General features: G+C 69.7%; 54 protein-coding genes and 1 pseudogene (1 of these 55 only partly in view). 25 read left to right on the plus strand and 30 right to left on the minus strand.

Annotation, left to right across the window (positions count from 1 at the left end):
• Positions 1-1,169: hypothetical protein (locus tag ACFXKZ_RS42950; RefSeq protein ID WP_380010424.1), on the minus strand; the 1,169-nt coding region annotated here is incomplete at its 3' end.
• Positions 1,170-3,612: 2,443 nt separating this feature from the next.
• Here ACFXKZ_RS42950 and ACFXKZ_RS42955 point away from each other — a divergent pair.
• Entirely contained in the window at positions 3,613-3,786 is a 174-nt protein-coding gene (locus ACFXKZ_RS42955) for a response regulator transcription factor (protein ID WP_380010427.1), read from the plus strand.
• A gap of 352 nt (positions 3,787-4,138) precedes the next feature.
• Here ACFXKZ_RS42955 and ACFXKZ_RS42960 read toward each other — a convergent pair whose 3' ends face one another.
• The 3 genes from ACFXKZ_RS42960 to ACFXKZ_RS42970 all read right to left on the minus strand — a co-directional run bounded on the left by ACFXKZ_RS42960 (position 4,139) and on the right by ACFXKZ_RS42970 (position 7,502).
• Complete coding sequence (locus ACFXKZ_RS42960; RefSeq protein ID WP_380010430.1) at positions 4,139-5,065, minus strand: hypothetical protein; 927 nt, start codon at positions 5,063-5,065, stop codon at positions 4,139-4,141.
• Entirely contained in the window at positions 5,062-6,480 is a 1,419-nt protein-coding gene (locus ACFXKZ_RS42965; protein ID WP_380010433.1) for a phenylacetate--CoA ligase family protein, read from the minus strand. Before ACFXKZ_RS42965 ends, ACFXKZ_RS42960 begins: the two co-directional genes overlap by 4 nt.
• A 578-nt stretch (positions 6,481-7,058) precedes the next feature.
• A complete protein-coding gene (locus tag ACFXKZ_RS42970; RefSeq protein ID WP_380010436.1) occupies positions 7,059-7,502 on the minus strand; it encodes a YciI family protein in 444 nt (147 codons plus the stop codon).
• Between the two features lie 135 nt (positions 7,503-7,637).
• Between ACFXKZ_RS42970 and ACFXKZ_RS42975 the strand changes: the two are divergent.
• From ACFXKZ_RS42975 to ACFXKZ_RS42985, 3 genes and pseudogenes are all read left to right on the plus strand, one after another.
• Positions 7,638-8,029 (plus strand): annotated as a pseudogene (locus ACFXKZ_RS42975) (MFS transporter); the annotation flags it as partial.
• Positions 8,028-8,495 (plus strand): hypothetical protein, encoded by a 468-nt coding sequence (locus ACFXKZ_RS42980; RefSeq protein WP_380010999.1) that lies wholly within the window; start codon positions 8,028-8,030, stop codon positions 8,493-8,495. The pseudogene ACFXKZ_RS42975 and the gene ACFXKZ_RS42980, both read left to right, overlap by 2 nt.
• Positions 8,496-8,626: 131 nt before the next feature.
• The gene (locus ACFXKZ_RS42985) at positions 8,627-9,370 is read left to right on the plus strand and encodes an SDR family oxidoreductase (protein WP_380010439.1); all 744 of its coding nucleotides are present in this window, start codon (positions 8,627-8,629) and stop codon (positions 9,368-9,370) included.
• A gap of 153 nt (positions 9,371-9,523) precedes the next feature.
• On the opposite strand, the gene ACFXKZ_RS42990 is transcribed toward ACFXKZ_RS42985, so the two are convergent.
• Both ACFXKZ_RS42990 and ACFXKZ_RS42995 read right to left on the minus strand, forming a co-directional pair.
• Positions 9,524-10,054 carry a TlpA family protein disulfide reductase gene (locus tag ACFXKZ_RS42990; RefSeq protein WP_380010441.1) on the minus strand — a complete coding sequence of 177 codons (531 nt, stop codon included), beginning with the start codon at positions 10,052-10,054 and terminating at the stop codon, positions 9,524-9,526.
• 4 nt (positions 10,055-10,058) lie between these two features.
• Positions 10,059-10,604, minus strand: coding sequence for a MauE/DoxX family redox-associated membrane protein (locus ACFXKZ_RS42995; RefSeq protein ID WP_380010443.1), 546 nt, complete (start codon positions 10,602-10,604; stop codon positions 10,059-10,061).
• Positions 10,605-10,901: 297 nt separating this feature from the next.
• Between ACFXKZ_RS42995 and ACFXKZ_RS43000 the strand changes: the two genes are divergently transcribed.
• The 6 genes from ACFXKZ_RS43000 (at position 10,902) to ACFXKZ_RS43025 (ending at position 15,065) form a co-directional block, all read left to right on the plus strand.
• Entirely contained in the window at positions 10,902-11,090 is a 189-nt protein-coding gene (locus ACFXKZ_RS43000) for a hypothetical protein (protein ID WP_380010446.1), read from the plus strand.
• The gene (locus tag ACFXKZ_RS43005; protein ID WP_380010449.1) at positions 11,087-11,257 is read left to right on the plus strand and encodes a hypothetical protein; all 171 of its coding nucleotides are present in this window, start codon (positions 11,087-11,089) and stop codon (positions 11,255-11,257) included. The genes ACFXKZ_RS43000 and ACFXKZ_RS43005 overlap by 4 nt, the downstream gene beginning before the upstream one ends.
• Before the next feature lie 23 nt (positions 11,258-11,280).
• On the plus strand, positions 11,281-11,439 hold the full coding sequence (locus ACFXKZ_RS43010) for a hypothetical protein (RefSeq protein ID WP_380010452.1): 159 nt from the start codon (positions 11,281-11,283) through the stop codon (positions 11,437-11,439).
• Complete coding sequence (locus tag ACFXKZ_RS43015) at positions 11,439-13,313, plus strand: ABC transporter ATP-binding protein (RefSeq protein ID WP_380010455.1); 1,875 nt, start codon at positions 11,439-11,441, stop codon at positions 13,311-13,313. The genes ACFXKZ_RS43010 and ACFXKZ_RS43015 overlap by 1 nt, the downstream gene beginning before the upstream one ends.
• The gene (gene lepB / locus ACFXKZ_RS43020) at positions 13,310-13,852 is read left to right on the plus strand and encodes a signal peptidase I (protein WP_380010458.1); all 543 of its coding nucleotides are present in this window, start codon (positions 13,310-13,312) and stop codon (positions 13,850-13,852) included. Before ACFXKZ_RS43015 ends, lepB begins: the two co-directional genes overlap by 4 nt.
• A 409-nt stretch (positions 13,853-14,261) precedes the next feature.
• Positions 14,262-15,065, plus strand: a complete 804-nt coding sequence (locus ACFXKZ_RS43025; RefSeq protein WP_380010461.1) for an endonuclease I family protein — start codon at positions 14,262-14,264, stop codon at positions 15,063-15,065.
• A gap of 419 nt (positions 15,066-15,484) precedes the next feature.
• Here ACFXKZ_RS43025 and ACFXKZ_RS43030 read toward each other — a convergent pair whose 3' ends face one another.
• Positions 15,485-17,095 (minus strand): hypothetical protein, encoded by a 1,611-nt coding sequence (locus ACFXKZ_RS43030; RefSeq protein WP_380010464.1) that lies wholly within the window; start codon positions 17,093-17,095, stop codon positions 15,485-15,487.
• A gap of 340 nt (positions 17,096-17,435) precedes the next feature.
• Here ACFXKZ_RS43030 and ACFXKZ_RS43035 point away from each other — a divergent pair, with 340 nt between their 5' ends.
• Entirely contained in the window at positions 17,436-17,939 is a 504-nt protein-coding gene (locus ACFXKZ_RS43035) for a hypothetical protein (RefSeq protein WP_380010467.1), read from the plus strand.
• Between the two features lie 460 nt (positions 17,940-18,399).
• On the opposite strand, the gene ACFXKZ_RS43040 is transcribed toward ACFXKZ_RS43035, so the two are convergent.
• A complete protein-coding gene (locus ACFXKZ_RS43040) occupies positions 18,400-18,807 on the minus strand; it encodes a tautomerase family protein (protein ID WP_380010470.1) in 408 nt (135 codons plus the stop codon).
• A gap of 124 nt (positions 18,808-18,931) precedes the next feature.
• Between ACFXKZ_RS43040 and ACFXKZ_RS43045 the strand changes: the two genes are divergently transcribed.
• Positions 18,932-19,246 (plus strand): ArsR/SmtB family transcription factor, encoded by a 315-nt coding sequence (locus ACFXKZ_RS43045; RefSeq protein WP_380010473.1) that lies wholly within the window; start codon positions 18,932-18,934, stop codon positions 19,244-19,246.
• A gap of 171 nt (positions 19,247-19,417) precedes the next feature.
• Here the strand turns inward: ACFXKZ_RS43045 and ACFXKZ_RS43050 are convergent, their stop codons facing one another.
• The 3 genes from ACFXKZ_RS43050 to ACFXKZ_RS43060 all read right to left on the minus strand — a co-directional run bounded on the left by ACFXKZ_RS43050 (position 19,418) and on the right by ACFXKZ_RS43060 (position 23,498).
• The gene (locus ACFXKZ_RS43050) at positions 19,418-20,710 is read right to left on the minus strand and encodes a glycosyl hydrolase family 28-related protein (RefSeq protein ID WP_380010476.1); all 1,293 of its coding nucleotides are present in this window, start codon (positions 20,708-20,710) and stop codon (positions 19,418-19,420) included.
• 476 nt (positions 20,711-21,186) lie between these two features.
• Positions 21,187-22,521, minus strand: a complete 1,335-nt coding sequence (locus ACFXKZ_RS43055; RefSeq protein WP_380010479.1) for an erythromycin esterase family protein — start codon at positions 22,519-22,521, stop codon at positions 21,187-21,189.
• 509 nt (positions 22,522-23,030) lie between these two features.
• The gene (locus tag ACFXKZ_RS43060; RefSeq protein WP_380010482.1) at positions 23,031-23,498 is read right to left on the minus strand and encodes a hypothetical protein; all 468 of its coding nucleotides are present in this window, start codon (positions 23,496-23,498) and stop codon (positions 23,031-23,033) included.
• On the opposite strand from ACFXKZ_RS43060, the gene ACFXKZ_RS43065 reads away from it, so the two are divergent.
• On the plus strand, positions 23,468-23,842 hold the full coding sequence (locus ACFXKZ_RS43065) for a serine hydrolase (protein WP_380010975.1): 375 nt from the start codon (positions 23,468-23,470) through the stop codon (positions 23,840-23,842). The two genes, ACFXKZ_RS43060 and ACFXKZ_RS43065, sit on opposite strands and share 31 nt — an antisense overlap.
• 586 nt (positions 23,843-24,428) lie before the next feature.
• Positions 24,429-25,610, plus strand: a complete 1,182-nt coding sequence (locus ACFXKZ_RS43070; protein ID WP_380010485.1) for a M48 family metallopeptidase — start codon at positions 24,429-24,431, stop codon at positions 25,608-25,610.
• A gap of 123 nt (positions 25,611-25,733) precedes the next feature.
• On the opposite strand, the gene ACFXKZ_RS43075 is transcribed toward ACFXKZ_RS43070, so the two are convergent.
• A complete protein-coding gene (locus ACFXKZ_RS43075) occupies positions 25,734-25,949 on the minus strand; it encodes a hypothetical protein (protein WP_380010488.1) in 216 nt (71 codons plus the stop codon).
• A gap of 1,095 nt (positions 25,950-27,044) precedes the next feature.
• Here ACFXKZ_RS43075 and ACFXKZ_RS43080 point away from each other — a divergent pair.
• The gene (locus tag ACFXKZ_RS43080) at positions 27,045-27,275 is read left to right on the plus strand and encodes a hypothetical protein (protein ID WP_380010491.1); all 231 of its coding nucleotides are present in this window, start codon (positions 27,045-27,047) and stop codon (positions 27,273-27,275) included.
• 171 nt (positions 27,276-27,446) lie between these two features.
• Here ACFXKZ_RS43080 and ACFXKZ_RS43085 read toward each other — a convergent pair whose 3' ends face one another.
• Positions 27,447-27,932, minus strand: coding sequence for a hypothetical protein (locus ACFXKZ_RS43085; RefSeq protein ID WP_380010493.1), 486 nt, complete (start codon positions 27,930-27,932; stop codon positions 27,447-27,449).
• A gap of 1,571 nt (positions 27,933-29,503) precedes the next feature.
• On the opposite strand from ACFXKZ_RS43085, the gene ACFXKZ_RS43090 reads away from it, so the two are divergent.
• Complete coding sequence (locus tag ACFXKZ_RS43090; protein ID WP_380010496.1) at positions 29,504-30,262, plus strand: DUF2637 domain-containing protein; 759 nt, start codon at positions 29,504-29,506, stop codon at positions 30,260-30,262.
• A 201-nt stretch (positions 30,263-30,463) separates the two neighbouring features.
• On the opposite strand, the gene ACFXKZ_RS43095 is transcribed toward ACFXKZ_RS43090, so the two are convergent.
• From ACFXKZ_RS43095 to ACFXKZ_RS43125, 7 genes are all read right to left on the minus strand, one after another.
• Entirely contained in the window at positions 30,464-31,189 is a 726-nt protein-coding gene (locus tag ACFXKZ_RS43095; RefSeq protein WP_380010499.1) for a DUF981 domain-containing protein, read from the minus strand.
• A gap of 333 nt (positions 31,190-31,522) precedes the next feature.
• A complete protein-coding gene (locus ACFXKZ_RS43100; RefSeq protein ID WP_380010502.1) occupies positions 31,523-31,693 on the minus strand; it encodes a hypothetical protein in 171 nt (56 codons plus the stop codon).
• 238 nt (positions 31,694-31,931) lie between these two features.
• The gene (locus ACFXKZ_RS43105) at positions 31,932-32,807 is read right to left on the minus strand and encodes a lasso peptide biosynthesis B2 protein (protein ID WP_380010505.1); all 876 of its coding nucleotides are present in this window, start codon (positions 32,805-32,807) and stop codon (positions 31,932-31,934) included.
• Positions 32,804-34,762, minus strand: a complete 1,959-nt coding sequence (locus tag ACFXKZ_RS43110) for an asparagine synthase-related protein (protein WP_380010508.1) — start codon at positions 34,760-34,762, stop codon at positions 32,804-32,806. Before ACFXKZ_RS43110 ends, ACFXKZ_RS43105 begins: the two co-directional genes overlap by 4 nt.
• The gene (locus ACFXKZ_RS43115; RefSeq protein ID WP_380010511.1) at positions 34,759-35,001 is read right to left on the minus strand and encodes a lasso RiPP family leader peptide-containing protein; all 243 of its coding nucleotides are present in this window, start codon (positions 34,999-35,001) and stop codon (positions 34,759-34,761) included. Before ACFXKZ_RS43115 ends, ACFXKZ_RS43110 begins: the two co-directional genes overlap by 4 nt.
• A 224-nt stretch (positions 35,002-35,225) precedes the next feature.
• Entirely contained in the window at positions 35,226-36,482 is a 1,257-nt protein-coding gene (locus ACFXKZ_RS43120) for an ROK family transcriptional regulator (protein WP_380010514.1), read from the minus strand.
• Between the two features lie 847 nt (positions 36,483-37,329).
• The gene (locus ACFXKZ_RS43125) at positions 37,330-37,521 is read right to left on the minus strand and encodes a hypothetical protein (RefSeq protein WP_380010517.1); all 192 of its coding nucleotides are present in this window, start codon (positions 37,519-37,521) and stop codon (positions 37,330-37,332) included.
• Positions 37,522-37,670: 149 nt separating this feature from the next.
• Here ACFXKZ_RS43125 and ACFXKZ_RS43130 point away from each other — a divergent pair, with 149 nt between their 5' ends.
• Positions 37,671-37,847, plus strand: coding sequence for a hypothetical protein (locus ACFXKZ_RS43130; RefSeq protein ID WP_380010520.1), 177 nt, complete (start codon positions 37,671-37,673; stop codon positions 37,845-37,847).
• Positions 37,848-38,326: 479 nt separating this feature from the next.
• Here the strand turns inward: ACFXKZ_RS43130 and ACFXKZ_RS43135 are convergent, their stop codons facing one another.
• The 5 genes from ACFXKZ_RS43135 to ACFXKZ_RS43155 form a co-directional block, all read right to left on the minus strand.
• Positions 38,327-39,262 (minus strand): PDR/VanB family oxidoreductase, encoded by a 936-nt coding sequence (locus tag ACFXKZ_RS43135; RefSeq protein WP_380010523.1) that lies wholly within the window; start codon positions 39,260-39,262, stop codon positions 38,327-38,329.
• Positions 39,263-39,411: 149 nt separating this feature from the next.
• Positions 39,412-40,278, minus strand: a complete 867-nt coding sequence (locus ACFXKZ_RS43140) for an alpha/beta fold hydrolase (protein ID WP_380010526.1) — start codon at positions 40,276-40,278, stop codon at positions 39,412-39,414.
• A 56-nt stretch (positions 40,279-40,334) separates the two neighbouring features.
• On the minus strand, positions 40,335-41,210 hold the full coding sequence (locus ACFXKZ_RS43145) for a VOC family protein (protein WP_380010529.1): 876 nt from the start codon (positions 41,208-41,210) through the stop codon (positions 40,335-40,337).
• Between the two features lie 21 nt (positions 41,211-41,231).
• Positions 41,232-41,768, minus strand: coding sequence for an aromatic-ring-hydroxylating dioxygenase subunit beta (locus tag ACFXKZ_RS43150; protein ID WP_380010532.1), 537 nt, complete (start codon positions 41,766-41,768; stop codon positions 41,232-41,234).
• On the minus strand, positions 41,761-43,056 hold the full coding sequence (locus ACFXKZ_RS43155) for an aromatic ring-hydroxylating dioxygenase subunit alpha (RefSeq protein WP_380010535.1): 1,296 nt from the start codon (positions 43,054-43,056) through the stop codon (positions 41,761-41,763). The genes ACFXKZ_RS43150 and ACFXKZ_RS43155 overlap by 8 nt, the downstream gene beginning before the upstream one ends.
• Before the next feature lie 359 nt (positions 43,057-43,415).
• On the opposite strand from ACFXKZ_RS43155, the gene ACFXKZ_RS43160 reads away from it, so the two are divergent.
• The gene (locus tag ACFXKZ_RS43160) at positions 43,416-44,279 is read left to right on the plus strand and encodes a helix-turn-helix domain-containing protein (protein ID WP_380010538.1); all 864 of its coding nucleotides are present in this window, start codon (positions 43,416-43,418) and stop codon (positions 44,277-44,279) included.
• A 117-nt stretch (positions 44,280-44,396) separates the two neighbouring features.
• Complete coding sequence (locus ACFXKZ_RS43165) at positions 44,397-45,020, plus strand: hypothetical protein (RefSeq protein ID WP_380010541.1); 624 nt, start codon at positions 44,397-44,399, stop codon at positions 45,018-45,020.
• Between the two features lie 171 nt (positions 45,021-45,191).
• Here the strand turns inward: ACFXKZ_RS43165 and ACFXKZ_RS43170 are convergent, their stop codons facing one another.
• Positions 45,192-46,517: a M14 family metallopeptidase gene (locus ACFXKZ_RS43170; RefSeq protein WP_380010544.1), complete on the minus strand. Its 1,326-nt coding sequence runs from the start codon at positions 46,515-46,517 to the stop codon at positions 45,192-45,194.
• A 1,047-nt stretch (positions 46,518-47,564) separates the two neighbouring features.
• Between ACFXKZ_RS43170 and ACFXKZ_RS43175 the strand changes: the two genes are divergently transcribed.
• Positions 47,565-48,131, plus strand: a complete 567-nt coding sequence (locus tag ACFXKZ_RS43175; protein ID WP_380010547.1) for a dihydrofolate reductase family protein — start codon at positions 47,565-47,567, stop codon at positions 48,129-48,131.
• A 269-nt stretch (positions 48,132-48,400) separates the two neighbouring features.
• On the plus strand, positions 48,401-48,589 hold the full coding sequence (locus ACFXKZ_RS43180) for a hypothetical protein (RefSeq protein ID WP_380010550.1): 189 nt from the start codon (positions 48,401-48,403) through the stop codon (positions 48,587-48,589).
• Positions 48,590-48,683: 94 nt separating this feature from the next.
• Here ACFXKZ_RS43180 and ACFXKZ_RS43185 read toward each other — a convergent pair whose 3' ends face one another.
• Positions 48,684-49,724, minus strand: coding sequence for a YihY/virulence factor BrkB family protein (locus ACFXKZ_RS43185; protein ID WP_380010553.1), 1,041 nt, complete (start codon positions 49,722-49,724; stop codon positions 48,684-48,686).
• Between the two features lie 438 nt (positions 49,725-50,162).
• On the opposite strand from ACFXKZ_RS43185, the gene ACFXKZ_RS43190 reads away from it, so the two are divergent.
• Both ACFXKZ_RS43190 and ACFXKZ_RS43195 read left to right on the plus strand, forming a co-directional pair.
• On the plus strand, positions 50,163-51,506 hold the full coding sequence (locus ACFXKZ_RS43190) for a radical SAM protein (RefSeq protein WP_380010556.1): 1,344 nt from the start codon (positions 50,163-50,165) through the stop codon (positions 51,504-51,506).
• Positions 51,503-52,528 (plus strand): aspartate aminotransferase, encoded by a 1,026-nt coding sequence (locus ACFXKZ_RS43195; RefSeq protein WP_380010559.1) that lies wholly within the window; start codon positions 51,503-51,505, stop codon positions 52,526-52,528. Before ACFXKZ_RS43190 ends, ACFXKZ_RS43195 begins: the two co-directional genes overlap by 4 nt.
• Before the next feature lie 82 nt (positions 52,529-52,610).
• On the opposite strand, the gene ACFXKZ_RS43200 is transcribed toward ACFXKZ_RS43195, so the two are convergent.
• From ACFXKZ_RS43200 to ACFXKZ_RS43210, 3 genes are all read right to left on the minus strand, one after another.
• Positions 52,611-53,426, minus strand: a complete 816-nt coding sequence (locus ACFXKZ_RS43200) for a hypothetical protein (protein ID WP_380010562.1) — start codon at positions 53,424-53,426, stop codon at positions 52,611-52,613.
• Between the two features lie 151 nt (positions 53,427-53,577).
• Positions 53,578-53,976 (minus strand): hypothetical protein, encoded by a 399-nt coding sequence (locus tag ACFXKZ_RS43205; RefSeq protein WP_380010565.1) that lies wholly within the window; start codon positions 53,974-53,976, stop codon positions 53,578-53,580.
• Between the two features lie 283 nt (positions 53,977-54,259).
• Positions 54,260-54,403, minus strand: a complete 144-nt coding sequence (locus ACFXKZ_RS43210) for a hypothetical protein (RefSeq protein WP_380010568.1) — start codon at positions 54,401-54,403, stop codon at positions 54,260-54,262.
• A gap of 167 nt (positions 54,404-54,570) precedes the next feature.
• Between ACFXKZ_RS43210 and ACFXKZ_RS43215 the strand changes: the two genes are divergently transcribed.
• Both ACFXKZ_RS43215 and ACFXKZ_RS43220 read left to right on the plus strand, forming a co-directional pair.
• Positions 54,571-55,560: an ArsR/SmtB family transcription factor gene (locus ACFXKZ_RS43215; protein ID WP_380010571.1), complete on the plus strand. Its 990-nt coding sequence runs from the start codon at positions 54,571-54,573 to the stop codon at positions 55,558-55,560.
• Between the two features lie 258 nt (positions 55,561-55,818).
• On the plus strand, positions 55,819-55,950 hold the 5' end (the start) of the coding sequence (locus ACFXKZ_RS43220) for a hypothetical protein (RefSeq protein ID WP_380010574.1). 669 nt of this gene lie beyond the right edge of the window; 132 of the gene's 801 nt are visible here — the first part of the coding sequence; the start codon lies at positions 55,819-55,821; its stop codon lies off the right edge, out of view.

A 55,950-nucleotide genomic window follows, 5' to 3' on the forward strand; every position in this document is an offset into this window, starting at 1 on the left:
CGGTCGGTGACGCCGTCGACGTGGGACCCGGGCTCGGGGACGGGGTGGGCGTGGAGGCCGCCGGTGTGGGGCTCGGCGTCGGCGTAGCACCGGGGACAGGGACGGTGGGCGACGGCGTCGAGGTGGGAGTCGACGTGGGGCTCGAAATCGGTGTGGGGTTCGCCGTCGGGCTCGGAGTCGCGGTCACACTCGGCACCGGCGTGGAAGCCGCCGTCGGCACGGGAGTGGGCGACGCCGAGGACGCAGCCGTCGGAACCGACGTCGGCCCCGGAGACGCAGCGGTCGATGACGGTGTGGGAGTGGGAATCGAAGTCGGGCTCGGGGTCGGCACGCTCGACGTCGCACTCACACTCGGCACCGACGTACGCGTCGCTGTCGGCTTCGGCAACGGCACACCCGAAGTCGCAGACGCACTGGGCACCGACGTACGCGTTGCCGTCGGGCTCGGGGTCGGCACGTTCGACGTCGCACTCGCACTCGGCACCGACGTACGCGTCGCCGTCGGCTTCGACGACGGCACACCCGAAGTCGCAGACGCACTGGGCACCGACGTACGCGTCGCCGTCGGCTTCGACGACGGCACACCCGAAGTCGCAGACGCACTGGGCACCGACGTACGCGTCGCCGTCGGGCTCGGGGTCGGCACGCTCGACGTCGCACTCGCACTGGGCACCGACGTACGCGTCGCTGTCGGCTTCGGCAACGGCACACCCGAAGTCGCAGACGCACTGGGCACCGACGTACGCGTCGCCGTCGGCTTCGGCAACGGCACACCCGAAGTCGCAGACGCACTCGGCACCGACGTACGCGTCGCCGTCGGGCTCGGGGTCGGCACGCTCGACGTCGCACTCGCACTGGGCACCGACGTACGCGTCGCTGTCGGCTTCGACGACGGCACACCCGACGTCGCAGACGCACTCGGCACCGACGTACGCGTCGCCGTCGGGCTCGGGGTCGGCGCGCTCGAAGTCGCACTCGCACTCGGCACCGACGTACGCGTCGCCGTCGGGCTCGGCGACGGCACGCTCGAAGTCGCACTCGCACTCGGCACCGACGTACGCGTCGCCGTCGGCTTCGGCAACGGCACACCCGAAGTCGCGGTGGGAGTCGGAATCTGGGTAGGCGTGGGGGCCGCCGTGGGACTTGGCTTCGCGCTGGAGCCGGGGCATGGGTACGGGTGGTGGTGTTGGCCGTGGCCGGGCCCGACTGCCTCGGCCGTTCGACCGGACTCGTTCCGCGGCCCCGTCGGGCGCAAGGGTGCGGGAAGGGTCGGCGAGGAGACCGGGCGTGCGGTGGGCTTGGGAGTGTGGCAGTGGTGGTGCCCGTGCGAGGGCCTGGGGTGCCCCGGGCCGGCGCGCGGCCTGACGCCGGCCTCGATCTGGACGTCCACGTCCACGTCCGCGTCCACGCCGACAGTCACGTTCCCGCCCGGCCACCCGGACACCCACACGCCCGTCTCGATGCACACGCAGATGTCCACCACCGGTCCGTGCGCGAAGCCGCCGGCGTACCCGTCGGCGTTCCCGGCGCCGGACGCGGTCGCACGGCCGACCAGCGCACAGATCGCCACCACGCCGATCGCCGCACCGATCAGCCGTGCCCGCTGCCCAAGGGTCGCTCCCCTACCGCCGGGCGGCACAAGGCGGGTCTGCCGACGCTGGAGCATGGCTTCACACCTCTCGGGTCGACCGGCCAGGAGGAAAGGGGTTAAAAGCGCACAGGGCGCAGAAGGTTGGAGAAGGGAGGTTTCCGCACGGCCGGAAACGGAGACGGTCAGCGGATGGCCCGCCCTCGGGGCCGTCATCGCTTCAAGGACCTTCGAGCCGACCGGCTACGGCCCGCGCTCACGGCTCTGCGCGCTCGGTGGCGGCGACGCGCGATTTTCACGGTTCCCGGCGCCGACCGGATACGAGTTGATCGCCTTCTCGTCGATGGCCATGGAGCAGACCGGGAACGACGGCCGACACTCGTCCGGCTCGCCGGCCCGATGCCGACCGATCACGCGCTGGTTGGGCATGCAGGGGCCGGATGGTGAAGGACCGCCGATCGGGAAGGCCGATCGGGCGTCGGCGAGGGACTTCGGCCGCCGGACCGGGTTGGTCGGTCCCGCAAAGCCGTGGTCGGCCCGGAACGCCGCGGACAGGGCGTACGCCGTGGATGTGCCCAGTCCCCGGGGTTTCCCATGGGCCTCACCCGCCGTCCGACCGACGCAGCCCATCGACTCGTGCGGTACCACGGGTACCAGCCCCCGCACGTGCCTCTTGCAGGGATCCGTCGAGCCGTACAGCCTCGGGCCATGCGGCCACCGCGGCTCCAGCCGGAGTGCCGACCCCGCATGTCGGCGGATCGTCGACAAGGGCAGCGGCGCAGCGCCGATTCGGCGGCTGGGCATGGCGGGCGAACTCGACGCCGCCGTTGCTCACTGCGCCCTCGTCAAGCTCCCTGTCCCAGGACACGATGACGTTGTGCCGGTACATGGCACCGAAGCACAGTCCGACGTCGCTCCCCATCGTGTGCCTCGTAGGCACGGCAGTGCACCGGAGACCGCCGAAGTCGCGGCGGGATCCCGGGTATTCGATCACCTCGGTCACCGCATGGGCGACGTGACCGCACTCGCCGGTCCCACTCCTTGGCATGTGCGCGGGCCCGGTCGACACGACGGTCGAGGCGCGGCTCGAACGGCATGTGGAACCGAGACTGTGGCGGGGATCCCATGACCGGGCCGCTTCCCTTTCCGGACAGTCGTGACGCCACATTCCACCCTTCAGGCCCAATGCCGAGACCCTCCGATCACGGGCCTGATCACCCGGACGGAACGGGGCGGTGGGGAGCATCGTCCGCCGTGCCGTGGACACACCGACAGCGCCTTCGAAGTGAACGACGTGGTGGATGCGGTCGGGCATGGGCTGCCCGCCGAGGGTAAACCGGACGGGCCATGGACGACCGTGCGGGCGACGAGGTCGGCCAGGGGCTTCGTCCGCCTGGGCGTTCGTCTCGACGGGGCCGATCCGGCCGTGGGTGGTGATGGCGCGGGGCTCCAGGCGGGGTCCGAGGACGTGTTCGAGGGTGGGGCGAACCGGGTGAGCAGGCCGCGGGTGGGGGTGCAGGTGGCCTCGGCGGCGAGATCTTGGCCGAAGCCGATGACGTGGGCGTCGCGGGGTCGGTCTTGGCCTGGCCGCGGCCACCGCGCCGGGGCTCCCTGTGACCGGATCCACGTGACGGCCGGAGTCCGGTACATTCCGCGACCCGGCTCGAACAACCCGACCGGGCCCGGTCCTCCACCTGCCGTGGGGTACCGACGACAGCCCCCGACGACGCGGCGCTGCGCCTGGCGTGGAGGAACCGGCGCCGTGTTCCCGCGCGCCGCCTGCTCCGAGGCTGTGGGGTCCTGCGTGCGGTCGACGGCGCGAAAGGCGCACTCCCGACCGGCGGGCATGCGGCCCATCGGCGCCAACAGGTGCGCGGTCGAAGGCGGTTCCTGATGTTCGCGACGATCGGGTTCGGCCTGCTGCCGCTCGCGTTCGTCCGCTTCACGCCCGCGCCGTATCGCCGGCCGCGTACCCGTCGACGGCCGGCCGTCGTTCGCCGATGGCGCCGCCGAGGAGGCCCTGAGTGAATCCGCCCATCCGTGTCCTGGTCGTGGACGATCACGCCGTGATCCGCGACGGGATCACCGCAATGCTCGCGTCGCGCGCCGACCTGAGTGCGGCCGGCGAGGCCGCCGACGGCCCGACGGCGGTCCGACGGCGGTCCGAGCGGCCGAACTACGGGCCGATGTCGTCCTGATGGACCTGCGTATGCCCGGCGGGGACGGTACCGAGGGGCCCGCGCACATCACGGCCGGCGCCGCGCCGCCGCACGTACTGGTACCAACCACCTACGACTCGGACACCGACACGCCCGCCAAGCCCCGGGGGTCGCGGGGCGCATGGAGCGGTCGCGCCCCGGTACGGTCGGCCTCGTGCACACGCACACCACACCCGCACGCGACCAAGCCGCCCGGGTCGAGGAGGCGTTTGCCGGTTGGCCGGCCCGCTGCCCTTCCCCCGGCCCGACCGCACGACAAACCCGACGGCGCGGCGGCACGAAGGCCGAACGGCCGTTCGCGCAGGGCGCGTTCCCGGCTGTCCCCGGCAACTCATGATCGGGTGCCGGGGGCCGCGGTCTGTGGCTCCTCGCGGTCCGGCGCCGGCCGGAGCACGGGCGGGCGGACCTCGACCATGCGCCGCTCCGGGCCGCTTCGGCGCAGCACGAGGTATCCCACGAACGCGGCCGGGCCGAAGAAGATCTGCGCGGGCACGATCTCGGGGAGGTGTCCGGTGACGGCCTCGATCGTGATCGGCGTCAGTGTCGGTGCCAGTGCACCGAAGGTGGCGACCAGGCACAGGGACAGGGTCAGCCCCCGACGTCCGTACGCCTTGTAGGCCACGGTGGTGAAGAGGGCGTAGACCAGGAGATCGCCCATGCCCACGACGGCTCCGAACTCGCCGATGCGGACCCCGGCGGAGGGGGCGAAGGCGTAGCCCTGTACCGCGCCGAACAGTTTCTGGGTGAGTGGTACGACGGTGGCGAAGAACAGGTCGTACGCGGCGAGTGCCAGGGCGAACCGGGAGACGTGTCGCAGCTTCAACCCGCCCTGGGTGTTGAGGTTGGCCGCGCCGACCGCCATGAGGAGGATGACGATGCTGTTGATCAGCCAGTACGGCAGGGCGTGGGTGGGGTCGTCCTCGGCGCCGCGGGCGGCGAGCCAGTCGGCGGCCATCAGGCAGGCGATGAGCGCCCAGCGCAGCGATCCCCGCCGTACGACCGTGCCGTAGGCGACGCTCAGCCCGCCCGCCAGGGTCAGGCCCAGCACGAACGGCAACAGCCAGTCGGGAAGGGCGAGATAGAAGAACGGCAGGGCGATCACGAACCCCATCATGATGATCATGTCGTTGCCGTTGAAGACGCCGACCGCGGGGCGAGGCAGCGTGACCCTGCGGAAGAAGCCGACCGACGCGACGGAAACGCCCAGAGCGATCGCGAGGGTCACGGCGACGAAGAACACGTCCTGTGCGGCGCTCATCCGACGCTCCCGAGGGAGGAGAAGCTGTTCTCGAGCAGATCGCAGCGCAGGCGACGCAGCCGGGTGCCGTCCACCGGGGTGATCTCGACGGTGGCGTCCAGGCCCGCATCGGCGAAGTACCGTGCGGCGCCGGACGTCTCCGGCAGCGAGGACGCGGCCACCGTCACGTGCAGTCGACCGTCCACCACGTCCGCGCGGTAGCGCATCGGCCAGCGCGCGCCGGGCAGCGCGTCGAGGACCTCGACGATGTCCCGCGAGGTCACCGGGCCGTCGCCGGTACGCAGCACGTGGTCCGCCTTGCCCAGGACGTGCGAGGTCGCCGGCACGTTCCGCATCTCGCAGTGCAGTGGCGTGTCGGGCAGTTGCCGCACCAGGTCGCGGGTGTCGTACCGGAAGACCGGCATGCACTCCCGGTAGGGGTGGAACGGGGTGGCCACGATCGTGCCGAGTTCCCCGGGCGCGGCCCGCCTCCCGGTGTCGAGATCACACACCTCCACCAGTCCGACTCCCCCGTCGATGTGCAGATGCCGTTCCCGGCACAACGCGCCCGCCAGGGGCGAGATCTCGGTCATGCCGTACAGGTCCTCGACGGCGGCGCCGAAGGTGGCCTCCGCCGCGGTGGCGAGCGCGGGCGAGAGTACTTCGCTGCCCACGGTGATGCCGCGCAGCCGGAAGTCCCCGGGCCCGAGCCCGCGTTCACGGGCCGACGTGACCAGTTGGCCCAGGTAGCTGGGGTAGGTGACCATCAGGGTCGGCGCCGACTCGTCGGTTCCCACGGTGGCGTCCAGCGTCTCGCCGGGAGGGATCAGGCCCACCATTCGAATGGTCGCCCCGGCCATGCGCGCGACCTGCATCTCCGCGTACGCCGTGCCGGTCGCTCGGGAGCTGACGTTGAACTGGATCATGTCGGTGGTACGGATGTTGCCGCGCAGCACCTGGGACAGGGCCACGAGCGCGGGCCACAGGCGCTCCTCGTAGCGGGAGTACCACACCTCCGTCGGCCGGCCCGTGGTCCCGGTGGTGCGGGACGCGAGGAACGGCTCGCCGCACAGGAAGTCCCGGGACTGCTTGACCAGGTCGGCCTTGGTGGTGACGGGCACCGTCTCGATGGTGTCCAGGCTCAGCGTGGCCGGGTCGACGCCCGCCGCGGCGAAGTGGTCCGCGTAGAAACGCGACTTCGCCGCGAGGCGTTTGGCGGTACGCCGCAGGGCCCGGTTCGTGAGATCGGCGCGCATCTCCGCCTCGCCGGCGTCGGCACCGCGCAGCAACTGTTCGACGTCCTCGCCGGGCGAGCCGAACTCCGCGAGGGTCGCGAGGGCGTCCTCGACGAGCCGCTCGGCGGAACGCACGCTGATCGGCCGGCCCCGCACCATCGCCAGCGCCATCCGGAACTGTCGTATCCCCGCGTCGAACATGGTCCCTTTCCAGCGCTCACGCCACCCCCGAATACCGCCCGGCCACGACGGGGCGGGCGGCGACGGCCACCCGCCCCACCCACGGGTCAGCTGATGCAGAAGCCGAACAGCACCGCCGTCATCGAGCCCATGACGTACTTCGTGTGCTTGAACGTGGAAATCATCGCGGACATATCAAGACCCCGTTTCTCGAATTCCCAACCACGGCCCCTCCGGTCGGTGGAGCCACGACAATGTTCAGCCGTGTTTCATCCTCTGTCAAGATCGATCGAATGATTGGCGCTATTCACGTGGCGCGATGGCGCACACGCCGGAGACACCCGATTCCCGGGTCGCGGGTAATGGGTGTTTCCCGGCGAAAAACACCAGGTCGTGCTGCGGATTCGGCTGCGCCGCGCCGCAGGCGTGCGGCACGAGCCCTGCGCAACGACGATTGCGATCCGGCCGGATCCGAAACCGGAGAATTATTGTTCGGAGGGATTGCCGCACCGAGGAATTATTGTTCGGAGGAATTGTTGTCCGGGGAAATTCCGTCGGACTGCGCTCGGGGGATCGATCGGCGCCCGGGCAGCGGTAAATCACCCCTTTGCCCGGGAGCGGGAAAGGTCGCCCGACCGACGGCGACCTCGTTGTCCGGGGGAATTCTGCCGCGCGGGAAATTCTTGCGGTCGGGTCGTCGACGGGCCGTCGGAGAAAAACACCTCCTGCACCTCTATGCCGAAGCCCTCGATCCCGACGTCGGGAAGCTGCGCCGCCAGTTCGATCGCGCGTTCCTTGTCGGCGCACTCGACGAGGCGGAAGCCGCCCATCGGCTGCTCGACGTCGAGGAACGGTCCGTCGGTCACCTGCCGGAGGCCGTCGCGTACGCGGAACACCGCGGCCCGGGCCGGGACCATCAGGGCCGGTGTGAGAACCAGTTCGCCGGACTCCTTCAGGGCCTCGATGAACCTGCCGTGGCCGCCCCCGAGCACCGCCTTCTCCTCGTCGCTCATCGCGTCCGGTAGGGCGGGGTCGACGTGCATACCGATCAGGGTGTGAAACGAGGGTTCGCGGGATCGAGAAGGCGTTCGCCGGCGTGTCGAGAAACGTTCGACGGCTCCGACTCCCCGGCGACACATCGAAAGCGAACAGGGAGTTTGTACAGGGAGTTTGTGCATATGCGAGCCAACCGGGCCTGGTGGGGACTGCTGGTCCTCATGCCGCCGACGTTGCTGGTGGCGATGGATATGACCGCACTGCTCCTCGCGCTCCCACAGCTGAGCGCGGACCTCGGTGCGAGCAACGTCGAGCAGTTGTGGATCAGGACAGCTACGGGCTCATGGTGGCCGGCATGGTCATCACGATGGGTACGCTCGGTGACCGGATCGGTCGTCGCCGGTTGCTGATGTTCGGTGGTGCGGCGTTCGGGGTGTTGTCGCTCGTGGCCGCCTTCTCGGTGGACCCGCTGATGCTGATCGTCACGCGGGCCCTCCTCGGGGTCGCCGGCGCCACTCTGGCGCCGTCCACCCTCGCCCTGATCATCAACATGTTCCACGACCAACGACAACGTGTGCGTCGACGCCTCGGGTCCCCTCCCGGTGGTGATGATCGGCATCACCGTTTTGGCTCTCGGTACCGGGCCGCTGTTCGCGCTGGGCATCGGGCTGGTCGTCGGGTCGGTACCGCCGGAGCGGGCCGGTTCGGCGGCGTCGATGTCGGAGACGGGCAACTACTTCGGCGGCTCGCTCGGCTTCGCGTTGATCGGCGTACTGGCCGCGGTGATCTACCGGCATCGCACGGACGGCACATCCGACTCGTTGGCCGAAGCGGTCGCCACGAGCCACCGGTTGCCCGCCGATCAGGGTGCACACCTGCTGGACACCGCCCACCACGCGTTCACCGCCGCCGTCCGTATCACCGGTGTCGTGGCCACGATCCTGTTCGCCGGACTGGCCGTGCTGGTCGTGACCATGCGGCCGGCGGCGGCCCGACCCGCACCGGCGGCACCCCTGGAGTATGAGGCGGCTCGCTCGTAGCGTTGCGGCCGAGCCCGGGGCGTCGAACCGTTTCCCGAATTTTTCGGCGGGGATGTCGAGATCGACATCGTTGTTGCGACCCTCCCGCGAGGCACTCCCACCAGGGGAGCAGCCGATGGCAAGGAGTTGCAGTGGGAACGCTGGAGACGAAGACGGCATTGGTGACCGGCGGGTCGCGGGGGATCGGGCGAGCGATCGTGGTGAGGCTGGCTCGTGAGGGCGCGGTGGTGATGTTCAGCTTCAAGCACGACCAAGCGGCGGCCGAGGACGTGGTGGCCGAAGTGGCGGCCTTCGGCGGACGGGCGATCGCGGTACGCGCGGACCAGGGGCGCTTGGCGGATTTGAAGCACCTCTTCGACGAGGTCGACCGAAACCTGGCCGGTTTGGACGTGGTGGTCGTCAACGCGGCGATCAGTCCGATGGCCGACATCCGGGACGTCACCGAGAGCGACTTCGACGAGGTGATGGCCGTCAACACCAAGGGACCGTTCTTCGTTCTCCAAGCCGCTGCCGAAAGGCTGGGCGAGGGTGGGCGGATCGTCAACATCTCTTCATCCGGTGCGGTGCCGGGTATGGCCCTGTACTTCGCCGGCAAGGCGGCACTGGAAACGATCACCGTGGTCGCCGCTCGCGAGCTCGGCCCCCGAGGCATCACGGTCAACAGCGTCTCCCCCGGTGCCACCGACACGGACGGGATGCGAGCCGCGGCCGGGGAGAATCCGGAGCAGGCCATCGAGCACGTTGTCGCCATGACGCCCTTGCGACGGCTGGGACACCCGGACGACATCGCCAATGTCGTCGCCTTCCTGGCCGGACCCGAGTCGCAGTGGATCACGGGCCAGAATCTGCGTGTCTCCGGCGGCCTGACGATCTGACCGGCGCTCGTCGACGACCCGGCCGAACCACGCAACCGGTGCGCCGGGTTCGGCCGGGGGCCGGTGGTCCCGGTCGAACACTTCCGGGCGGACGCGGGCAGGCCCGGCGACAACGGCGCCCGGTGGGGGCGGGCTCCGGAAGGTCGTGTCCGGTCAGGTCGTCGAGGGGGAGGACGCGGTGAGTCGTTCGGGGTCGAGGCCCGTCGCGGTCACCGTTCCGTGGGCGTCGATCAGCCCGAACGCCGGATACCCCGTGATCGCGAACGCGGTGCCCAGCGGCCCGTCGGGTGACGCCTCGACCACGACGCGAGCAACGTCGCGAAGGGCCGCCGCCTGGGCGCGGGTCGCCGCGTCGTCGCCGTGGAGCACGGCGAGCACCTCGCGACCGCTCTCGCGTCGGGCCGCCTCGACGAACCGTGGCAGACGCTCGGTACACGCGGGACAGTTCGGCGAGAAGAACCCGAACAACGTTTCGCCCAGGCCGTCTCGCGTGATGGTCTCACCGGTCGTCGTCACAGCGGAGAAGTTCGGCGCGGTCGAGCCGACGGGCAAGGCGAGAGCGGCGGGCCCGGGGCGCGAATGATCACGCTGTGCGCGGAGTTTGCGGACGATCCCGAACGTCAGCAGCAGATTCAACAGGCACAACACGGTGAGTACTACGACGGCGGCGATCAGGAACGGCATGGCGTTACCTCCCGAGAGGGCCGGGCGCGGAGCCGAGATCGAACAGCTCGGCCAACTCGTCGGTGGAAATCACCACGAGTGCTCCGATCACCGCGCACGACACCGCCGCCAGGGCGCCGGCGAGGTGTGTCGACGTCGCCGCTCCGGCCGCGCCGAGGGCCAGTCCGGTTGCGGCGACCGTGATCAGCACGGCGTTGCGCACCACGTGCCGGCGGCCGATCGGTGTCACGGACGCGCCGAAGCACGCGCACGAGAAGTTCGTTCCCCGGCGCAGCGCGCCGAGGATGGCGATCGTGAAGGCCGCCAACAGGGGCAGGGCGACGGCGAATCCCGCGATCCCGCGCGGTGGAGTCGCGAGCGACAGCGCCGCGGCGATCTCCCCCACGACCACGGCGATCGCGATCGAGCGCGCCCACCGGGCCGGCGCGCCAAGCTCCCTCGCGGCGGCGACGAATGCGCGAAATGCCTTGCCACCGCGCAGTTTTCCGCCTGCGGACGCCACCAGGACGAGCCCCAGGAGCACGCGGCAGGCAAGTAACGCGTATCCCATCGATCGCCTTCGCTTCCCTCCACCGGACCGACCGATCGAGGCAATGTAACGCGTTGCCCGGTGTTCCCGACAGAGTCGGCGAGTGCCGTGTCCGCGTGCCGGTCGAACTGCTCGGCAATATATCAACTGGCTTGCGTGGCAGGCGTGTTCGTGGCATGGACCGTTCCGGTCCAGGGCAGCCGGCGGGGCGGCTGCGGCGCGGGCCCCGTACCGGCCGGGCCCGCCGGGGCGTTCGCGAGCACACGTTCGACGACCCTATTGCGATCCGCCGACCGCACGCCCTAACGTCTCGTTCCGGTGAAGTCGCTTGCCGGCTTTCCCGGTTCCACCCGTGCCGGAACATCCGCGATGAACCGTGTGATCGAAACCCCGGGTGATGAAACCGGCGTGATCGCTTTTCGGAACGACCGTTCGGGCACGTCCCCGATCACGATCGGCGTGGTCACGTCGATCGACTGGACGACGGACTTCGGAGGTTCACGATGAAGGGCACCATCGCAAGGCTCGGCGACCGGCTCCTGGAACTCGCCCTCGGCCGGGAGCTCGCCGGCGCCTGCTACGACGACATGGGCCAGACGTGCGCGTGTGTCGACGGCTACGAGTATCGCTACGACTGCTGGGACCGCTGCCTCCCGACCCGCTTCCCCTGCTGAGGGCCGGCACGGTGGGGGCGTTCGTGGCCAGGCCCGGCGACCGGCTCCGGGAACTCGTCCCGGGAGGTGAGCGGACCGGCGCGTGCGTCGTGGACATGAGCGAGGAGTACGCGTATCGGGGCGGCGACGAGTACCGCCGCAACCGCCGGGGAGCCTGCGTGGCAACCGGATTCCCGCGCTGATGTCGACCTCGGCCGGGGCCGGCGAGGGTGACGCATCCCCGGCGGCCCGGCTGCGGCCCCGGGCGGTGAAAGTCGCCCTGACCCTCCAGTTTCGGGCGGCGCCGGTCGGGGCTACGCTCCTGTTCGCCGCGACGGTGGCGGTCGGCATGCTGCCGGCCACCGCCGCGTGGCTCACCAAGCTCCTGTTCGACGAACTCACGCACGGCGATCGCATCGACAAGAGCCGTGTCGTCGCGCTCGCGATCACGCTTGCCGGGATCGGCGCGCTCACTGCCACGCTCGTTCAACTCATGGGCTATCTCAACGAGTTGGTGCGACGCAGACTGGTCGCGGCGGTCGAGCGCGACCTGTTCGCCAAGGTCGACGAGTTCCGGGGCCTGCGCCGGTTCGAGGATCCCGCCTTCCACGATCGCCTGCGGCTCGCGCAGCAGGCGTCGGAGGACGCTCCCCACAACATCACGATGTTCACGCAGGAGGTGCTGCGCTCGGTCGCGTCCGTGGGCGCGTTCGTCGGCGTGCTCTTCGCGGTGTGGCCGCCGATGGTCGGGTTGCTCCTGCTCTGCGGCGCCGCCGCGCTCCTGGCCCGACTGTCGATGGCACGGCGTCAGGTCACGGTCTGGGAGATGACGTCCGGGCGCCAACGCCGTCGGCTGTTCTACCGATCGTTGCTGATCGACCCGCGCGCGGCCAAGGAGATCCGGCTGTTCGGGCTCGGCGGCTTCCTGCACGCGCGGCTGGTGCGCGCGCTCGCCGACGCCACCGATGCCGAGCTCGCGGTCGCGCGCCGCACCGCGCTCGTGCAATCGGGATTCGCCGCGCTGAACGCGCTCGTCGCGGGGCTCGGCCTGGTCGTCGTCGTGGTCGGCGCCGCCGACGGCCGATTCGGTGTCGGGGACGTGACGCTCTTCGTCGCCGCGTCGGCCGGCGTGCAGGGCGCGTTCACCGGGGTCGTCATGCAGGCCGGCCTGGCCGCGTCGGGAGTGCGTCTCCTCGGCCACTACCTCGCGCTCATGGACACGCCCGACGACCTGCCCGGCGGCACCGATCCGGTACCCGCCCTGCACGACCGCATCGAGTTCCGCGATGTGTGGTTCCGCTACGACGCCGCCGGGCCGTGGGTGCTGCGCGGTGTCGATCTCGTCGTCCCGGCCGGCCGCGCGATCGGCCTCGTGGGGCGCAACGGCGCCGGCAAGAGCACGCTGGTCAAACTGCTGTGCCGGTTCTACGATCCCGAACGCGGCACGATCCGGTGGGACGGTGTCGACATCCGCACGATGAGCGTGGTCGAACTGCGCCGCCGCGTCGGCGCGACCTTCCAGGACTACATGGCGTACGACCTGACCGCCGCCGAGAACATCGGCGTCGGCGACATCGCGCACCGCGAGAACCGCGAACGGGTGCGCGAGAGCGCGAACCTGGCGGGGATCGACGCCGACCTCGCGCGCCTTCCCGACGGATACGACACCCAGCTCAGCCGCGTCCATCGCGACCGGGACGACGCCGGGGGCGGCGTCACGCTCTCGGGCGGACAGTGGCAGCGGGTCGCGCTGGCCCGGTCGCTGATGCGCCGAAACGCCGACCTGCTGATCCTCGACGAGCCGAGCGCGGGTCTGGACCCGGAGGCCGAACATCGGGTGCACCGCATGCTGCACCGGCATCGTCGGGGCCGGACGAGCCTGCTCGTGTCGCACCGCCTCGGCGCCCTGCGCGACGCCGACACGATCGCGGTGCTCGACGACGGCCGCATCGTCGAACTGGGTTGCCACGAAGAGCTGATGGCCTTGCCCGATGGGCACTACGCCCGGCTGTTCGCGCTTCAGGCCGCCGGGTACGCGAACCCCACGGGGCCGACGGTCGTCGAGGAGACGCGGTGACCGGGAGGGGACGCGAGACGACGATCGTGCGGGCGGTGCCGGGCGGCACGGTGGGGTCGGCCGTTCTCGCGGCGGTGATCCTGGTGCTCGCCGGAGTGCGCGTTTTGCGCTCGCGCCTCGCACTCGTCCGGGTGACCGGTACGAGCATGGCGCCGACCTTCGCCGACGGCGAACGACTCCTGGTCGACCGCGCCGGGGCGGTGCGTCGGGGGGACGTCATCGTGTTCCGCAACCCGACGGCAGCCCTCGGCGCCGGTCGGGATCCGCGCCGGCTGATCAAGCGGGTCGCGGCGCTGCCCGGCGATCCCGTGCCGGCCGAGGTGCGCGATGCCGTACGCGCCGCGAACGACGCCGTCGTGCCCGCGGGTTCGCTGGTGGTACGCGGGGATGCGCCGCGTTCCCACGACTCACGCCACTTCGGGTACGTACCGGCGTCCACCGTCCTGGGCGTGGTCCGGACCGGCGCTCGAACCCCCTGGCGCGTGGCCCGCGCAGGCTTGGTCGGCGCGCGGTGCCCGCGGTGGCGGCGATCGGGTTGATGCAGGCGGGATCCGCCATCACGGACGAAGACCGAAGCCACCGGACGCAGATCGGTCGCGGCGTCCTCGCCGGTGGGGGACGACTGCGGCCGCGTACCGCGAGTGTGACGAGTTCGGCTCGCTCGTGCCTGCCGGGCCCAGCTGCGGGATCTCGTCACGAGATGTTCACCCGATGGCCGGTCCCGCCGACGGGCAGGGCCGGTCACCCTGGATCGGTCGGCGTCCTCTCGTTCGCGTGCCCCGTCCGGCGACCGGGTCGGGGCATTCGGCGCGAGCGGACGATCGTGATCGGCACGGCGGGAACAGCCCGCTCGATCGGGGGTGTTCACGCCACGGCACCCCGTCGACCGACGACCGCACGACGCGCGCCCCAACGACCCACGTCGCCCCCACCACCCGTGGAGCCCTCATGCGTCTCGGACCGCCTGTCGCAATCGCGCTGAGCGCGATGCTGATATCCCTCGTGACTCCCCTGACCGCGCAGGCCGCCCCCGACGAACCACCCGTCGGCGAAGACGTGGCCGCGGCGGCCGACTACTACGCGTCGGCGCTGGGCCTGACCGGGCCGGCGTTGAAGGCCGCCCTGCACGCCATCATCAGTCGAGGCACCTCCGCGGTGAACTACGACGGAGTCTGGAACGCGTTGCGCGTGACCGACGAGGATCCCGCCGATTCGTCGCACGTGATCGAGCTCTACACCGGTCGGTCGATCGCCAAGAATCGGTCGGGAGGCGGCAGCGGCGATTGGAACCGCGAGCACGTGTGGGCCAAGAGCCACGGCGGCTTCGGAACCGCGACCGGCCCCGGTACCGACCTGCATCATCTGCGTCCGGAGGACGTCTCGGTCAACGGCATTCGGGGCGACAAGGACTTCGACAATGGTGGTTCCCCGGTCACCGGAGCACCCGGCAACCGCACCGACGGCGACTCGTTCGAACCGCGCGACGCGGTCAAGGGCGATGTCGCTCGCATGATCCTCTACATGGCCGTGCGCTGGGACGGCGGCGACGGCTTCCCCGATCTGGAGCCCAACGATCGTGTGGCCAACGGATCCGCCCCGTCCATCGGACGAATCACCGTGCTCAAGGCCTGGAGCAACCAGGACCCGCCCGATGCCTTCGAGCGGCGTCGCAACGACCTCATCCACCGGGACTACCAGCACAACCGCAACCCCTTCATCGATCACCCCGAGTGGGTAGAGGCCATCTGGTAGCCCGACCCCACGGACGGCACGCTCGCGGTCGGAAGCAACGCACGGTGGCGCACCACCCGGGGCGGCAGGCGCGGGAATGCGGCGCAATACCGTGCCGGTAAAAGCCCGCGCGCCGAATTTTTCGCCCCAGAGGACGTCGACGCATTCCCCGCCATCCCCCGGGCGGTCGCGATCCTGGGCGGTCGCGAATAGGGCGCGGTCGCCCGACGCTGTCGGGCGGCCGATCACGATCCCGTGCCGCGTACGAAAGCGCCCGGTGGCGGGGGCGCGCCGGCCGGTAAGTGGCCGAATCGTCCCACACCACCGGGCGAGTAAAGCGGTACCGGCTCGAAGCGTCGACACCCGCACATCCCGACGCGTCGACTCGGTGTCGACCGTCTCGAGCTCGGTTGACTCGAGCTCGATCGATTCCCACTCGGCTAACTCAGGCTCAGTGTGAGCGCCCCCGAATAGGTCCCCGGGCGAACGAACGCCGGGGTCGTCAACGTCAGGGCGGCGTCCGCCGAAACGCTGCCGCCCGTGGCTCGGCCCTCGACCGGGGTCTGCGTGCACAACTGGGCCTGGTCCGCCCCGAGCGGCCCCGGAGTGCCGGGGGTGACCGTTCCGGGCGCGCCGTCGGCCGCCACGCACGCGGGGGTCCAGGTCACGCTCCCGGCCGGGAGCTTGTCGGTGCCGTTCTCGGCCGTCAACTCCGACATCGTGCCGGTGAGCGACCACCCGAGGTCGGTTCCTCGGGCATCGACCACGGTGACCCGGTTCAGCGCGGCGTTCAGGCGCAGCGGTTTGCCGTCGATCGTCGCGCTGCCGAAGTCGATCCGGCCCCCGGTCTGGGACATCGTCAGGCCGCCGGGCTTGATCTGCCCACTGACCGATTGGGTCAGCTGTGCCGGTCCCTCGCCCACCGTGTACGGCGTCCGCTTGCCGATCGCGGGGTTGCCGAACTCGTACGCCGCGACCGCGGCGGTGGTCGCCGCGGTCACCGTGAACGTGGCGGTGAACGAGCCGTTCGCGTCCGCGGTGGTGTTCACGGCGTCCTCCGTCGGCGCCCCGGGCTCGTCCTGGGGTTGGACGGTGATCTGGGCGTTCGGCGAGAACGCGGTACCGGTGACGGTCACCCGGGTGCCGATCGGACCGGTGTTCGGGCTCAGCACGAGCCCCCGCCCGCCGACCGGTACGGACACGACGGTCAACGGCGCCTCCAGGGCCACCGATCCCGATGTGACCTTCAGGATCGCCGCCGTACTGGGAACCGCGCCGGCGACGTGCACCCACCCCGACAGCACACCGTCGACGACCTTGACGTCGCTCGCGGCGATGGTCGAGTAGCCGTTGTCGCAGAATCCGCCGAACTCGGGGAAGCACATGGTCAACCCCACCGGACCGGCCGGCCAGTGCGCACCGGACAGTGTGACCCGGGAGTTCGAGTCGACGGTGCTCGGCGTCGCGGTCAGCGTGGGCGCCTGACTGCCCTGCTCGACCGTGTACGACGCCACCACGCCGTTGCCGGAGATCGGCAGGCAGGTCGCCGTCGCGAGCAGGTTTCCGTTGACGATGGTCTGCACCACGATCGACTTCAGGGTGAGGTCCACCGTGGATCCGGCCGCCGCGCCGACGATCGTCGCGGGCACGGTGAACGGGGGTGGCACGATGGGCGTGTTCACCTCGATCGGTGTTTCGAACGACGGTGGCGCCACCGAAAGGTCCTCGGTCGTGCCGCCGGATGTGGCGAACGTATAGACGGACTTGATCGTCGCGAGCGGAATCGGGATCGGGCTGGTCGCCGGACTCCCACCCGCCACGACGTGCATCGAGGTGGCACCGTCACCGTGCGTCGGATCCAGGGTCACCTCGAACCGCTGCTGTCCCTCGGGGGCGCCGACCGGGGTCGTACACCGCATGACCGGGGTCACGGTGCCCGCGCCCGCCGACGGCGCGAGGGCGACCAGACCGCCGCCGAGGGCCAGGGCGGTGGCCGCCACCGAGGCGGCCCAGCGATGGTGGGTCAATCTTCGGGATAACCGTTTTGACACGTTGCTCCTTCGTGTGGACGGCCGGTGCGGACGACCTGTTCGGAGCCCGTCGGATACGAAAGGCGTAGCGAACCATTCGCACATTTGGATCATCCATAGTCAAGAGCAGGCTGCGACCCGATTCATTCGACACGTGTCACCATGATCGAGAAATACCCAAGAAACCGAATATTCTTTGCCGATATGAGTGGTCGTGAATTGCGATCATGAATTATCGATCTTGAATTTTGCCGTCGGAGAATTGCGTTCCGATCCTGCTTGACGGAATCCGAAACTTCGGATTCACTCCAAATGCGCCGACAGGAACTTTCCGCAGTATCTGTCGAAAGGGGCACCTTCCATGTCACGATCCAAGGCCCTCGCGGCCGGCGCCGCCGTCTTCGCCGGCGCCATGGCCGCGACCGTCGGCCTCAGCGGCACAGCCACGGCCGGCGGCCCGTCCACCGCGAAGTACGACTGTCTGACCTCGATCGGGGTCAGCTACACCGGCAAGAGCGCGACGTTCACCACCAACGCATCGCACCAAATCTCGGCCACCATCGCGCTCGCGCCGCTGATCACCATCAACAACGGCGACCTGACGATCACCGCCAACCTCGGGGGTCCGAGCGGCACGGTCACGTTCAGCGGCACCGCCGGCACGTCCGGCCCCTTCGGTCCGGTCAACCTGGGTCCGCTGAACAAGACGGCGGGCACGATCTCCGCCGGTCAGGCCATGACCGTGATCCAGTCGGCCAGTGCGCCCAGCGCCACGAACTGGTCGGTCAAGCTGCACCACAATCCCAACAACGTCGACATCTGGTGTGTCGGCAAGAGCGCGTTCAGCCCGGCTTTGACCTACTGATCCGCCGGCCCCGCCCTCGGCGCGGCGGGGGGATCGACGGCAGGGGTTCGACGCCGCTTCGATCGTCACGTTTGGGCCGGCCAGGCCCGAAGTGCCGTCGAACCCCGATGCGCACAATCTCGCGACCTCGCGACCTCGCGACGTCCCGGCTCCCGACCGTCGGCCGCGCTCGCGATCACCTGCCGCCGACTCTCACCCGCACGCCCTCGTCGACAGCACGGTCACGGCTGCGAGAGCGGCGGCCACCGGGAGTCGGACACCGCGCCTCGACGAATGAGTGCGGGTACTCATCCCGTGCGATCAACCCGCCCAACTCGGCATGCGCCGGAGGTGGGTTGGGGCGGTGGTGTCCTTCCTTCTCGTCCACGCGGTGCCGGAGCCAGGCCAGGCGCTGCGCGCTGCCGCGTTCACAAGGATGCCTCCGACGTCGCGAGCATCCGCTGTCGGCGGCTCATGTGGCCTATTGGTCTCCCGTTCCGGCGACAGACTGCAAGTCGACCAGTTGTGCCTGGCCGTTGCCCGCCGACCAGCTGTCGAGAGCGTTCTCGGTCAGTGTGACGAACACGTCGCCGGCACGTACGCCGACCTCGGTCAGGTTCGCTGCGATGCGTCGATACAGATCCAGCTTGAGTTCCCGACGTCGTCCGGTCACCAGGGTGATCTGTACGTAGACGATGTCCTCGCGAGCCACGTCGAGGTAGTCCGGGTGAAAGATCAACTCGTCCGGGGCGTGCGGGGTGACGATCTGGAAACGGTCCTCGGCCGGGATGCCGATGGCGTCGACAAGAGCCCGGTGGACGCCGTCGGCAATCGCGCGGCGCATGGCGGGCGGTCGGGTGGAGGCGAGGTCGATACGCACCAGGGGCATGAGTCGCTCATTTCCGTCAGTGGTCGTACGGTAGGGTGAAGTGTACGACGCTGATCGAACACTTTGGCAAGGAAGTCGATTGTCCCTACGCTCCAGTCGCCTCACACACACCGATCCGGCCTCGGTGTCCCTCCAAGACGCGCTCGACGCGTTGAGCGATCCGGTACGGCGCGCGATCCTGCGGGAGCTCGCGGCCGCGCCGGATTGGGAACGCGCCTGTGGCACGTTCGACCTCCCCGTCACCAAGGCGACGCGCAGCCATCACTTCGCGGTCCTGCGCGCAGCCGGCCTGGTGGAGCAGCGGGACGAGGGATCCCGGCGCCTCAATCGGCTGCGTCGTCCCGAATTCGACCTCCGATTTCCGGGTCTCCTGGATCTGGTCCTCCGCGAGCCACGTGTATCCGACGTGCCATGGCCGGTTACCGACGAGCCGGAGTGAACCTCCTTGCGGAGGGGGCCTGTTCGGGGACGCACGGTGTGGTGGGTGGAGTCCGGTGACGTGCACGCGCACGTGCACGCGCCCGCGCAACGGGCCCGAAGAACGCGGTGGTTCGACGGTTTGCGGCGCGGGCGCGTGATCGGTGGCCGGGTGTCGGGGCCGCCGGAGGGCTCATGCCCGCAGTTCGGTCCACGTCCAGGTGCCGTTGACGCGTACGTACAGGCGCTTGTCGGCGATGTCGACGGCCATCGTGCCGTCGAGCGGTGGGTATTGGAACGATGCGTCGGTGACCGGGCCCGCGACCAGGCGCAGCGGTGGGTTGGGCTGATTGCGGGTGGGGATGGCGCCACTGGCCTGTCCGCCGGTGTTGCCGTAGGAGTTCTCGACGCGGAAGTCTCCGGTGGAGCTCTGTTCGTAGTAGATGTGTGTGCCGGCGGGTTTGGTGCCGTACAGGCCGTTGACGTTGCGCAGGACGCCGGTCTGACCCTTCGCCGAGTACAGGATCACGCCGGAGTTGACGGTCGTCGTCGTGCCGCACGCGATGAGGGTGTCCTCCAGCGCGCTCACGGAGGGGGCCCAGTCGATGATGTTCTGCGAAGTGCCGTACCCGGTGGCGAAGTTGCCCGCGTACGCGTAGATGTTCCGGGCGAACACGTGTCGGCAGGACGCATCGACCCTGAAGTGTGGTCCGCCCTTCATCGCGGACGTCTCGAACTTGCAGTCGGTAATGTGGATTCCGTTGGGGTTGTTGGTCCCCGCGGTGCCCTGGGTGACCCACAGTGCGCCGGTACCGAAGTTCTCCAGGCGGCAGCCGGTCAGATGGACCTGGTTGACGTTGTCGGTGCTGTAGCCCCATTCCCGGGTGTTCGCGGTGGAGGAGTTTCGCAGCCAGACGTTGGGGTGTCGATTGCTGTCCGCGGGGCCCGTGCACGATTCCACGACCATGTCGTGGAATCGCGAGTCCCACAGTTCGACGGCGTCGACGGCGATGTCCGCGTTGCTCGTCAGGTATACGTCGCCAATGTGGGTGTTGTTGTTGTAGTAGAGCTCGAGCAGCAGGCCCGTCCTGCCGTTTCCGTTGAGGCCGAGGTTCTCGATCGCGCAGTAGCGGCGGTGCGTGGTGCCTTTCGCGTCGAGTGAGGGGCCGGTGCCGGAGATCCGCAGGAGGATGCCGTCGGCCTTCTTGACCAGCACGGCGGCCTTGCTGCCGGCGCCGACCAGGCGTACGCCGTCGCCGTTCACGGACAGCGCGGCGGCCGGTTTGCCGGCGACGGGCACCGGGGCCACGAGGTATCGGCCGGCGGGAAAGTAGACCGTGCCGCCCGCCTGCGACGCGGCGTCGATCGCGGACTGGACGGCCGCGGTGTCGTCCGCGACGCCGTCGCCGATCGCGCCGTGCGCCTTGACGTCGTACCAGTCCGTGGCGTTGCCCGCCGCGGTCGCCGGGGCCGATGTCGTCGCCACGAGCCCGACCCCGACCGCGGTCGCCGTCACCGCGCCGGTCAGGAACGCCCGACGGCCTCCGGCTCCCCGCCGCCTTGTTCCGTCCTCCCCATCCCGCTGTCGTGCTCTTTCGTCGGACGAGTGTTCGCCGTTCATAGCCCTACCCCCGTGGAAGCGCCGGACGGATCACCCGGCTTCGGTGGATGATGCCACGGCGCGTCCCCTGCCATTGCGTTCGCGTGAAGCGGCCACGCGAATCCCGCGCATACCGGACACGTCGACGTGCGGTCGACGTCGTCACGGGCCGGGAACCGATCGGTCGACCACCGGCCTGTCGGGCCCGGCGAAGGGCGTCGACCGCAAAGCGGTCGACGCCCTTCCTTGCGTTCCGCCGGGGCCGTCCGGCGAGCGGTCGGCCGATCCGCGCGGCCGGGCGGCCCGACTTCGTGCCGACGTGCTGCTGATCCGATATCGCACCTCCCGCCGTGATCCGACGGTCAGCGCATGTGGGTCTCGGTGACGCGGTGCAGGTGGACGACGACGTCATAGGTCTGCGAGAGACGGATGTTGTTCATGATGTAGGGATCGGGCCAGGAGGCGCCGATGCTGCGGGTGGGACGACGCGTGCCGAGCCAGTCGCGGGCGGCGCGTGGGGCGGTGCGCGTGTCCAGGTAGTAGTCGCGCGTCGAGACCTTCTCCAGCGTCTCCTCGTTGCCGCCGGCAGCCGTCGGCCCGACCTCGCGGGGGCGGAACGGCGACGTGGGGTCCTGTGCGTCGACGGCGTTGAACCGGCCCCGCCCGAAGGTGAATCCGACGGCGACGTAGCGCGAGCCCAACGCGTCGCGGAGGAACTGGCCCTGGACCTTGGGGTACAGGTCGGTGTTGTCGGGTTCGGTGCCCACATGCGTGTTGTGGGCGGAGAGCAGCACACGTTCCCCGGTGTACCGCTGCCACCACACGGTGTTGGCGGCCATGCTCTCGTCCCGGTGCAGCTGTGCCTTGGCGCCCTCGGAGCCCATGAAGTCGAAGCCCTGGGACGTGCCGACCTGGGCGATGGACCTCGCGTGTTGCAATACCAGTTGATACTCCTTGGGATTGCCGCCCGGTCGCTGCCGTTCCAGCAGGTCGTAGGCGCTGCGGACGTCGTCGCGCATGCGCCGGCGGGTGTCGAGGGGGAGCGTGCGGCGTTGCATCATGGTGTCGCTGACGCCGGCGGTGGGGCGAGACTCCCGGTACAGGCGCCGGAACTCGGGCAGCAGGGCGGGGTAATGGCGGGCGACGTAGTCGGTGACGGCGTCGAACTGCACCGTTCCGGCGTAGTTGACGTCGTTGCCGACGACACGCAGGGGGCGGCGGTCGGGGTGGTGTTGGTTCCACTCGCGCATCCAGCGGAACTGGGCGGCCATCTCATGGGTGTTCCACAGCGCTCCGCCGTTTTGGAGTTCGTCGGTCATGATGGTGTCCAGGTTGCCGGCGCCGCCGCGAACCCAGGCGTCCAGGCGCAGGCCCGCGCTCCAGTGCATCTCGAACGCGAAGGTGGTGAAGCCGCGGCGTTCCACGAGGTGGCGCAGGAGTCGGTGCTTGATGTTCTGGAACTCGGCGGACCCGTGCGTTGCTTCGCCCACCCCGAGTACCTTGGCGTCGCCGACCATGCGGTCGAAGGCGCGCAGATCGGCGTCCGGGGCGGCGGGGTCCGTGGAGCCCAGTGTGTGCGCAGCCGCGGCGAGGGCCCGTACGGGGTTGGTGTCGGTTGCCGATCCCGCCTGTGCGGTCCCGATCGTGCCCGCGGTCGCACCCAGGCACAGCACGAGCGGTACCAAGGGGCGCAGCATCTGCCGCACTGTGCGCGAATGCGGGTAACTCCCTTGCTTCGAGGGGTGGTTCACGATTGTGCGCGGTACACGCGGAGTTTCGTTTCGCATGCGCCCAGGCTAGGAACCCGGCTCCTCGGCGCGCATCGTCCGCCGGCCCGAGGACCGGAGTCCCCCTGCGGCTCATCCGGTTGGTACTCGGGTCCGGTTTCGGATGGCCCGGCCGAACTCGGGTACCGGGTAGTCGAGTTCGTGTGCGATGTGTGGTGTGCCGTTCCAAGCGGCCTCTCGGCAGGAGTGTCTTCCTCGTCCGTTCCGCCGCCCGGAAGCAGGTCCCGATCCTCGATGACTCCGTCGCGCGCGACGGCACCCTGGTTGCCGTTCTCGGGTTCGCGTAGAGACCGTGGCAGGCGGTTCGGTGGACGACCGGGTGAGCCGGCGCCCCCGATGCGGCGCAGCGGCGGGTTCGGGGGTGTACTCGAAGCGTGGTGGGCCGTTGTGCTTGCGTGCTCCGGCTCGTCGCCGACCCGTCAAAAGGGCGGGTCGTCCGCGCAACCTTTGTCCCGCACCCGTGGATCGTCGGCGATCGCGGGGAGGTTCGGGTCAAGCATCCTGGGCAGGAGCGCTGCCGCTCCGGCGCCACCGTGATGGGCGCAAGACTGCAGCCATGGCAATTCGGCCGCCAGGCGGTCGAGTTCGTCTGCGGCTATCGCCTCGAGGGTGGTGCGCAGGTCGTCGGGAACGGAGTCGGCGACCAGGCCGAGCCAGGCGAGCGCGGCGGCCGGGCGGACCACAAGCGGGTGAGCCGGGTTCGCCCAGTGGGCGCGGGTGAGGGTGGCGGCGTCCTGGTGCCGGTGTTGGTGGGCCAGTTGCGCGACCGCCAGGATCAGGCCCGCACGCACTTGCGGATCGGTCTCGTCGCGCAGGTGCTCGTGCAGGGTGGCGGAAATCCTCCCGGCCCGGCCCGCTGCGACGGACAGGACGTACGCCGCGCCCATCCGTATCGCGGAGACCTGGTTCGCGGACGGTCGACTGGACAGGAGTCGGCGCGAGCCGAGGAACGCGGACCACCGCGCGCGACATGGTCGACCTGCTGGAGCTGATCTGGACCGACCACGCCGAACCCGCCGCCGCCTGTGCGCGGGTACGCGCCGTCATGGCACGGCAGTTGACCCGGCGCAGGATCGCGAGCACCTTCCGATCGCCGGTGCGGGTCGCAGCCAAAAGCGGCAGCCTGCTGGGCGTGATCCGCAACGAGGTGGGCGTGATCTCCTACCCGGACGGCGGCCGCCATGGCGCCGCAGCCGGGGCCGTCGCCGCTCTGCGGGACGAACGCCCGTGACGGCCACGCGCATGTGGCGGACGTTGCTCACCTCGGCAGTCGTACATCCTCGCAGTTCGTGTCCTGCGCCGACGCCGACCCGGGGCTTCGCGCGATGTCCCACCACGTGTCCGGCCCCGGAATCTCACGACCGCCCCCGGCTCCGCGCATCGAACGCCGAGCGCACGCCACCGACCTGCGCCGTCCCACGAAGGGAAATTCGTAGGTCTCGATCTGCCTGGGCCTGGGCCTGCTCACGCTCCCTGGGACCTCGGCGTACACCATCGTCATCGACAAGCCGGACCAGGCCCCGGCGGGGGCGTACGGGTTCCGGCACGCGACGGGTTGGGAGCCGAGCGGGTGTGGGGGCGGCGGCCGGTTTCGGTGGGGCCCGGGGGCGGGTTCGCGGTGTGGTGGCCGGGGACTACGCTGCCTGGTCGGCATGGGTGGCAGGCGGTGGGGCGGCCCCGGGGAGGGGTCGTCGGGGGGAGGCATGGTGGGTGTTCGGATGGAGGGTTCCGATCGGATTCGGGCATGTCCCGACTGTGGGGCGGATGTCCCGACGGCGGAACGATTCGTCGCCTGGTGTGCGGAGTGCGGGTGGAACGTGGATCCCGGCGGTGCCGAGGAGCCCGCGCCGGGACGGATCGAGGCGGCTCGACGACGGCTCGCGCACCGCGACGGGGAGCGGCTGCTCGCCGAGGTCGAACGCGGCGGGGACCCTCGGCCGGCTCGCGACACGAAGCGGATGCTCACCTACGCGGTGGCCGTGCTGGTGCATGCCACGACGCTGGTGCTCCTCGTGCTCGGCGTGTTGCTTCCGATCGTGGCATGGGGCACCGTGTTCGGGCCGGTCCTGGGTGGGTTGTTCCTGGCGATGGCCTGGGTGCTGCGCCCGCGGCTCGGCGCGCTGCCGAAGAACGCTCCCGTGCTCGAACGGGCCTCCGCACCGGCGCTGTTCGCGCTGATCGACGAGATCGCGGCGGTCGCCGGCACGACCGGGGTGGACGCGGTGGTGATCGACGGGCAGTCCAACGCGAGCGTGACCACGTACGGTCTGCGGCAGCGGAGGGTGCTCCATCTCGGGCTGGGCCTGTGGGAGGTGCTGGCGCCGCGACAACGCGTCGCGCTCCTCGGCCACGAACTCGGGCACTACGCCCACGGCGACACGCGGCGCGGCGTCGTGGTCGGGAGCGCGTTGCGCTCGTTGTGGGTCTGGTACTACCTGCTCGCTCCGTCGCGGCGGCCGGGGCCGGGCAGCGTGGTGGTCAACTCGCTGATGTTCCTGCCCCGATGGGGCGTCTATGGGGTGCTGGCCCTGCTCGACCACCTGTCCGTGGGCGCGGCGCAGCGTGCCGAATACCTCGCGGACCGCACCGCCGCCCGGGCCGGATCCAGTGCGGCGGCCGTGGAACTCATGGATCGGCTCCTGATCGGTGACTCCGTCGACGCCGAGTTGCGGCGGCAGGCCGTGGTGGCGAACACCCGCGTCGGGCGGCCGGTGCCGCGCGCCGAACTCGAGGCGGGCCTGTGGGCGAACCTCGCGGCGCATGTCCGAGGCATCCCGGAGCGGGAGTACGAACGGCTGCGGCAGGTCTCCGCGTTGCGCGGGCACAGCGTCGACGCCACCCACCCGCCGACCCATCTGCGTCGGCAACGGGTGTGCAACGACGAGCAGTACCTGGGCCTGGTCCACCTCGACCACGACCGCGACGCCACGATCGGCGACGAACTCGCGGAGGCACGAAGGGAGTTGGCCAGGGAAGCACTCCGCGACACGACCCGCTGAGCGGAAGTCGCGAAATCGGGAGCCGGCACGGCGCCTCGCGCCGGCGGCGCCGCCTGCACGGCGACGACCTGGTCGAGGTTCGTGGCCACCGCCGCGGGCGCCGGCCCCGTGAGAGGGTCGCCGTCACATCAGGATGCCTAGGACGACGATCAGCACAGTGGTGACCATCACCAGGAGCATCCCGCCGCACCCGTCGTTGGCCTGGCGCTTCCTCCGCCGCGATCCGCTGGGACGTTTGCCGCCCATGTGGGCGGCGCAGTAGCGCTTGCCCGGCACGGTCGGCTTCCCGCAGGTCGTCCCGCCCCGTCCGCGCACCGTCGATCGCTGGCACCTGCCCACGTGAGCCTCCTGGGTCCGACGGATGGTCACCCCATGCTGTCGAACTCTCGCCGCGCGTATCGGCAGTTCGCCGAAACCGGTTCCGGCCGAGGTCGGCCAGGCGGGTGTGATCGGCGCGTTCGGGCCCGGCGGTGCTGCGACACGGAAATCGCGCCGAGCCACTCCCGCAAGACCTGCTGCACGCAGCAATCCCGCGACGGCAGCGGCGTTTCGACTTCCCCGAGGACACCGGCATCTGCCCGATCTGCAAGGACGAGGTCACCGCCGGCAGGTCGGTCCGGCAGATCTGTTTGCGGCGCCGATTGCCAAGCGGATACCGGCATCGGACGCGACCGGGCTCGCGAAGAGAATCGCACCCGACGACTCCGGTCCGGGTGGGACCGGTCGAACGAGCCCCGGCGGCGGGGGTCTCCAGGGACCACCCCTGCCGCGTGTACGGATAGTCCGCGAACGCCCGGGCGAGGGTGTCGACCGCGACGACCGCAGGACCCGGCTCAGCCCGCGGCCTCCCGCCGGACCGCGGCCGCTCGGACGCTCGCCGACGTCCGCCGGCCGATTCGGAACAGCACATCGAGTGCTCAGAGCGTCCGCCCCATGCGTCGGCCGGCTCGACCACGTGACCGCGATCGCCGTGGCGGACGGCGACCTGCCACACATGTCCATGTCCGGGTCGCCGTCGGCCGTACAGCGGCGGTGCCGTCGCCGCGCGGTCGGGCAACGCGCACGGCGCTCGCCGGGTCGAAGCGGCGGTGCCACAGCCGAGCCGGGCCCGGTGCCCGCCTTGGGACTCTGGCTCCGGGGCGGTCGACTGCCGCGTGGTCGGCGTGTTCGAGCCGGCGACCGGGGTCGGCACGGATGTGGGAACCGCCCGTCACCGCTCTCCCGTGCGGCCCGGCCGGGTCGTCGACCTGGCCTTTCGGAGCGCGAGGCGTCGAACTCGTCGCCATCGCAAGGTGGTCGGGGTCGGATACACTGCCGGCTGTTCATCCGGGGGGAGGGGCGGGCATGTCCGGACCGGGCATCGAGCCGTTGCACGACGACGATCCGACGTGGATCGGGCCCTAGCGGCTGCTCGGCCGGATCGCCTCGGGCGGGATGGGCCGGATTCATCTCGGTCCCGGCACCGACGGCGGTCTCGTCGCGATCAAGACGCTGCTCGCCGACGGCGAGGTGGGCGCGGTGAATCGGCGTCGGTTCGCCCGCGAGGTCAAGATCGCCCGGCAGGTGCGCGCCGAGCACACGGCGCGTGTCATCGAACGCGGCGTCCCCGCGGCCGACATCCACTACGAGGTCTTCGGCCCCGACCTATGGCTCGGCGGCCAATAGCGTCGGCCCACGACCGCCGCCGCCGGCTCACCGGGACACATGTACACCCTGAATGGCGGGCACTCGCCGCCCTGTTCCCGACGGAGTACGTGGGCGGCCCACCACCCCTGACACCGTCGACCGTCCGCCGGTCACCGGCCTCGACCGAGTCACCATCGCGTGGTCGTGGTCCTACGGCGTCTTGTCCGGGCAATGGGTGTCCACCCACGTGGCCGTCAGGTCGCTGCAGGTCACGGTGAGCGTGCCCGGACGGAATGCGATCTCGTGGGTGCACCCGTGTGCGTGCGGCAGGATCTCGTCCAGGATCACGGTTTCGAGGTTCGTCCACTCGCGGCCGGTGGGAGCGTCCACTTCGAAGGCGGAGACACCCGTATAGCGAATGATCAGGTCCTCGTCGTGCTTCCAGCAGTTGTGCCGGAAGCGGAGTTCGACCTCGGTGCCTTCCCCGCCGCTCGGGTCGCAGCGTCGCACGAGTTCGAGGCTCAGGTCTTTTACGCATCGTCTGCCGTGGAAGTCGTAGTGCTCAGCGTCCGTCGCGAACGCACGGGCTCCGGCCGGTAGGGCCTCGACGAACGAGGGGAGTCGTTCCAGGTAGTCGGTCGGGCTGATGACCCCGCCGAGTCCCTGCGACGTCGCGTCGAGATCGACATATCGCATCCGGCGTTCCTTTCCCCCACCTGCCTTGGTGGACCGCAGCCATCGTCACCCGGCGGGGCACCGTCATCCGCATCATCGTCCTGTCACCGTCACCGTGTCGAAGCCGGCTGGAACGCCTGCTCACGGTCACGCCCGTTCCCGCACTCTTCGCGAGCCTCGGGTCGGGTTCACCGCGACCGGCCCATCGACGAGGCACGGTGACCAAGTCGTCGGATCCGTCGCGTGCGACACCGGCGAAAAGATCGCCGCTGTCCGCGCCATCGTCGCCCCCGCCCACCGTCGAGAATCCATTCGTGCGTGCGCGTTGGGCGAGTTCGTGCATTCTTGCCGAACGGGCGGTTGCCATCCATCCGCCTGTACCACCTTGTGGGTGACCGAATTGGTGAGTCCCTACGAGACGAACATGTCGACAGCGGGGCCGCTCCCGCCGGGTGCAATACGCCAGAAGCGTGAAACATAACGAGCCTTATGCTGTCGAGAGGACATTCCCAGTAGCATGCTCCGCGGCGGCGGTCACCACCGTGTACCGGCGTCGCCGACCGACCCTGCTCTCGGGCAGGCACCAAGCTACCGAGTCGAAATCCCGCAGTTGTATACGCGGGACACCGACGAACCGTCACGAACGATCACCGACGTCCGAAGGATTCGCGATCGAGGAAATCCGAAAGGGGGACAGGACCACCCGGAATTCACCGGGCACGGGCCGGGGACATGGGACCGCGAGCGGAAGCCGACTCGCGACGTCGCCATGCGCCGCCTCCCATGCGCGTGCCGTCGAGGCGATATCCACCGGGCGGATGTAGGGCGACTCATCTTTGCGTGGAGAGCACACCGTCGAGGACGGAACGTGTGCGGTCTCGCACGAGCGCAACCGTCGTCCGTGACGCCGCGAAGGCTCGCCGACCTCACACTCCGGGCTGCGGCCGGCCATGTCACCGGGAACTCCCGGGGTCGCGCGCAGGCGTGCCTGTGGCGTGCGTATCACCGCGACGGCCGCGATTCGCGAGCCGACGGAATGTCGGATCCGGCGGAAGCGGATTCGACGCAGCATCACACCCTCCTCGCGATTCACCGCATCGGGGCCGACTCTCCGCCCCGACAACACCGTTCGAACGGAACGCCGTTCCCTGATGGGAGACACCTCTCGTGGCCGCATGCATGCAAAGGGCAACATCCGAAAACGTAGCGGTACCGGAGATATTTCACTCTGACGGCGCACATCCGCTCCGAGGGTGAGCGTCGTTTCATCGAATGTGACCCTTCATGAATCCGCCGCGCTCACACCCCCCTTCACAATCGCCAGGCGCTGCTATCAATTGGGGGACTGGGTACTGGTCCCTCGCGCGGCCACATTCCTCAGCTGGTCGCCACACGCGCACCTCAAGCGTGGCGGAGAATGCATTCGACTTCGGCACTGCTCCGCCGACATGGAGCAATTCGCCCTGTCCATGGCTTTGACCGCAGCCACGTTCGCGCGCCGCCTCGACGACATCGTGGTCCACCTTCGGCCGTGACGCCCCGAAGTCGTCGCGGGCACGGGCCCTCACCGCACACAGCAACGAACGAGGCACATGTACGACGGCATCGGACACGACCTGCCCTCTTCGCCCATCATCCCGACCTCGCACGACGGCGCCACCCCGCCCCTTCGCCCCGACGCGTGGTCGGCCTTCGACACGGGCGTGCCACCCGACCCACCCTTCTCGTCCGAGACGACGCAGGAGTGGCGATTCGAGAAGGAACTCGCCCGGCTTCTGCAACAGCCCGCTCCAGGGACCCCCAAAACCATCACCGACGGGCTTCCCGACAGACCTTCCACACGCCGGGACAGCGCTCCCGCCGCCCACCGACGCCGCACCCCGACAACCCCCAAGGCCGCCCGGCAAACGGTCACCGGCGCACCGGTACTCGATCGGCTGAGCTACACCATGGTCGCGGCCATCGTCGTCCTGGTCGCCACGATCAGCCTCCTCGGCGCGGCCGTCACCTTGGAACCACTGCGCCACGCCGCCGCCACCGAGCACGGCCTGGCGGCCCGCTGGTGGCCGGTCCTCGTCCACGGCCCCTGGATCGTGGCCTGCCTGTCCATCCTTCGCTCCAGCCTCCACCACCACAGAGCGGCGCACTCCTGGATCGTGTCCGTCACCTTCGCCGGACTGTCGATGGCACTCGCCATCGCCGACGCACCCAAGAACGTCCACGGCATCGTCGTCGCCGCCCTCCCCGCCATCGCCATAACCGCGTGCCTGCATCAACTCGTGCGCCAAATCACCCTCACCCGACCACCTCGGCGGACCAACCGAAGCCCACGGCGCCACATCCCCCTGTGACCCACCGCGTGGCGACCACCACTCGGCGCTTCACCGGATTCGAACCGCGCGTTCGAACCGCGCGACCGACCGCCACCCGGCAATCGACGGGCCGGCGCCGGGAGTTCGGCGTGTTGCCCGGCCGGCCCCGACCGGGCAACACGCGCGACGGGATCCTCGAAGCCCTGGACGACCTCCGGGCGCTCCCGGGCCGCCGGGGTGTCACATCGTGTTGACGATCAGGCCGATGTGGGTGAAGTAGTTCAGCCCGCCGAAGAACAGGAAGGCCAGTCCGGACAGGGTCCAGGCCACTCCGACCACGCGTACCGGCCAGCCCCTCGGGCGGAGCAGAGCGAGCGGGAACAGGATCGCGCCGATGCCGACCAGGACGTACAGGCTGGAGATGAAGCTCGCCTCCAGCATCGGGTGATCCGCGAACTCGCCCGAGATCGGCTCCTCGGGGGGCGCGGCGAACAGCGTGTACTTCCAGCCCGCCGCCGCGATCCCGAAGCAGGCGAGGCCCATGCCGAACACGAAGACCGAGATGGGCGACGCCAGTCCCGCCGTGCGGATCAGCCGGTCCGGATCCTCGGCCAGGACGGCTCCTCGTTTCCAGAGGTACAGCGACGCGCAGGCGAGCAGTACGCCGAAGCCGAGCGACGGCTCGCCGAACACGATGTTGTCGAACGGGAATCCCTGACCGGCCAGCGGCCAGGTGAGGGTCATGTGCAGGCCGGTCGTGATCAGGACGAACGCCAGGGCCCCGAAGGCAAGCGCCCACGCCTCCGGGACGATCCGGCGCCCGGGTGAGAGGAGTTGCCAACCCAGCGCGACCACGAGCAGCAGCCCGGCTCCGGCCGCCACGGACATGATCGTGTTGTAGGTCGGCATCCGGTTCCAGTCGATCTTCAAACCGGAGGCCACGAGATTGTATGCATCTTGTCTCATATTTGGACAATAGTCACCAAATAGCGTCACTCACTCGATCCCTCGACAGCCGACGCCGGTATTCACCCGATTGCGATCCGACGGGCCGACCGACCGGGTGGAGCGTGTCGGTCGGCCGGCGGGCTCGGTGGGCGGGGTGTCGCCGATCATGTCCGGGAGGGTGCCATCGGGCTCGAATCCGTCGTGGAGGACGGTGAGTTCGACCGTCTCAGCCCTCGCCCTGCCGTTCGATCAACTGTCGACGCGACGGGGATGGGCCTCGACGGGCGCCGTGTGGCGATCCGTCCGCATGTTGCCTGGGATGAGGGACGCCCGGACGGGTGGGGGCGTGGTTCAGGGCAGTAGGCCCAGGCCGCGCAGCAGGATGGGCAGGGTGGCGACCAGCAGGCCGCAGAGGATCTTCGCGGCGCGGATGATCTGGCGCCTGCCGATGGTGAAATCGGCTTCGACGGCGATCGTGATCCAGGGCTTGCGTCGGCCTCGCCCACGCTTGTTCTCGCTCATGTGTCCTCGCTCCTCCGAGTACGCGAACCGGTGCTGTACCGACCTGTGTGGCGAGCGTAGGGACGGCGTTCGGGTACGAGGTAGGCATGATCGGGCACGAGAAATCGTGCCGAGCGACTTCGGATTTCACATGGTCGGACGCGGTGGGTGGAATTCGGCGGGACTGCGGATTCGATGGTCGACGGCGTCTTTGGCCCGCGGAACGGCCAATCCGAACCGTGCGGCGATCAAAGGACGTTCAGACGGTCAGGACCGCGTGGTAGAGCGGCGGCTCGCCGTCCTCCTCCGGCGCGGAGAGCGAGGCGGCGACCGCGGCGCCGTCGCACGCGACCCATGCGTGGAATCGGAACGGATCGGGTGCTGCGCCCAGGCACCAGTCCAGGCGGCGCCGGTGTGCGGCGGACAGCAGGACGGCGGCCAGCGAGATCTCCAGGCATGCGGCGCGCCCCGGAAACCGGCGCGCGGTGTGGCGCAGGGCCGCGAGGTATTCGTCGGCCCGACGCGGGTCCTCCGGGGCCGAGGCCCATCGGCCCCGGGTCGCGCGCACCGCGCGGTGTACGACGGCGAAGGGCAGCCGCACGGCGAGCGCGGCGCCCAGCAGGGCCACCGGTGGGGCGAGGGCCGGGCGTCGTGGGCCTGCCGGGTGTCGACGGGACATCACGCGCCGTCGGGCCATCGGCCGTGCGCGGGTCCCGGCGTCCGAAACGGCGCCCGGAACAGCGTCCGAAACGGCGCCCGGATCGGCGCCGGCCCCCTCGCTCCGCAAGGGGTTCGCCACCCGCGAGGGGGCTTCGCCGAACCCGAACCGGGCGGCCCACCCCCGGGTGGTCGACCGCGACCCGAACCGCCCCTCGCCTTCCGCCTCCACCAGGCCGAGCGCGGTCAACTGGCGTAGCAGCGCGGTGCCGTCCGCGGTGATCCGCTCGCGCGGCAGGTCCGGGTGCCGGTCCGCGACGGCCGCGACGCTTTGCGCGAGGCTTCGTCCGGACGCCCAGCACTGCCAGAAGTCCCGGGCGCCGGAGTTGAACACGTACCACTGGCCGTCGGCGCAGTCGAGCACGACCACGCCGCCGTCGGGCATCGTCTCGTGGCGCACGTGCGCGGGAATCCTCACGATCGTTCCTCCCGCCGGGCACGCAACCACACTTCCGTGGCCACGAGTTGCCGGAACGCGCCGAGCGGTACCGCGACGCCCGCGGTGAACCGTGCCAGGCTCCGCAGCACCGCCGCCGGTTCGACGATGCCTGCGTCCGCCAGGGCCGAATCCGCCCACAAGGCCCGTAACCACGGCTCGGCCCGCCGCGCGCCCAGGTATTCCTCGCGGGTGTAGTCGCCCTTCGACCGGCGGTCGAGCACGGCGGGCGGAACCGTGCCGCGCAACGCCGCCGCGAGCAACGGCTTGCCGCCCGCGGGGTCGACGCGCTCCCCCGGCGTGACCGCGAGACACGCCCGCACCACCCGGTCGTCCAGGAACGGCGCGTGCACGTCGACGCCGTGCCGGTGGCCGAGTTCCCGCAGGTGCCGTTGCGCGTCCGCGGAATGCCGCAATTCGGCGGCGCCGGCGACGTGCACGGCCGCCGCGACGCCGTCGAGGTGGTGGGTACCATCGCACGCCGCCCGCTCCGCGCGGTCCGCGAGCGCGCGACGCGTCGCCGGTGTCAGCCAGGACACCGCCTCGCCGACCGGCGGCCACCACGTCACGCCGTCGATCCACGAGGTGGGGCCTTCGGCGATCGTCCCCGACCGCAGCGCCGCGGCGAGGTGTACGAGGGCTTCGGCGCCCGGTGTCCTGGCCGTACGCAGCGCCTGCGCGGCCAACGCCGCGGCGGAGGCGTCGTGGCGCCGGGCCTGCGCCAGGCAGTGCCGGGCGAAGGTACGCGCATGCCCGCGGCTCGCGACATGGGCCAGATACGCGGGGGGCGCACCCAGAACGGCGTCTCCGCCCTCCCCGGTCAGATGGCAGGCCGGCGGGCCGACGGCGGCCAGGCGCAGCAGTGACCGACCACGGGCGAGCATCCCCGGCACCGGTTCGTCGTCGTCGGCCCGCCCGATGGGTGCCGTGTGCGTCCCTTGTTTCCGGGCGGCGTCCAGGTCGAACGGCAGTGTGTCGTGGCGGCCTTCGACCACGATGTGACGCAGCCGGGCGTCGAGACGGGCGAACCGCCGGGCGTGGGCCAGGTCGCCCGCCGGGGCGTCCGGGTGGTGGTATGTCACCGCCGCCACCGGCCCCTGCCCGAAGCGTGCCGCCAGGAACGCCAGCGTCGTCGAGTCGAGTCCGCCGCTGAAGTCGCTTGCCACGGCGCCGGCGGCACTGCGGGCGGCCACGGCCGCGGTCAGCGCATCGTGCAGCGTGTGCGCGCCGCGCGCGAGGGGGTCGATGCCGAAGAGGGTCTCGGTGCGGCGCACCACGGGCGGCATGCCGGGCCGTAGTCGAAGAACCGCGCCGCCCGCCACGCGCGCGATGTCGTGGAACGGTGATCGGTCCGCCCACAGTGGAGGCACGTGCGCGCAGGCGATCCGCGCGGCGGCGGTGACGGCGTCGGGCTCGCGGCGGTGCAGCCGAGCGAGCAGGCGCGCGTGCGACGCGGCGACCGCCCATCCGTCCGCGCGCGAGACGAACACCGGGTACTGTCCGGCCAGATCGGATCGGATGCGCACGCTGTCACGGGTGGCCACGATGCACACGTACGCGCCCGGCAGGTCGAGCCCGCGACCCATACGGCCCTCGCTACCTTCGATCCCTTCGGCCCGGATCCCCTCGTGTTCGATCATGTCGCGAAGCTCGCGCGCCAGCCGGTCGTCGGACGCCAGGCAGTGACCCAGTACCACCATGCGCACGTCGCGGTACACCGCCGAGCGCACCTGCCCCGGCCGCCATGCCCCGTACACGCGCAGCCCCGGCAACGCCGACCACACGGGGTCACCGGGCAGGCCCAACGACGCGGGGTCGGCGGAGGGTTCGGCCGGCGAGCGTGCAGGTTGCTCCCGGATCGCGACGACGAACCCGGGGGCCACGGCGACCTCGGCGAGCCGCGCGCGGCCGGGTGCCGTCGCGGAGGACGGGTTCACCAGTAGAACTGCGAATTCGCGTCCGCCTTGCCGCTCGCGGCACTGCCCTTGGTGGCCCGGCGCACCGAGCCGACGGCGACGACCATCGGGGGCCGGTACGCACCGGCTCGGGGGTCGCCGAAGGCCGGTGTTTCGGCGGACGTCACGGGGTCGGCGGACACCACGTCCTCGGGGGATCCGGGTGCTTCCGGCGCTTCCGGCGCCTCGGGTGCGGAGGAAGCCTCCGGTGATTCCGGCATGCGAGCGTCGCCAACCCTGCGCATACTCCCCTGCCTTCGACTCGTCACCGCGGCGGCCACGAAACGTTTTCTCCACCATACAAGCGGTGGTCGACTTTCGACCCCGCCTCGACAAGACCCGGAAATCAGGGGTGTCGGACCCCGACGGGAACCTTCCGGAATGAATGAATCGAACACCACGGACGGGCGACAACGCCCATCCTGAAACGTAATCCGCCGCACTATCAACGGTTTTCGGCGAAACCCGCGCCCTGAATGCCCAGGATGAGCGCACCGCGGGCGATGGCGTCGGGGAGCCGGCTCGGCTCCAGGCGGAAGCGCGGGTGTTTCGCCTCCGGATCGCCGGGGCCCACCAGTTCGGGACGGGAGGCGTCGAGGCGGACCGCGGCGAGCGCGGTGCGGTCGATCGCGGTCCGGCAATCCGCCAGGATCAGGTCGTGCGCGGAGCCCAGCGCCCCACCGAGCAGGACGAGACTCGGGTTGAGTACGTTGCAGACGTTGCCGAGGACGAGGCCGAGGTGGAACGCCGCCTCGCGCAGGACCCGCAGGCACACCTGGTTGCCGGCGCGGGCCTTGTCGGCGATCTGGTAGAGGTCGGTCGGCTGCGCGGCGACGGGCAGTTGCCCGAGGCCCGAACGCACGTTGCGGATCAGCGTGTTCGCCCCGATCAGGGTTTCCAGACAGCCGCGTCCGCCGCACTGGCAGTAATCGCCGTCCGGATCGACGACGATGTGCCCGATCTCCGCCGCCGAGCCACTGCCGCCGCGGATCACCTGGCCGCCGACGACCAACCCGCCGCCCACGCCGGTCGATCCCTTGATCCACAGCAGAATCTCCGCGTCGGGGTGGCAGTGCACGCTCTCCGCGAGCGCGCCCAGCGTGCCGTCGTTGTCCATGACCACGCGCAACTCGCCGCGCAGTGTGCCGGGACGTGCCTTGTCGCGCAGCAGCCGCTCCAACTCGGCGCGCGGCTCCGGCTGATCGCGCCACAGCGGGAACACCGGAGGGGTCAGCAGCCCGGAGCGCGGATCGACCGCGCCCGGGACGGCCAGCCCGACCGTCGCCATGTCGTCGAGTGATTCGCCCAGTTCCTCCGCGAGTCCGGTCACCGCCGCGAACACCGCGTTCGACCAGGCCTGGACACCGTGCCTGGCGCCCACGTCGTCCTGTCTGCCGACCGGCGCCAGGTGCGGGCTGTCGACGCGCCGGGCCACCACCGACGTGCGTTGGAAGCCGAGTTCGATGCCCACCGCGACGCCGGTCAGCGGTTGCAGGCTCACCTGCTGCTCGCGTCCGGACGCTTGGCGCCGCACCACCCGCTCACCCTCGAGGGCGTTGAGGATGTTGCCCGCCGTCGCCGCCGCGATGCCGGCGTACTTCGCCACGTCGGTCTGGTTCCCGCCGCGGATCATCAGGGCCTGCAGGACGCGGCGGCGATTGCCGGCATCGCCCGCCCTGAGCAGGGTACGGAGATCGGCCACGAATTCCCCCGGTGGGTCGGCGAACGAGCGAGCGCGTCGGCGATCGTTCACAGTAAAGGAGCTTGCACCCGAAACTCAGGCTAATACTTCATTTCGTATCCGGCGGGCCTTCGGACCGAATCGTCGAACCCCTCGGAATGAACGCCGCCACTCGGCAGGCAATGTGTCACGAGTCATACCCGACGGCCGGCGCGATGCCGGGTTCGTGGCATGCGCGGGGGCAGGAAGCGTCGCGGGTCGCCCGGCCGCAGTTGCCGCACGCGGGGCACAACGCGGCACCCGAGCGGCCCCGCGCCCGGCAGGGCATGGCCAGGAACGCGCCGCCCAGGTGGCGATCGAGGTCGGATTCCGAGCCGCCGGTGACGATGTGCCCGTCGGGAGACAACACCGGAAAGGTCTCGGCGCAGGCGGGACAACGACGCAGTTCCCATCGTGTGCCGCAGGAGGAGCACAAGGCGGCGAACATACCGGGCTCGCGACGGCGGGGACCGCGTCTCGACGCGTGTCGAGTGCACCGGGGTAGACCACCAGGGCCATCCCGCTCTCCTCCTGTGCGGACACATGCTCGCGGCGCAGGTCGACGAGCGCCCCGCCGACCGAAGCCGCGTCGGGAGCCGAGCATAGGTCGGTCATCGTCGGTATGACGCGGGTGCGGGAGCGGGCTGGTCGCGGTCGGGAGTCGCCCGGAAGATCGTGCACGCCGACAACAACAGCAGGCCGGTGAAACGCTCGAAGGCCGCCCGGGTCTCGCGCTACCGGCGTTCGTTCTCCCCGGCATCGATCCTGGGCGTCTCGGCCTTGGTGCACGCTCGCCACAGTTCCGCGACCCTGCGATAGGAGGCGTCGCTCACGAGAAGGTTGGTGGGGTGCAGTTCGCGGTCCCGAGGTTGTCCACGTCGATCAGCCGGATCTCCTCCTGCCGGGGATCCGCGGAGACCGGGACATTCGACGGGGACAGATCCTGGTAGACGATGGCGCGAGCGTGGAGTCGGCCGAGGGCATCCGCGAGTCGGGCCAACAGGCGCAGTCGTCGGTCCAAACCGCCGGTGCGCAGGTACCAGGCCGCCAGGTCGTCCCCGTCGGGGACGCACAGAGCGTCGAGCGCGACGATCTCGTCGATGAGCAGTCGATCGAGTGCCGGGCGTCCATGTCCGTCCAGGCCGCCTGGGTCGCCGGCACGAGTTCCTGGTGCAGGTACGCGCCGGCTCCGCTGAAGGCGATCACGCCGACGTGGATGGCACCGCGCCCGACGTCGGCTTTCCCGAAGTCGTCGAGCATGCGCCGAACACAATCGTTGAGTACGTTGATCTTGTCCGCGGGTTCGTTCATGCTGCCGCTGACATCCGCCAGGACGAGCACGGGTAACGGACGGGCCTTCGCTGCCGTGAAACGCGACGTCGTCGCCATGTGTCCCCCAACACGCCTGACCGAGGCAACCGTTCAAGCCGACGGGCCCCGCCGACGGCCGCCGTGGTGAGTACTCGGCGACCGAGCGTGGCCCTCGGCTGGAACGCTACTACGGATCCCTCCGGCCCGAGGGCTGCTCTGCCGACTTCGCTCCGGCCGGACGGGCGCAGCCGTCGGGCAGGTTGCCGCCGCCCCGGGCCCGCCCCTGCGGCTGGTGGGACCGCGCGCCGGGCCCGAGCGAACCACCGGGCGCAGTGGCCGCGTTCGTTCTCCGGATATTCCCCTCGTGAAGCACACGTTCTGCGGCAGGTCCGGCCGGCCGGAGCCCGCGCATGGCAGGCGGGTCCTCGTCACGCCCGTGACGAGGACCCGCCGCGATCCGTCTCCGTCCGCCAGGGACATGGGCCTGATCAACATCGCCGGCGCCGCACGCGAACTCAGATGTCGAGGACGATGCGCTCGGTGCAGGCGCGCGAGACGCAAATCATGATGTACTCGCCGCCTTCCTTCTCCTCTTCCGTGAGAACGTGATCGCGGTGATCGGGCTTGCCGTCCACCACGAGCGTCTCGCAAGCCCCGCATATCCCTTCGGAGCAGGAGCTCTGCGTGCTCACGCCGGCGTCTTCGAGTGTCTTGAGGATGGTCCCGTCGGCGGGCACGATCACCGTGATACCGCTGCGCTTGGCCACGACCTCGAACGGTACGTCGCCGGCCGCGGGCACGGCGGCGGGCGGGGCCGAGAAGCGCTCCAGGTGCAGCGCGCCCCGCGGCCAGGAGGAGGCCCGCTCCTCGACGGCGTCGAGGAGCCGGCTCGGGCCACAGGTGTAGACCGCGGTGTCCTGGCAGGGGTCACCGAGTGCCGTGTCGAGGTCGATCGGGCCGGCCTCGTCCGCGGGATGCACATGCACCCGCAAGGAGTCGAGCTCGTCGAGGAACGCCATCGAGGCCCGACTGCGGCCGCCGTAGGTGAGCTTCCAGTCCAGTCCCCGGGACTCCGCGGCCCGAATCATCGGTATCAGCGGGGTGATACCGATGCCGCCGGCCACGAAGCGGATGCGGGTGCCGGAAGGCGGGTCGAACGGGAAGTGGTTGCGAGGACCCGCCACCTCGATCAGTGCGCCGACGCGCAACCGGTCGTGGATGAACCGGGAACCGCCCCGGCCGTCGACCTCCCGCAGGACGCCGATGCGATAGGACTTCCGATCCTCCGGGTCACCGCACAGCGAATACTGCCGGACCGAGCCGTCGCCGACCGTCAGGTCGATGTGGGCCCCGGGTTCCCATCCGGGCAGGTCCTGCCCGATCGGATCCACCAGGATGAGGGAGACGACCCCCGCAGCCTCCCATCGGATCTGTCTCACCAACAACTGCATGATTTTTTCCTTCGCTTCCCTGCTCGGAAGGCCACACCGATGGGATCGAGCCGCCGTCGACACGAACGCGGTGCGTGATACAGCCCCGCGCGCGAACCCGCCGGAAAGGCAACCGCCGAGGGGAGCCGGTCGGTGGTCGGATGCGGTGGTCAGGCGCGGAGGAACTCGGTGACGACCGCGTCGTGCTCCTCGGGCTTCTCCCACTGCGGCCAGTGGCCGGCGTCCGCGATGCAGGAGTACTGCGCATCGGGGATGAGCGATGCGAGCTTGCGGCCGAACTCCGGTCCGGTGCCCGGGTTGTGGTCGCTCCAGAGCACCAGGGTCGGCTGTCGGATCCGGCCGAGCATCTGCGGGGTGACGCGGTGTGGAGAGTCGGACCGGAAGCTGTTTCGCATGACGTCGGTAAGGCTCTGGCGCGTCTCGGGGCGCTGGTAGAAGAACTGCCGCAGCGTGACGAGTTCCTCGGTGACGCGGTCCGGCTCGGCCATCAGCCACTCGAGCCGTTTGCGGACCGTCTCGCGGGTCGGGTCGCCGATCGCGGCGAGCGAGCGCTCCCTGAGGGCGTCGCCGGCCGCGAGTCGCTCCGGCGTGACGGGCCCGTCCTCGACCTCGGCGCCGGCGGTCGTGTTGAGGATGATCCTTCCGACGCGGTCGGGGTGGTGCAGTGCCATCCACATGCTCACCCAGCCGCCCAGGGACTCGCCTTCGAGGTGGGCGGTGTCGGCGCCGATCGAGTCCATCAGATCGACGACCTGGTCGGTGTAGGTCGGCACCATCTCGGTGGTGAAGGGTCGGCCCGAGGAGAAGCCGTGCCACAGCAGGTCGATGGCGATGACGTGGAAATGCTTGCTCAGCCGCATGATGTTGCGGCTGTACGCCTCGGCGTGGCCGCCGTTCCCGTGCATGAGGATGAGCGGCTCCCCCTCGCCAGCTTCGATGACACGGGTCTTGAACTCCCTGCCCCGGTACCCGATCGAGGCACCGACCAGGTCGTTCCACATGCTGTTCACGGACATCGGTCCGCCTCCCTTGTTACTGCGAGAATTCGACGATCGACCCGCCGCCGAGTCGGTCAGTGACTCTGGTGTCCCCACACCTTGTCGCCCGTGTGGTTGGTGGAGACGTGCGTCGCGGGGTCGATCAGCAGACCGCCGGCGCCGTATTCGAGCCTGAAGCCGGACGGCGTCTGGAGGTAGCAAGAAATCATCCGGTCGTTGACGTGCCGACCGAGTCCGACCAAGGGCTTGGCACCCGAGGCGTAGACGCGATCCATCGCGCGGCCGACCATGTCGACGTGCGTCGGCTCCAGCATCAGATGACTGACCGAGGGCGCCGCGGGGTCACCCTGGATCAGGGCGAGACTGTGATGGCGCTCGTTGACGTGCAGGAAGTTGATCAGCCGCGGCGGCATGATCACGTAGTCACTGAGCCCGAATCCGAGGATGTTGCGGTAGAACTCGTTGCAGGCATCGAACTCGACGGTGCGGAGCACGATGTGGCCCACCCCGAGCGCGCCGGCGACGAACTCCACTCCCGCGGGTGAGTGGAACGGATCCGGATCGGCGCTCGGGCCCCAGTAGAACTCCAGTCGGTTGCCGTCCGGATCGTGGCTGCTGTAAAGCTCCGTGACCCCACGATGCCGAGCCGACTGCGGCGTCTCCTCGATCACGTCGAAGCCGTGCGCCGCGAGATGGTCGACCAGCGCCGCGAGGGCGTCGGGTGACGCGGTCTCCCAGCCGAGGTACGCGAGCCCCTCTCCGGCGCCGGCCTCGACGGCGATCCGCCACGAGCGCTCGTCCATGCGCAGGCGCAGTTCCGTCTCCGCCGAGTCGGCCGCGGATACGTCCTGGAGTCCGAGAACGCCGGTGCCGAATGTTCGCCAGTCCTCGACTCGGGCGCTGGTGAATCCGACGTAACCGAGCGCGCGAATATGGCGGTCCTGTTTCATGACGGGTCCCCTATCCAACGATCAGACGATGTCGGTCATGTCATAGGGCTGCACGTCGGCGTCGAGCACCACCGCATGGCGGAGAATCTCGAAGCCCTCGCCCTTCGCGGCCAGGAGGTCGTCGTACGTGCCGGCGGCGTGGACCCGGGAGTGTCCGTCGAGGCCGGTGCGAACCAACACCACACTCGCCTTCACGTGGAGAGTGCCGTCGCTCTCGACGAAGACGCGCGGGTTGCCGATCAGATGCACTCGGGGCTTGCGCTGCATGCGCCAGTATCCGGAGAGGTAGGCCGCACGGACCTGGAGCGCGACGATCCCTCGCTCCTTCGTCAGGTACAGGCCCGTGTCGGCGTTGTCCCGATCCGTCACGGAGTACTCGGCGTTCTGGTGGAAGAGCCCCAGCCAGTCGCGGTAGCGGTCCTCGTCCAGGCACGCCGCCCAGTCGGCGTAGAAGGCGCGCACCCGCTCCATCAGGGCCGGGTCGTAGGTGCGGGTGCCACTGGTCGGCGCCGTCCGCGCCTGCACGACCTCATGCTCGAATACCTGCTGCTCACTCATGAACGAACCCCTTCTCCAACACGATGGGCTCTTCGTTGATGTAGGAATTCCAGAGCTTGTGGAAGCACCGCAGCGAGTATTCGTCGAACTTGTCGCCGACCTTACCCGGCTTGAGACCGCGGCCCATGTGGGAGGTCGCCAGGCTGGTGCCCCGCAGTCCGCTCTGCGCGCGTACCGCCGCCTCGAGGTCGTCGGCGGTGATCTTGCCCCAGGAGCCCTGGGAATCGGCGCCGGTCTCCAAGCGGCGCTTGCGCTCCGCCGCCGACTCACCGACCTTGCCCAGGATGATGAGCTCCACGATCGTGCTGTCCAGACCGAGGGGAGTCGCGACCTCAAGGAAGATGCTGCTGCCGTCCGCGTCGTACTGGAGGTCGAAGTTCGGGAAGACCGCGAAGATCGTGTTGCCGTGCCGGACGTCCCGCTCCCACGCCGCGAGTCGGGCTTCCTGTTCCTGGGCGGTATGGCCGCGACTGGCGGAGTCCTCGACCGTGAGCGTGAGGTTCTCACCCAGCTCGGCGGAGAGACCGGCGGCGTACTTCTCGATGTTGAAGCCGCCATACGCCGGGAACGTCAGCATCGAGTGGCCGCTGGCCAGCTCGTAATTCCTGCCGGGCTGCATGCCGCCGCGGCCGTCGGCGATCATGCGGTGCAGGAACTGCGGGTGATAGTTGTCCCGGAAGTTGTCGGTCCAAAGCTTCCAATTTCCCGGGTAGTCCCATCGGGCGCGGCCGATGACCTCGGTATCGGCCATGAATTCCCGGAGGTAACGCGCCGCCTCGCCCAGGTAGTCCTCGAAGTTCTCGACGGCCGGGTCGATGGCGGCGAATACGAGTCCGGCGAACTCCGCGACCTTGACGGGTGTCAGGCCGTACTCGGATTTGTCCAGGCCCTCGCCATAGGCCCGTGGGAACGGCACCCCGATGAGGTCGCCTTTGTCGCTGAATGCCCAGGCGTGATACATGCACTTCACCGAACCCGGGCACGTGCCCTTGGCGCCGAGGAGTACCTCGACGCCGCGGTGGGTGCACGCGTTGTGGAAACCGCGAATGACCCCATCGGTGCCGCGCCACACCGCGACCGGTTCTCCGGCGATCCTGGCCGTCCGGTAGCTGCCCGCCTCGGGAAGCTCGGAGGTATGGCAGATGAGCTGCCAGGTACGCCGGAAGATCTTCACCCGCTCCTCTTCGTAGAGGCCGGGATCGGTGTAGTTCCTCCGGGGCACCAGCATGGGCGAGGTACGCGTGTGCTCGTCGAGCGATGGCGTCGGACGTTCCGCCTGCGCGGTCATGGGTTTGTCTCCCTTCGAGACGCTCGCATCGGGTCGTCGTTCACGAGGTCCGCCCGGAGCGGGTCGACGTGTCCGAACCGCCGCGCACGATGTGCGCCGAACAATTCACGCTGTGCCCGAGAATTTCTGCGGTTGATGTCATGTGTGCTCACTTCGAGATCTCGCTCGGCGAAGACGGTGCTGTTTTCTTGCGCCGAGAATCCGGGATGGATTCGATCGCCGCACCGGAATCACCGGTAACCGGGTGGCTTCAGTGTGGAGGGAATTGGCCGCCGCGCGGCAGAGCCGGTCGTTACGCGGTCCGAGTGACGCGTACTGGCAGTACGCGTCAGGGCATCCCGGGCGTACAGTTTCGGACCATGGCACCTGAAGACAGTGACCTGGGAGGTTTCCTCCGCTCCCGCCGTGCTCGCGTGAATCCGACAAGCTTCGGCGGTGCGCCCGGCATCGGGCGGCGAGTACCCGGCCTCCGACGGGAAGAGGTGGCCGCGCTCGCCGGCATCAGCGTCGAGTACTACGCCCGCCTCGAACGCGGCCGGAAAGTGCGTGTCTCCGAGGCCGTACTGAGCGCCATCGCGCGCGCCCTCGACCTCAACGATCTCGAGGCCACGCACCTCCGCGACCTCGCGCACTCCCTGGCGAAGAGTCCGACGGCCGCCAGGGCTCAGGATCACCACGGCGATGCCGTACGCCCGGCGCTACAGGTGATCACCGACGCGCTCAGTCCGCTGCCGGCGTGGATCAGCAACTACCGCATGGACTTCCTTGCCGGGAACCGCGAAGCGCGCGCGATCTACGCGCCGCTGTTCACCAACCCCGAAGACAGGGGCAACCGGGCGCGCTTCATCTTCCTCAACCCGGCCGGTCGAGCCTTCGAGTGCCGATGGGAGCGTGTCGCCGACGAAACCGTGGGAGCGCTCCGGTGGTACGCCACACGTCATCCCGACGATCGCGAACTCTCCGAGCTCATCCTCGATCTCAACGTGCGCAGCTCGGAGTTCAGGTCTCGCTGGGACGATCACAACATCAGCCACCATCGCTCGGGCGACGTGCATGTGAACCCTCCGGCCATCGGCGACCTCAAGCTCCCCTACGAGCGCCTCGACGTCACACACGACCCGGGTCTGAGCCTGTTCATCCACGTGGTGGAAGCCGATTCGCTCCTCGCACAAAGGCTCGCCGCCGTGGTGGCCGACGGCTTCGGGGCACCCCCGCGCGTGTAGGTCGTCGACCTGAACCGAGTCGTCGTCGGTCGGCGTCGCCTTGGAGCGATGCGACCGCGGCTCGGCCACACCCGTCCGGCCTTGTGGACGGCCGACGGGACCTGTCAGGTTGGGGGCATGATCCTGTCGTTCGTGCGCGAGGGGCGAGCCGGTTCGGTGGAGGCGATCGTCGAGCGGGTCGACGATCCCGCCGCGATCGGACAGACCGCCGAGGCCAGGGACTTCCCGTGTCTGACCGCCCGCGTCGCCTACCCCGGTCGCGGCTACGACGGCATGCTCGGCTGGGTTCAACTCGTGCGCTCCACCGACGGCGCGGCGGGCGGCGCGGTGTTCGGGATGGACCCGTTCGTGCTCTTCCCCGATTCCCGTTCGCCCTACTGTTACTTCGGACTGGCCCCGACCCTGTTCGACTCCCCCGCCAGGCTCGATCGCGCGCCGATGTCCTGGCTCGCCCACACCTTCCTGGCCTGGACCCCGATCACCGAGACGATCGAACGCCACGTCGTCCCGCTCGCTGGCTTCGCCTGGGGATTCGACATCGACACCACCGGGGACATCGCGATCCACGGCCCCTCGCCCCTGCCCGACGCCGCCTGGACCGGCCACCTCGCATTCCTCCGCGCGCAACATCCCGCGTGGACCTTCGCCCCACAACCCACCACACAAACTCCGAATGTCCAACGACCCGGCGCTCGTACAGGCGCCTTCCCGGGGCCGCGAATAGTGCCGCGAATTCCGTGACCGACGGCGCAGGCGTTCGACGACCACCGGACGAATCCGTCGGCGTCCGGGCGCCCGGTTGTGCGGTGTCGGCGAAAGTCGCCCGGAGTCCGGGTCCGTTGGGGCGTTCGGCGGCGCTCCGGACTTCGGGCGACGTAGCGCGTCATCGAGTCGACGACGTACCCGAGCGCGCTAGCTGCACGGCTTGCCGATGGCGCGCGGCGGGCAGTCGGCGTAGTCGAGCAGGTGCAGCACCGCGCTCTTGTTCCGCGTGGTCTCGCGCGGGATCACCTCGTCGGGCGGATAGAAACCGCCCCCGCCGGAACGGGGGTACATCTCGAACGTGTAGGCGTATATTCGCTGGTCACCCCAGAGCCAGTCGTCGATCGTGCCGTCCGTGATGTAGAGGTCGGACGACTGCTCGGGTGTGTAGCCGTTGGTCGCGGCCATCGCCTGACCGATCGTGGCGAACGTGTTGTACTCGTCGAGCGACATGCCCGGTACGACGTTCGTGTAGGTCCAGCCGAACGGCCACAGCACCAGTTCGCTGTAGGTGTGGAAGTCGATCGCGGCCGTGATCTGCTGCTTGCCGCCGATCCTGCGTCCGCGCACCCAGTCGGCCATCGCCTTGACCTCGGGCGACGACTCGGCTCGCGGACCTCGATAGGTCTCACTCGACGGGACGGGCGAGGAACCGTTGCAGCAGCCGAACTTGTAGTTCCAGTTCCGGTTCAGGTCCGTGCCGACGTTGCTCGAACCGGCGTTGGGCTGACGGTTCTTGCGCCAACTGCGGTACGCGCCGGTGGCGATGTCGAACTCGCCGCCGTCGGGGTTGACGTCGGGCATGATCCAGATCTCGCGACTGTCCACGAGCGACTTGATCCGGGCGTCGTTCGCGTAGCCTTCGCTGAGCATCTTGACCAGGTAGAGCGCCATCTCGACGGTCAGGTGCTCACGGGCGTGCTGGTGGGCGGTGAAGAGCACTTCCGGCTCGTTCTCGTCCACGGTGGGGTTGTCGGAGATCTTCAGGACATACAGGTCGCGCCCCTGATAGCTGCGGCCGATCACCTGTTTGGTGATGATGTCCGGATGGTTCGCGACGGCCTTGTCCAGCTCGGTGACCATCTCGGCGTAGTTGTGGTAATTCGAATCGGACGGCGGGAAGTCGAACGCGTGCGCGTCCTGCTCCGGCGCGCGCGTCGACGACGAGTCGACGCGGAATCCGAGTGCCCTGATCCGGCGGACCTCGGACGGCGTCGCGGTGATCACGAGTCGACTGTCGTCGACGCCGTCGATCGAGGCGCCGGTGCCGGCGATGGCGGTGCGCTGCTCTGCCGTGCGCACTCCGACGACCTGGTATTCGGTCCCGGACTCGACCTTGTCCGTGCTCGAACTACCTTGCCCTACAGCCGTGTTCGAGGTGGCGCTCAACAGCACGACCGCGCCGGCGAGCGCGCCGGCCAGTGCCGACAGACGCCTTCTCCTGCCGTTCGATGTCCGTGTTCGTGTTCTCTTCACGCATGCCTCCTGAGGGCGGCGTCGGCATTCCCCGACACCGGAGGGGGTTTCCTCGCGTGCGGACGGCCGCCGCTTCGACGGGGGCCGGGCGGCAGCCGAGAGTGCGTCTCCGAACACCGGTGGGGCGTCACGGCCCGAGGGCACAGCCGAATCGACGTGGGGACGAGGACCCGGTGACATCGGCTGCCGGCGACACGGCCGGAAGCCGAACACGAACGCGCGACCGAAGGTCGGAGGGGACGAACGCGCGCTGTACGGGAAACCGCTTCCCGCGCCCGGCCCCGATCCCTCACGAACGCGTTTCGAAAGTCGAGGACCCGATCGACGCGGGAAGCCGTCGTTGCTGTGGCGGAGTTCCGGACTCGTCGCCCGACGCGGGCGGCGGAAGCCGGACAGGGTGTGCTGCGAGATCGACCGTCAGGCGGTCACGTCGCATTGTGTCCGATACGCGACACCCGGACAGCCATAAATCGAGCCGAACCCGCGACCGAGATCACCGGCGCCTGCGCAGGCGGCCCCGCTTACTCAGCGGTGGCAAAGCGGATGCGGACCGGCCATCCGAATCCATCCCGCGTGCCGTGCCCTGCGGGGATGTCGAGGCCGACGCCGCCCGACGTCACGCACCGCCACCGCCACACCGCACGCGCGCCCCCACGGCGCACCCGCCACACGGCGAAACCACGTGTCCGTTTCCCACCGGCCGAACGCGTGTCCGGCACGCACTGTGGACTCCGCATCACCGAATGAGGCCGCCAAGCCGTGCGCTGCGCGCTCGACCGGGAGACAGAGCCACCGCTTTTAGCGGCCGAGGGAGGACCCGGACCCGCAACGGCACCGTCGGCCCCCGCGCCTTTGCGGGCCGGTGGCAGCAATGGCGATCCGCACCTGGCCGGGCAGAGGCGAGGTCGGGCGGTTTGCCCGAATCGGCCGGGTGCACCACGCTGGTCTCGGGCACGAGGGCTACCTGCGAGTCCGGATCGCGTACCGATGAGTTTCCCGCGCCGCGCCCGTCCACGCCCCGGACACCCACGAACGGAAGGCTGCGCCGTGCGAAAACTGATCTACGGCATGAACCTGACCCTGGACGGCTACATCGCCGCGGCCGGGAACGACATCGGCTGGAGCGGACCGCCGAGCGACGAGTTGTTCCAGTGGTGGCTCGACCACGAGCAGGCGAGTGACCTGTCGCTGTACGGGCGCAAGCTGTGGGAGACGATGAGCTCCTACTGGCCGACCGGCGACCAGCAGCCGGGCGCCACCCCGGCGGAGATCGAGTTCGCGCGGAACTGGCGGGACACGCCGAAGGTGGTGTTCTCCTCGACGATCCAAAAGGTCGACTGGAACACCCGCCTGGTCACCGGCGACGCGATCGCCGAGATCACCCGGCTCAGGGCCGAGGACGGCGGCCCGATGACCATCGGCGGCGCAACGCTCGCCGGGGCGGCCATGCGGGCCGGGCTGATCGACGAGTACGTGATCGCCGCCCATCCGATCCTGGTGGGCGGCGGCACGCCGTTCTTCACCGCGCTGGACAGCTGGGTGAACCTGAAGCTGGTGGAGACGCGAACGCTACCCGACGGCGTGATTTTGACCAGGTACGAGACGAGGCGCTGAGCAGCACGCCCCACACGCTTGTCTTGTCACGATGCAGACGGCGAGCGAAACGGGCGCGAGCCGGACGGTTGCCATGTCGCTTGAGAACACGAGTTCCGCCGTTCTCCAACGACATGGCTTGTGCGGACAAGGGCCGTTGAGATGTCCGAGCGCGAGAAATCGGATGAGGGTGTGCCCACCACCGGTATACGGTTTGGCCGTCCGGGACCGGTATCCACCGGATGCCCGGGAGCGATTCTCCAGTGAACGCGGGTCGGACGGAGGTCGGGTTGAGTCGGCGCAGGTACGTGGCGCGAGGGGTGCCCGGCGGCTATCGGATCCGGGACAACAGGGCGCGCCGGTGGTGGGGCGACCTGTACGAGCTGTGTCCCGACGAGCTCGTGGTCGCGTTGAACGCTCAAGCGACCCCGGAAACGATCACAACGCTGATGAAGCGCTACCGAGCGCAGAAGCGGTAGCCCACGGAACCCGAGTCGTAGCCACTTCGCGGCGTCGGGTGCCGCCGCCGACAGGATCGGTGCCTGCCCCGACGCCGCCCGATACCCGCCGGCCTCAGGACGTCCCCTCCAGGCGGCGGCGGTCCTCGGCGGTCCACTTGCGGGTGTCCCTCGGACGGACGTACGGTTCCCGGTCCTCGGGAAGCCCGCCGGCGATCGCGCGTCGCCGGGCGAGTTCGGCGTCGAACTCGAGGCCGAGCAGGACCGCGAGATTGGTGATCCACAACCACACCAGGAAGATGATCACGCCCGCGAGCGTTCCGTACGTCTTGTTGTAGGAGGCGAAGTTCGCGACGTAGAAGGCGAAGCCGGCGGAGGCGAGCATCCAGATCGCCAGGGCCACGAGGCTGCCGGGAGTTACCCACATGAAGCCACGACCGGCGGCATTGGGCGCGGCCCAGTACAGGATCGCGATCATCATCGTCACGACCACCACCAGGATCGGCCACTTCACGATCGACCACACCGTCAGCGCGCCGTCGCCGACGCCCAGCGCGGTACCCACGTGCCGGGCAAGAGCACCGGTGAAGACCACGATCAGCGCACTCGCACACGCCAACAACATCAGTGCGACGGTCAGGCCGAGCCGCAGCGGAAGGATCTTCCACACCGGCCGGCCCTCGGGCATGTCGTAGACGGCGTTGGAGGCGCGGATGAACGCGGCGACATAGCCGGACGCGGACCACACGGCGATCACCAGACCCACCACCGCCAGCAGCGAACCCAGGCCGCCGTCGTTGCGCAACTGCCGCACCGCGTCGCTGATCACGTCACGTACCGAACTCGGCGCCCAGGTGTGCAGATTGTCCAGCACCTGCTCGGTGGCGGACTCACCGGCGACACCCAGGAGGGAGATCATCACCAGCAGGCCGGGGAACAGCGCCATGACGCTGTAGTAGGTCAAGGCCGCAGCCCGGTCCGAGAGTTCGTCGTCCCTGAATTCCTTGACCGTACCGCGCAGCACCGCCCACCAGGCGCGTTTGGACAACTCGGTGGGCTCGGCGGGCTCTCGTTCCTCGACCTGCTCGGAGGGACCCACCTCGATCGCACGATCGGCGTCGTCCCCTTGGCGTCCGTGTCGCGATGCGCGTGTCATATCCGACGGATTTCCGCCCGGGCCCACCTCATGCCGGCTTCGACGCCCCATCCTGTCGGAACGAAGCCGATAGGGGCGCCCCCCATCGGCCTTCGGCCAGGGGCGCGGGCAAGGTGCCCCATCCCCGAGTCGTTCCTCGCCCACATCCGCCCGGCGGGCGCCGGCGGCCGGTCGCCGTCGACGGCCCGACGCGCGATCACCCAGGAGACGTCACATGTCACGCAGGATCGTACGGTTCGGTGGCCGTGACCTCGGCCACCGGCGCCGCCACGAGCAGCTCCGCGGTCAAATCCCCGGTCCGTGCGGCCGGGCCGAGTGAACGTGCCGTGACGGAGCGGGCGACGGCCACGGCGCGCCGCCCTCGCCCTCGGGACAGCACGTTCCCGTGGTAGAAAAATCCACCCGGGTCACCCGGCCCCGTTCATGCATGATGACCGGATGAACCATAGCGACGACCAGCGCTTCCACGTCATCGTCTTGTCGAACTTCGCGAAGGGCTTCGACAAGTACGCGTTCGCCTACGGCAAGGCGGGAATTCCGGAGAGTACTCATCCCGACCGATTCCACCTGCTGACCCGTACGGAGTTGGGGATCGGCATCGGCAAGGCACGACGCCTGCTGGACCGTCTGGCCATTCCGGGCGATCGGCTGCTGGTGCTGGAAACCACGGTGGACCCCGACACGTTGGTACCCAACGTGTCGACCGGCCTCGGCATGGAACTGCACGAGGCCCGCATCCGGTTGTCGGCGGTTCACGAACTCGACCAGGCGGGCGACGAGTTCACCCTGCGTGCGACAACCGTCGAGGATGCGATGGCGGCCTCCCTGCACCTGCACGGTTCGGCACTGCGTCGCTACGCCGACATACGACCGCGCTCGGTTTCGTTTCTGCCGGTCGCATCCGCCTGCCAAGCCCGGTGTTCGTTCTGCTTCTCCTCGGCTTCGATCTCCAGCGATCAGCCGCCGGCACGGGTTCCGTGGGACGCGGTCGAGTACTGGCTGGAGCGCGCCCGTACGGCGGGCGCCGAGCGTGCCGTGATCACCGGCGGTGGGGAGCCCACGCTCATACCGTTCGAACAGCAGCTGCGACTGATATCCGCCTGCTCGGCGGCCTTCCCCAAGGTGGTCCTGATCACCAACGCACACACCCTGGCGAAGGGCCCGCACGCCGACCGGGCCGACCGTCTCGCGGCCCTGAGCGCGGCGGGTCTGAGCGTGTTGGCGGTCTCCCGACACCATCAGGACGACACCGTCAACGAGCGGCTGATGATGCTACGTACGCCGGTGAGCTCCGTGATCGACACCTGGCGCGAGGGACGCGACCGATGGCCGGGCCTGCGGATGAGGCTGATCTGCGTGCTCCAACACGGCGGCGTCGCCGACGAGGCCGACGTCGCCGACTACCTTTCGTGGGCCGCGGCTCTCGGTGTCGACGAAGTCTGCTTCAAGGAACTCTACGTATCCACCAGCACCGAGTCGCTCTACTTCGACCGCGCCGCCAACCTCTGGAGCCGAGAGCACCAGGTTTCGCTGTCCGTCGTCACCCGGTTCGCCGAGCGGCACGGCCTCGAACCGGCGAGCCGCCTGCCCTGGGGTGCGCCGGTCTACCACGGCAGCTGGGACGGACGGCCGATGCGGATCGCCGCGTACACCGAACCCAGCCTGCTCTGGGAACGCAGCAACGGGATCGCCCGCAGTTGGAACGTCATGGCCGACGGACGCTGCTACGCCTCCCTGGAGGACCGGGCCGGCGAGATCGTGGCGGAAGGTGCGACGGCATGAGGTTCGACGTGTTCCAGGAATTCCGGCAGCGGCAACTCCGGTCGGCCTCACCGCTGTTGGACGCCGCCGAGACCAACGTGTACCGAGCGCTCGCTCCGCTGCGACCGGAAGCGCCGACCGACACGCGTACGGTGCACCGGTGCGATCTCGCCCGTGCCTGGCTGCGGCGCTTCGAGCTGCCGGAGGAGTGGTCCCGCCACGCCATGGTCTGTCGAGGGGTCCGGCACGGGCTCGGTGTGGTGTTCCACCGGCTGCGCGCCGTGCACGCGCGGTTGTGGCTGCCCGGCGACGTGTATCCGGTCTACTTCGACCTGGCCCGCGCCGCAGGGCTTACGCCGGCGTCCTACCCGACGCTACCGGCACCGGTCCTGCCGGAGTCGCCGGCGGACGACCGGCCCGAATACCTACTGCTCGCCAACCCCAGCAAGCCGCTGGGCCGATACCTGTCCGATGCCGAGTGCGCCGCGGTGATCTCGTGGTTGCAGGTGTCACCACGCCGCCGACTGCTGATCGACAGCGTCTACGACCTGGGCGCCCCGTTCGCCGCCGGTACACGGCGATTGCTGGACACCGGTCGTGCGGTCCTGCTGCATTCGGTCACCAAGGGATGGTTGTGGCCGCGGACGTTCGGCGTGGTCCTGCTGGGCCCGGGGCACGCCGACTCGGCCGAAGCCGCCGAGGCGTTCCGGGCGGATCCGCCGACGCCGGCACAGCTGAGGCTCGCCGACCGTTTGCTGATCGAGCACGGTGACGTACCCCGGCTCGTCGTCGACGAACTGGCCGCACGCGCCGAGCGGTTGTTCGCACGGCTGCCGGACGAGGTGCTCGGGGCGATTCCCCCGGCGAGCCGGACCTGTCCCGGCAACTACTTCTTCCCGGTCGACATGCCGGCGGAGAGGCTTCGGCGCGAGTACGGCGTGCTCGCCGTGCCGGTCGGCGTGTTCGGGGAGAGCGGTTGGTCCGGCTCCGTCCTGACCAGCCTTGCGGACACGTTCGGCCCGACGCCGGCGGGGACACGATGAAACCATCGGTGGACCTGGCCGTATACGAGGACGCGGATGCCGGCATCACGTTCCGGGCGCCGGGCGAGGCGGTGTGTCGTCGTCAGCCGTTGCGGTCGAGGTACTCGAGGAAGATGGACACGTAGGTGCGGTCGGTGACCTGTGAGCAGCCGAACGTGGCTGTCGCGGCGTCGACTTCGGCCTGGTGGAATCGCTGCCACCCGGGGCTCCGGGCCGCCTGCGCCGCCAATCGATCCTGCGGCAACGCCGGGCCGCCACCCCGGACATCCGTCATCACCGACGTATAGTCCTTGCGCAGGGCGTCGATCAGCGAGAGACGGGATTCGGCGGGATGCCCGGCCGCCGCCGCACATGCCCTCCACTCCCCCAGCGCGGATCGATAGCGCGGATCGTGTTGCACGGCGTCGTCGATCCGCGCCCATTCGGCGTTGGCCTGCGCGATGCCGTACTCCCTGTTCGTCGTGCGCTGCGCGTGATCGAAACACCCCGACAGGCGGGCGTCGTAGGTCTTGAGGTCGGCGGTGGACAGGGACTTCAGGTACGCGTCGTCCGCCGTGGCCGGGGCGAAATGCGGGAAGACCGAGATGCCGAAGCCGCGTTCTCGCGCGTAGTCCGAACTCGAGAAGTCGGACGCGTCCTCGACGTCGACCACGCTGCGCGGGTCCTTGGGCGTGTACCGCAGGTGGTGTGAGGCCATGCAGGCGGAGGTCAGCGCCTCCGTGCGGGCGGCGACCTCCACATCGAACCGGGCGGACTCCGACTGATCGAAGGCGTGCGCCAGGATCAGTACGAAGCGGCGGGTCTCGGCCTTCGCCTGTGCGCTCTGGCCGGGATCGTCCGACGGTCGCAGGACGAAACCCGCCACGACCATGGCGACCACGCTCGCGGCTGCGGCCACCGGAAGAACTGTGCGTATGCCGGGCATTGTTCCCGTCCTCGCCTTCCGAAGAGGATGTGCCCCGGTGCGGTCCGCGCGGGACATGCACCGGGGCGTCCGCTGATGCGCTCACGTGCTCATGCGCTCACGTGAGCACGTGCTCACGTGCGTTTCACCAGTTGCCCAGGTCGACGGCCACCTGGTCGTAACCGCGGTTGTAGGTGCCGTTTCCGGAGCAGTCGTAGTGCGAGGAGTTCGTACCGTTGCGGGCGACGATCGAGGACTCGTACCAGTTCCCGGTACCGTTGCCCCGGAGGCAGTGGGCCATGTCCTTGCCGCCGAGCCCGCCGCTGACCCACACGAACGACTGCTGGTAACGCTGGTAGCGGCTGTCCCAGTTGTTGGTGGTGAACTGGTATTGCCCGGTCCTGCCCTCGACGTCGTAGGAATTGTGTTCGTCGATGCTGTTGGCGTAGATCACCTTCGCCTCCGCGGTGCCCGCGGTGACGCCGATGGTGGCGCAGGATACGGCGAGCGCCAGCACGCCGAGAAACTTCCGGTTACGAGACATGGCTGATCGGTGCTCCTTGTGTGATGTCGGACTGCCGATGGGACCTGGTGCGGTGTGCACCCCCGCGCCTTGTGGGGCACCGGATTTGCGACGTCGGTCGGAAGGATCGCCGTCTTCCCGAGCGCGCCGGTACCGTGGCATCGAACGCGGGCGGGGACCGTGCGGGGGCGGGGGCGGACGTGGAAGTGGACACGTGCGGGGCGGAGCTGCGTGGCCGGCCGTGCCGTGCGTCGGGGCGACCGCCTGCCGAGGCACGGCGGCCGAACCGCGGTGGCGAGCCCGCCTACAGGCCGTACTCGATGGCGGTGGCGGCGATCGTGTGGGCGGACCCGTGCTCGATCGTCGCCGCTCTCGGAGAGGCGGTGGCGCAGGCCACGGCCACGACGACGGCGAGGATGGCGCGCACGATCCATCGACGAGGATTCATGACTGTCCTTCCGTTGCCGGCGGCACGATCACGTCGACACCGGGTGGGTATCGGCCGTGCCGCCTTCGAGAGAGCCCGTTCGAAAAGATGGTGCGCCGCCGGCCGCGGTGGTGCCCAACGATTCGACAGCTGTCGACACTTGCCCCTCGACGACCCGGAGAGGTGTCATGATTCGTATCGATCTGTCGGCGGACGCCCTGGCGCGCAGCCGCTTCGCCATCTCGCCCGTCACCGTCACCGCCGACCTGCTCATGGCCCTGCACGAGTACCCGGCAGGTGTGCCACGCGGGATCCGGGAGCGGGCCGTTGCGGCGCTGACCGGGGGCGGGTTCGGGACGCTCGCCACGCTCGGGGCCCCGGGTGCGCACGGCTATTGTCCGGACTTCCTGCGTCCGCTGCCGGCGGCGCACATCGGCGATCTGGACGAGGAGTTGCACGCGATCACCGCCACCGGAACCGATCGGATCCGGCATGAGATCGCCATCATCTCCGGTGGGGGGAAGTTACCGGGCAAGCTCGCCCGCGCGACGGAGCAGGGCGAAGCGGACCTGATGCAGACCGCCGCGGATCAGCTCGCCCGGCTGTTCCGGATCGTCCTTGCACCCGACTGGCCGCGCATCCGCGACCGTCTGGAGGCCGACATCGCCTCCCGGGCACGTGCGGCGGCAGGTGCGGGACTCGTGGCCGCGATCGACAATCTCGACGCGTGTGTGCTCTGGAACGGCGGTGGGATCGACATCGGGTTGCGGTATCCGCATCCGCGTGGGGCCCGTCTCGCCGAGCCGCGCCTGATCTTCCAACCCTCACCGTGGTTCCACCGCACGCGGTTCGCCATCGACCCCCCGGGATCTCCCGATCGACGCAGCCCGATCATTCACTATCCGGCCCTGCCCGATCGCCGCACGGGGCGCGACCAGCGGGGCCGCAAGCCGGCCGCGACCGGACTCGGCGAGGTGATGGGGGAAACGCGTGCGCTGATCCTGGCCGAGACGACCGGCGGTGCCACGACCGCGGAGGTCGCCGTCCGGCTGGGCGTGGCGCGCTCGACCGCGTCGCATCACCTGCAACTGCTGTATCGCGCGGGGTTGGTCGATCGACGGCGTGACGGCAAGCACGTGGTGTACCGGCGGGAGAGGCTGACGGCGATCGACGAGTGACGGCCGAGGAGATGCGGCTCGGGGCCCGCGAGCGGTACCAACCGGCCATCCTGCTCGACCGCGGCCCGCCGTTCCCGGGGTGGGCCGGTGGACGGTCGGCCCATCCACCGAGGCGGTTCATAGCCGGCACTGAGCGCTTCACTCTGAATGGTGGGGGTGCGCATTGCTCGCCGGGTGGTGGGCGGCGCGGCGGAGGAGGCGCGGGCCGGGTCGTGCTCGTCCGTGGGGCGGCGGTGCGGCTGCGGCTACCCTGCGGGAATGCCGTACGAACTCAGCGCCGTCGTCGGGAGTTTCGACCTGCTCAGGAACCGGACCGCCGGGATCGGGGAAGCGGTTGTCGCCCCGCTCCGACGGCGGTTGGGGCTGATGCCCGTCACCGAACGACTCTTC

The organism is Embleya sp. NPDC059237 (genome assembly GCF_042754105.1).
Lineage (GTDB): Bacteria > Actinomycetota > Actinomycetes > Streptomycetales > Streptomycetaceae > Embleya.

What these genes read in the sequence shown, in the direction of transcription:
- ACFXKZ_RS42990 (WP_380010441.1), bottom strand. Translation starts at nt 10,054, where the DNA reads ATGCCGTTCCTGATCGCCGCCGTCGTAGTACTCACCGTGTTGTGCCTG.
- ACFXKZ_RS43210 (WP_380010568.1), bottom strand. Translation starts at nt 54,403, where the DNA reads ATGAATCCTCGTCGATGGATCGTGCGCGCCATCCTCGCCGTCGTCGTG.
- ACFXKZ_RS43040 (WP_380010470.1), bottom strand. Translation starts at nt 18,807, where the DNA reads ATGCCCCTGGTGCGTATCGACCTCGCCTCCACCCGACCGCCCGCCATG.
- ACFXKZ_RS43145 (WP_380010529.1), bottom strand. Translation starts at nt 41,210, where the DNA reads ATGAAACAGGACCGCCATATTCGCGCGCTCGGTTACGTCGGATTCACC.
- ACFXKZ_RS43140 (WP_380010526.1), bottom strand. Translation starts at nt 40,278, where the DNA reads ATGTCCGTGAACAGCATGTGGAACGACCTGGTCGGTGCCTCGATCGGG.
- ACFXKZ_RS43205 (WP_380010565.1), bottom strand. Translation starts at nt 53,976, where the DNA reads ATGTCTCGTAACCGGAAGTTTCTCGGCGTGCTGGCGCTCGCCGTATCC.
- ACFXKZ_RS43100 (WP_380010502.1), bottom strand. Translation starts at nt 31,693, where the DNA reads ATGAGCGAGAACAAGCGTGGGCGAGGCCGACGCAAGCCCTGGATCACG.
- ACFXKZ_RS43135 (WP_380010523.1), bottom strand. Translation starts at nt 39,262, where the DNA reads ATGCAGTTGTTGGTGAGACAGATCCGATGGGAGGCTGCGGGGGTCGTC.
- ACFXKZ_RS43090 (WP_380010496.1), top strand. Translation starts at nt 29,504, where the DNA reads ATGTACGACGGCATCGGACACGACCTGCCCTCTTCGCCCATCATCCCG.
- ACFXKZ_RS43035 (WP_380010467.1), top strand. Translation starts at nt 17,436, where the DNA reads ATGTCACGATCCAAGGCCCTCGCGGCCGGCGCCGCCGTCTTCGCCGGC.
- ACFXKZ_RS43215 (WP_380010571.1), top strand. Translation starts at nt 54,571, where the DNA reads ATGATTCGTATCGATCTGTCGGCGGACGCCCTGGCGCGCAGCCGCTTC.
- ACFXKZ_RS43190 (WP_380010556.1), top strand. Translation starts at nt 50,163, where the DNA reads ATGAACCATAGCGACGACCAGCGCTTCCACGTCATCGTCTTGTCGAAC.
- ACFXKZ_RS43165 (WP_380010541.1), top strand. Translation starts at nt 44,397, where the DNA reads ATGATCCTGTCGTTCGTGCGCGAGGGGCGAGCCGGTTCGGTGGAGGCG.
- ACFXKZ_RS42970 (WP_380010436.1), bottom strand. Translation starts at nt 7,502, where the DNA reads ATGCACGTCGACCCCGCCCTACCGGACGCGATGAGCGACGAGGAGAAG.
- ACFXKZ_RS43160 (WP_380010538.1), top strand. Translation starts at nt 43,416, where the DNA reads ATGGCACCTGAAGACAGTGACCTGGGAGGTTTCCTCCGCTCCCGCCGT.
- ACFXKZ_RS43085 (WP_380010493.1), bottom strand. Translation starts at nt 27,932, where the DNA reads ATGCGATATGTCGATCTCGACGCGACGTCGCAGGGACTCGGCGGGGTC.
- ACFXKZ_RS43155 (WP_380010535.1), bottom strand. Translation starts at nt 43,056, where the DNA reads ATGACCGCGCAGGCGGAACGTCCGACGCCATCGCTCGACGAGCACACG.
- ACFXKZ_RS43195 (WP_380010559.1), top strand. Translation starts at nt 51,503, where the DNA reads ATGAGGTTCGACGTGTTCCAGGAATTCCGGCAGCGGCAACTCCGGTCG.
- ACFXKZ_RS43115 (WP_380010511.1), bottom strand. Translation starts at nt 35,001, where the DNA reads ATGCCGGAATCACCGGAGGCTTCCTCCGCACCCGAGGCGCCGGAAGCG.
- ACFXKZ_RS43025 (WP_380010461.1), top strand. Translation starts at nt 14,262, where the DNA reads ATGCGTCTCGGACCGCCTGTCGCAATCGCGCTGAGCGCGATGCTGATA.
- ACFXKZ_RS43060 (WP_380010482.1), bottom strand. Translation starts at nt 23,498, where the DNA reads ATGGGCGCGGCGTACGTCCTGTCCGTCGCAGCGGGCCGGGCCGGGAGG.
- ACFXKZ_RS43095 (WP_380010499.1), bottom strand. Translation starts at nt 31,189, where the DNA reads ATGAGACAAGATGCATACAATCTCGTGGCCTCCGGTTTGAAGATCGAC.
- ACFXKZ_RS42995 (WP_380010443.1), bottom strand. Translation starts at nt 10,604, where the DNA reads ATGGGATACGCGTTACTTGCCTGCCGCGTGCTCCTGGGGCTCGTCCTG.
- ACFXKZ_RS43015 (WP_380010455.1), top strand. Translation starts at nt 11,439, where the DNA reads ATGTCGACCTCGGCCGGGGCCGGCGAGGGTGACGCATCCCCGGCGGCC.
- ACFXKZ_RS43150 (WP_380010532.1), bottom strand. Translation starts at nt 41,768, where the DNA reads ATGAGTGAGCAGCAGGTATTCGAGCATGAGGTCGTGCAGGCGCGGACG.
- ACFXKZ_RS43080 (WP_380010491.1), top strand. Translation starts at nt 27,045, where the DNA reads ATGGGCCGGATTCATCTCGGTCCCGGCACCGACGGCGGTCTCGTCGCG.
- ACFXKZ_RS42965 (WP_380010433.1), bottom strand. Translation starts at nt 6,480, where the DNA reads ATGTTCGACGCGGGGATACGACAGTTCCGGATGGCGCTGGCGATGGTG.
- ACFXKZ_RS43005 (WP_380010449.1), top strand. Translation starts at nt 11,087, where the DNA reads ATGAAGGGCACCATCGCAAGGCTCGGCGACCGGCTCCTGGAACTCGCC.
- ACFXKZ_RS42960 (WP_380010430.1), bottom strand. Translation starts at nt 5,065, where the DNA reads ATGAGCGCCGCACAGGACGTGTTCTTCGTCGCCGTGACCCTCGCGATC.
- ACFXKZ_RS43185 (WP_380010553.1), bottom strand. Translation starts at nt 49,724, where the DNA reads ATGACACGCGCATCGCGACACGGACGCCAAGGGGACGACGCCGATCGT.
- ACFXKZ_RS43055 (WP_380010479.1), bottom strand. Translation starts at nt 22,521, where the DNA reads ATGCTGCGCCCCTTGGTACCGCTCGTGCTGTGCCTGGGTGCGACCGCG.